This is a genomic window from Frateuria sp. Soil773 (genome assembly GCF_001428405.1).
Lineage (GTDB): Bacteria > Pseudomonadota > Gammaproteobacteria > Xanthomonadales > Rhodanobacteraceae > LMSL01.
Window position 1 is genome coordinate 94,226 of the sequence record NZ_LMSL01000023.1, and the last position, 54,122, is coordinate 148,347.

Sequence of the window (54,122 nt, forward strand, 5' to 3'; positions counted from 1 at the left end):
CACCAATAGCGGCTCTGCGTGCCGCCGCGCAGCGCGTACTCGAACTCCGCCTCGCTCGGCAGCCGGTAGCGCTTGCCAGTGCGCTTGCCGAGCCACTCCGCGTAGGCATTGGCATCGGCCCAGGAAACGTTCACCACCGGCAGCTTGTCGCCGGCCGGCTTGCCGGCGTAGTCGTCCTGCCAGGTGGCGCGCGGGTCGTCGCGCAAGGCGCCGCTGCGCTCGTCGTACACGCTGGCGCCGCCCAGCCGGGTCGAATCGGGTACATAGCCGCTGGCGCGCACGAAGTCGCGGAACTGGCCCACGGTGACGGCGCTGCGCGCCATCGCGAAGCCCTTGGCGAGGGTCACCTGGTGCCGCGGGATCTCGGCGTCGCTGCGCCCGTCCTCGTCATCGGCCGCCCCCATCTGGAAACTGCCGGTGGGGATCACCACCATCACCGGCGTCCGGCCGGGCAGGTCGACGAAACGGTCGCTGAAGGCCTGGCCCGGCTTGTAGCTCGCGTACAGCCGCGCATTGGTGAGGCGTTCCTCGAAATCGTCGAGGCCGGCCACGTCCGGGCTGATCGACTGCGCCTGCCCGGCCAGTTGCCGGGCCAGCTCCAGGTTGCCCGAGTCCAGCGCCGAGCGGGCCTGCGCGAGCACGCCGACCGCCCGCTGGTGACGGATGCCGACGACCCGTTCGCGCACGTCCTGCAGTTGCTGCGAACCGGGCCGGATCGCATCGGCGGCGGCCAGCGCACGGTCGGCGGCGGCAAAATCGTTCTGCGCGACCGCGGCCAGCGCGCGATCGAGCACCGCGCGCTGCACCTGGAAGATGCCCTGCTCGGCCATCGCGTTGGCCGGGTCCAGTTGCTGCACCTGGCGGTAAAGGTCGAGCGCGCTGCCGCCCTGCGGCTGGTCGACCTTGCCCTGCTGCAGCAGGCTCGCCGCCTGCGCGAGCATCGGCCGCACCTTGGTCAGGGTCTTCAGGCTGGCCGCCAGTTGCTCCACGTCGTCGGCCGCGTCCGGCAGCGAACGCAGCGCATCGAGCAGGTCCTGCGCGGATTCGGCGTCGCCCACCGCGATGTCCTGGCCGATCTGCGCCACCAGCCTCGCATGCACCTCGTACAGTCCCTTGGCGGCGGCGCGGCTGTCCGGCTTGTCCTTCAGCGCCCGCATGTAAAGCGCGGCCGCGCTGTCCTTGTCGCCGGTGAGCTGGCCGGCGTGCAGCGCCTTGGCGGCCTGCTGAAGCAATGCCTGCACTTCGGGCGTATCCGCGCTCAACTGCTCGGGCAGTTGCTGCTCGCGCTTGCTCATCCGCGCGGCGATCACCTCGGTCGGCGCCAGTGTCAGCGGCGGGCCCGCGTCCTGCTCGTTGTCCGCCTGCGCACGGGCCGCCGGCGCGCCGAACGAGGATGCCGGCGCGGTTCCCATCGACATCGACCGGCGCGGCGCCATGGTCGCCGGGTCCACATGGAAGACCCGCGGGAAAAAGTGATAGACCAAGGCGCAGCCAAGCACGATCACCCCCAAGGCACCGCCCAGGGCGCGCTGACGGCGGATGGTCTCGTTGCTCGGCATGGTTGGGCGTCCTGCGGCCTGTTATCGTGCGCCGCTCACCATAGGCACAAACCGATGACAGGGCAATCGACACGCCGGTGCCCGGTCAGCTTCGAGGAAACCGCATGTCCCTGTTACCCGCCAGCCCCAGCGCCGCATGGATCGACCAGCGCGACGCGCTCGATGCGTGGCTGGCCGAACTGCCCGCCGACGCGGCGGTCGGCCTCGATACCGAGTTCATGCGCCGCAATACGTTCTACCCGCAACTGGCCCTGCTGCAGTTGGGCTGGAACGGTCGCTATGCGCTGGTCGATCCGCTGGCGTTCGGGATCGGCGACGCGCTGCGTCCCGCGATCGGCGAAGGCACCGCCGTCACCGTGATGCACAGCGCCAGCGAAGACCTGGAAACGCTGGCGCCATGGCTGCCCGGCGGGCCGCGCACCCTGTTCGACACGCAGATCGCCGCCGCCTTCGTCGGCATGGGCCTGGGCATCAGCTACCGCGCCCTGGTGGCCGAGCTGGCCGGCGCCGAGCTGGACAAGGGCGAGACGCGCTCGGACTGGATGCAGCGTCCGCTCACCGAATCCCAGCGCAGCTATGCCACGCTCGACGTGGTCTATCTCGAACCGATCCACGAGCAGTTGGCCGAGCGGCTGCGGCAGCGCGACCGCAGCGCATGGCATGCCGAGGACTGCGAGCGGCTGAAGCGGCGCGCCAGCCACCGCGAAGGCGACCCGCAGCCGCAGCGCGCCCTCCGCGGCGCGGCGGAATGGCCCCGGGCGCAGCAGGCCCTGCTGCGCCGCATCCTGCTGTGGCGCGACCGCGCGGCGCGCACGCTCGACCGCCCGCGCCCCTGGCTGCTCGAAGACGCCCTGGCGATGAGCCTCGCCCAGCAGCGCCCCGCCGGCCTCGCCGAGCTGGACCAGCGCACGCGCGGCCAGCGCGCCCTGCGCTCGCCCCAGCGTGCGGAACTGTTCGAGCTGCTGCTGCCCGCCGTGGACGCCGACGAGATCGACGCCACCGCCTCGATCCCGGCGCATCCGCAGGGCGAGGCCAAGAAGGCCCTGGCCGCCATGAAGGACAGCGTCGACCGGCTCGCGACGGAGCTGGACCTGCCCCCCGGACTGCTCTGCCCGCGCAAGGTGCTGGAAGAATACGTCGCCACCGCGGACTGGCCCGAATTCCTCGAAGGATGGCGCACCCCGCTGCTACAGCCGCGGCTCGCCGGGTTGCTTCCCGGCTGATCGAAAGGTCTTGGCGAAAGCCTTGCCACGCTGCTAACATGCGCGGCTCGTGTGGGGCGGTAGCTCAGCTGGGAGAGCGTCGCGTTCGCAATGCGAAGGTCGGGAGTTCGATCCTCCTCCGCTCCACCAATCCTTCCAGACAAAAGAGCCCCGGAAACGAATGTTTCCGGGGCTTTTTCGTTGCTGGGCGCCCTGCTCCGCCTCCAGTCACGCGGAAGCCGGAGAAAGGCGCCCGCCGCGGCTTGTCACTCCTTCGTGACCCGCCATACCGCGTTGCCGACGTCGTCCGCGATCAGCAGGGCTCCGCTCTTGTCCAGCGCCAGCCCCACCGGCGCCCCGTGGAGCCGCGATTCGTCCTTGGAGTAGAACCCGCTCACGACCGTTTCCGGCCGGCCGACGGGCTTGCCGTCCTCGAAACGGACGAACACGACCTCGTAGCCGCTCAGCGGCGAGCGATCCCAACTGCCGTGCTCGCTGATGAAGGCGCCGTTCGCGTACTTCGCCGCGAGCCCGTCGCCGTGCACGATCAGGAACCCCAGCGGGGCGACGTGCGAACCGATGGCGTAGTCGGGGACGATGGCCTTGGCCACCAGGTCGGGCCGTTGCGGCATGGCGCGGCGGTCCACGTGTTGCCCGTAGTAGCTGTAGGGCCAGCCATAGAACGCGCCTTCCTTCACGGAAGTCAGGTAGTCCGGCACCAGGTCGGCGCCGATCTCGTCCCGCTCGTTGACGATCGTCCAGAGCTTGCCGGTCTGCGCATCCCACTGCACCCCGGTGGGGTTGCGCAGGCCCGAGGCATAGATGCGGCTGGCGCCGGTGGCGACGTCGACCTCCAGGATGTTCGCGCGCCGGTATTCCACTTCCAGCCCATGCTCGCCGATGTTGCTGTTGGAGCCGACGCCCACGTACAGCCTGGTGCCGTCCGGGTTCGCGGCGAGCGACTTGGTCCAGTGGTGTTGGATCGTGTCCGGCAGGTCGGCGAACATCGTGCCGGGTGCGGCGATCCGCGTTTCCCCGGGCACATAGGGATACTTCACGATGGCATCGGTGTTGGCGACGTAGAGCGAGTCGCCGATCAGTTGCACGCCGAACGGCGAGTTGAGGTGCTCCAGGAAAACGTGCGGCGTCCATTTCCCGGTCGCCGGGTCCGGACGCAGCAGCGTGATACGGTTGCCGCCTTTGCTGGCCTTGCCCGATCGCCCCTTCACATACCCCGCGATCAACGCCTTGGGCGTCTCCACGTGCTCGATACCGGGGCTGTTGGATTCCACCACCAGCACGTCGCCATTGGGCAGGGCGAACACTTGCCGCGGGTGTTTCAGGTCGCCGGCGATCTTCTCGATCTTCAGGCCGGGCGCCACCGTGGGCGTCTGCCCTTCCGCCCATCCCTGGTAACGGGGCACCTGCATGGGCGGGACGAGGAAATTGCGGGCACCCGGCAGCGGCGGATTGGCGCCCGACTGCTGTGCGGCATCGTACGAAGCGCGGCCGCTGCATCCCGCGAGAACGGCTGCGGCCAACACCCATACGCTGCGATACGCGTGCTTATTCACGGTCCAGACCTCCCCGCTTGCCGGTCACGGCCATTGCGACCTGGCCGATCGAAAGAAGGATGACCGTGCAGGCCGAGAGCCAGACGCCGGCCGGCACCACCGCGTAAGCATCCCGGCTGTGCACGAACGCATTGACGATGGCCACGACGATCGCCACGAGGTAGAGCCAGAAGCCCGCCTTGTCGGCCGACGTCGCACGGACCCTGGCGGTGATCCATACCCGCGCCAGATTGATCAGGCGCGGCACGATCGCCAGCACCAGGCCGAAGGCATTGAGCCACGCCGCACCGTTGTTCCACTGGACGTCGGCCGTGCGGGCGTAGAGGATGTCGAAGATCAGCGCGGCGACGAAGAATCCGAACGGCAGCGGATTCAACAGGCCATAGACGGCATCGACGAAGACCGAGCCGCGTGGACGAGGAAGGGCGTTCATGGCGTTTTCTCGCGCGAGGAGGCGGTGGTGTCTGCCGGGTCGCTCCCGGCGATGTTCGTACGTAGCCCCGGGACCATGCCGGCCCGGGAATGGAGCACCTTCGCCTAGCGTTCTTCGTATCTTGTCAACGGCGTGTCAATTCATCCGGGGACGGCGGCCGTGTCGACCGTCGCTCTGCTCGCATGCCGGGTGGCGGGATGCCCGGACGCTCAACGGCAGCAGCGATTGGCGCCATATCCGTGCGCCGCGCATGGCCGGGCCGCTCCACCGGCCGCTCCCCACCGGCGTCGGCTGCGTCGATGGACACGACGGCATCGTGTAGTCGCGTCTGCATGCCGGCCAGCGGATGGAAGAGTGCGGGCATCGCATGCAGTCGTCCGGCGAGCGAACCCACGCGCTCATACGAACTCCCGAGCGGATGGCGACGCACCTGAGCGACCGGTGCATACCTGGTCGCCCTGCGCGATCTCGCGACGATGGCACGGGTCACGCAAGCATGGTCGAGTCCAACGCGCATATCCCGCACGGATTTCGAGGCAGCGCGGTCGTCCGGCGATCATTGCCGGATGACGGAAATTTCACCCGCCGGAGTCTATTGAGGGTTGCTCCACTGCTAGCCATCCCCAGGAGAGCAAGCCATGGCTCAGCCCACCAAGCGCCGCCCGGACACCTCCCGCAACGCCACCGCCGACCGCAGAGGCAATGGCGACGAACTGCACCAGCAGTCGGGCGGCAAACATCCGCCGCTGACCACCAACCAGGGCATTCCGGTTGCCGACAACCAGAACTCGCTGCGGCCGACGCCGCGCGGCCCCACGCTGCTGGAGGACTTCATCCTCCGCGAGAAGATCACCCACTTCGACCACGAGCGAATCCCGGAACGCATCGTGCACGCGCGTGGTTCGGCGGCGCACGGCTATTTCGAACTGACCAAGTCGCTGAAGAAGTACACCACCGCCAAGCTGCTCACCGAGGTCGGCGAACGCACCCCGCTGTTCACCCGCTTCTCCACCGTGGCCGGCGGCGCCGGCTCCATCGACACGCCGCGCGACGTGCGCGGCTTCGCGGTGAAGTTCTATACCAAGGAAGGCAACTGGGACCTGGTCGGCAACAACATCCCGGTGTTCTTCATCCAGGACGCGATCAAGTTCCCCGACCTCGTGCATGCGGTGAAGATGGAGCCCGACCGCGGTTTCCCGCAGGCTGCCTCGGCGCACGACACCTTCTGGGACTTCATCTCGCTCACCCCCGAATCGATGCACATGATCATGTGGGCGATGAGCGACCGTGCGATCCCGCGTTCGCTGCGCATGATCGAAGGCTTCGGCATCCACAGCTTCCGCCTCGTCAACGCCAAGGGCGAATCGACCTTCGCCAAGTTCCACTGGCGCCCGAAGCTCGGCCTCCAGTCCACGGTGTGGGACGAGGCGGTGAAGCTCGCCGGCGCCGATCCGGACTTCCACCGCCGCGACCTGTTCGAGGCGATCCAGCGCAGCGACCATCCGGAGTGGGAATTCGGCGTGCAGCTTTTCACCGAGGAGGACGCGGCGAAGTTCCCGTTCGACCATCTCGACGCCACCAAGCTCATTCCCGAGGAACTCGTGCCGCTGCAGATCGTCGGCCGCATGGTGCTCGACCGCTGGCCGGACAACTTCTTCGCCGAGACGGAGCAGGTGGCGTTCTGCCCCGCCAACATCGTTCCCGGCATCGACTTCAGCAACGACCCGTTGCTGCAGGGCCGCCTGTTTTCCTACCTCGACACCCAGCTCCTGCGCCTCGGCGGGCCGAACTTCCACCAGATCCCGATCAACGCGCCCAAGTGCCCGTTCGCCAACCTGCAGCGCGACGGCCACATGCAGATGCACGTGCCCAAGGGCCGCGTGAACTACGACCCCAGCTCGCTGCAGGCGGACAGCCCGCGCGAGACGCCCGACGGCTTCCGCACCTTCGCCCAGCCGGCCGACGACGGCAGCAAGGGCCGCATCCGCGCCGAGAGCTTCGCCGACCACTACAGCCAGGCGCGGCAGTTCTACCGCAGCCAGACCGCGCCCGAGCAGGCGCACATCGCCTCGGCGCTGGTGTTCGAACTGTCCAAGGTGGAAGCCCTGCATGTGCGCGAAGCCGTGGTCGGCCACCTGCGCCACATCGATGCCGACCTTGCCAAGCGCGTCGCCGACGGACTGGCGCTGGACGCCCTCCCTCCCGCACCGCCGGCCGCGGTGAAGCCGCAGGATCGCCCGCCCTCGCCCGCACTGCAGATCATCGGCAAGATGAAGGCCACGCTGGAAGGGCGACAGGTCGGCATTCTGGTCGACCACGGCTCCGACGCCGCCACGGTAAAGGCCCTGCGCAAGGCCGCCGAAGACGCCGGGGCCGGCGTCAGGATCGTCGCGCCCAAGGTCGGCGGGGCCAAGCTGAGCGATGGCCGCAAGCTGGCCGCGGACGGCCAGCTCGCCGGCACGCCATCGATCGTCTTCGACGCCGTCGCCGTGGTGCTGTCGGCGGCCGCGGGCAAGGCGCTGGCAAAGGAAGCGGCCGCGGTGGACTGGGTCCGTGACGCCTTCGGCCACCTCAAGGCCATCGCCTTCGACAGCGGCGCGGAACCGCTGCTGCAGGCCGGAGGCATCGCCAAGGACGCGGGCGTGGTCCAGGCCGCGGACACCAAGGGCTTCATCAAGGCGGCGAAGACGAGGCAATGGGCGCGCGAGCCAAAGCTCCGCACGCTCGCCTGACCAACCGCGGCACGCGCTGCCGCCGTCAACGGCGGGCAAGCCGCTGCGACCTCCGAGCGGACTGGCGGGTGGCCCGAACGCGGCGAACGGCAGGCCAGGTCGACCCTTGGCCTGCCGTTCGCCGCAACGCCGCGGATACGGGCTCCTCACAACTGCTGGGCGACTGGTGCAGTCGTCGCTTCAAATGCGACGTCGCAAGAGCCCCTGCTTCCCGCTTGACGCGCCGACCCGGCATCGAAAGCCCTTGCCGGCGCCCGACCCAGGTCGGCCCACGAAGCGGCCTGGCCCGAGTGGATTGTCAGGCGCCGCTCATTGGTCCCCGAGCGGGTAGAAATCCTCGGCCACTTCTATTTCCTGCATCTTGTCGTCCTTGAACTTGAGCACATAGGTCGCCCCCCAGAGTTTTTCAGGGTGGTCGAGGACCTGGAAGGTTTCCCTCTTGAGGGGGTCCATATCGATGAGCTCTCGCGCCTGCGCAAGCGACACCCAGCGGCGCTCGGCGGGGCCGGCCTGATCCTTCTCCGTTTGCCTGACGGTTCCGGACTTGAGATGGGCCACGTAATGCTGGCGGAACGAGGCGCCCTTGTGATCCGGAAGTCCATCGAAAATGTACAGATAAATCGCCGCCAATCTGGGCTGCGTGATCGACACTCCCATTTTTTCGGCGAGGTCGTCGAGCGCGGCAAGCGTAGAAACCTCACGATTGGATCTGAGGGAGGGAGTCATCCAGCCCGCAGGATGCTTCTCGAGGAGGATTTCGTTCTTGTCGTTCAGCAGGATCAACCTCTGGATCGTATAGTTGTCGTAGCTCCTGGGCTGGTCCGCGGCCCGCCCCGCGACAGGGAGCAGCACGGCAAGCACCCACATGACGATGCAGGCAATCGCTTTCATCGAGAACCTCCTGAAGCGGTCGGACTGGCACATGACTCTGGAACCGAGCCGCTCCTCGCAACAGGCTCGGCTTGAACGATCGAACGGCATGGCGCGAGAGGAATCCGCCATGCATGCTACGCCGAAAACGGCGAGAGCCGTTCACCGGCAGGGCGCCAGCGACCAAGGCGAATCTCCCGACCGACAAGTTCGCCATGCGGGCGGCCAGCGATCCCGAGACCGACGCATGCGGTGACCGGGACAAGGCCGATGACCCATTGCCATCACGCAGCCTGAAGCATCCTTCTCCCGGTCTTTTATGGCCGTCGCCCACGCCGCAGGAAGCTTGCACCGGCTTCGGGGATAATCGCGCCTCCCCTCCATCGACCGCCATACCGCATGACCGAACCCGACCACCGCGTGCACGGCCTGGCCGACGACGACGTGGCGCCCGACTGGCCGCCGCTCGACGCATCCGAGCTGGACGCCCTGCTCGGGCTCTACCCGGGCCTCGCGCCGCGCGGCGCGATCCGCTGGCACAGCCCGCGGCCATTGTCGGCGGCATGCCTGGTGGACACCCCGCACGGCACGCTGTTCGTCAAGCGCCATCACAGCACGGTGCGCAGCGCCGCCGTGCTGGCGGAGGAACACGCCTACATGGACCGGCTGCGCGCGGCCGGCGTGCCGGTGCCGAGGGTCCTGGCCGACCGCGCGGGCCGCACCGCGCCGACGCTCGGCGAGTGGACCTACGAGGTGCACGAGCGCGCCGAAGGCATCGACCTCTACCGCCACGCGGCCTCCTGGACGCCCTTGCGCGACCTGGGCCAGGCGCGCAGCGCGGGCGCCATGCTGGCGCGAGTGCACGCTGCGGCCGAAGGCTACGCCGCACCGCAGCGCGGCACGCACCTGCTGGTCGCCCGCAGCGAGCTGATCGAGGCGGCCGACCCGCCGGCGGCGCTCGAAGCGCAATTGCCGCACCGCCCCGGACTGGCCGAGTACCTGGCCCGGCGCGACTGGCGCGCCGAGCTGGCCGCCGTGTTCGCGCCGTTCCATGCCGCCGTGCAGCCGCAGCTTGCGCGGCAGCCGCGGCTGTGGACGCACGGCGACTGGCATGTCTCCAACCTGTGCTGGAGCGGCAGCGGAAGCGACGCGCGCATCACCGCCGTGCTCGATTTCGGCCTGGCCGCCCGTACGTTCGCACTGTTCGACCTGGCCACCGCGATCGAGCGCAACGCGGTGGCCTGGCTCGCGCTGGATGCCGGCGACCGCGCCGTGCATGCCGATACCGCGCAGGCGCTGGTCGCCGGCTACCGCGGGCAACGTCCGCTCGACGCGCGCGACGTCCGCCTGCTCGCCGACCTGCTGCCGCTGGCGCACGTCGATTTCGCCCTGTCGGAAGTGGAGTATTTCAGCGCCGTCACCGGCTCGCCGGCCAATGCCGACGTCGCCTACCACACCTTCCTGCGCGGCCATGCGGCCTGGTTCGCCACGCCGCCCGGGCGCGCCCTGCAACAGGCCATCCGCGACCTCGCCTGAGCGCGACGGCGCCGCGCTTGCGGCAGGCACGGCCCATCCGTGGTTCAATAGGCGTCTTGAAGCGGGGGTGCCCGGCGATACCGGGCTGAGAGAGTCCCTTGGAACCTGATCCGGTTCGCACCGGCGTAGGGAGCTTGCATGGAGTGGCGCGGCCGTCCGGGCGTGCCACTCCGCCGTCGCTTCGTCCGCACCTCATTCGACGACGACGATGATCCTTTCCCGCACACCCCTCGCTCTCGCCCTGCTTGCCGCCGCCAGCGCCGGCCATGCCGCAACCCCAGCCACGCCCGCCGGCAACCCGCCGCAGGCTACCGACCTGGCGCCCGTGCGCGTCGACGCACGCACCCGCGACGACCGCAACGGCATCGACAGCTACGGCAACGCCGCACTGCACGACACGCCCGCCGCGGTCACGGTGATCGCCCGCAGGCAACTGGACGACCGCCAGATCCGCACGCTCAGCGAGCTGGCGCGCGAGGACGCCTCGCTCGGCGACAACTACGCGCCGGTCGGCTACTACGAGGACATCGCGATCCGCGGCTATCCGCTGGACCTGGCCACCGGCTTCCGCGGCAACGGCCTGAGCATCGCCGGCGAGCAGCGCATCGCCCTCGAAGATCGCCAGCGCGTGGAGATACTCAAGGGCCTGGCCGGACTGGAAGCCGGCGTGATGGAACCCGGCGGCGTGGTGAACTACGTCAGCAAGCGGCCGCAGGACGTGCGCACCGCCACGCTCGGCACCGACTCGCACGGCTCGCGCTACGGCGCGGCGGACGTCGGCGGCTGGTTGACGCCGGCGTTCGGCCTGCGCGCCAACGTGGCCTACGAGGACACCCACGCCTACGTGGAGCACGCCGACGGCCGGCGCAATTTCTACTCGCTCGCCGCCGACTGGCACATCAGCTCCAGGGCCACGCTGGAACTGGACGGCGACTACCAGGCCAGCGCCCAGCGTTCGGTCTCGGGCTACCAGTTGCTGGGCGGCCGCACGATTCCCGCGCACGCCAGCGCCACCCGCCTGCTCGGCTACCAGCCGTGGCAGCAGCCGGTGGGCATCCATGCCGGCAACGCGAGCGCGCGCTTCGGCTATGCCTTCGACGACGACTGGCGCCTGCGCCTGGCCGCCGGCCACAGCCGCAGCGTGATCGACGACAACGTCGCCTTCGCCTACGGTTGCTTCTATTCGCCCGACTGCGCCAGCGGCGCCACGCCCGGCTGGTTCTTCGCGCCCGACGGCGACTACGACGTGTACGACTACCGCAGCCCCGGCGACACCCGCCGCAACGACGAGGCGCGCGCGGTGCTCGAAGGCCGCTTCGACACCGGCGCGGTCGGCCACGAACTCACCGCCGGCATCGGCGCGTTCCGCCGCGGCATCGACCGCCGCCCGTACGTATACGACTACGTCGGCACCGCCAACATCGGCGACGCCGAGCCGACCGTCTTCGCGCCGTCGCCGAACCAGCCGGGCGACCCGGTGCGACGGCTCGCCAGCTGGCAGCGCTCCGCGTTCGCGCTGGACCGCGTCCACCTCGGCGGGCATTGGCAACTGCTTGCCGGCGGCCGCTTCGTGCGCCTGCACGAACGTGCCTGGGGCAGCGACGGCGCGCCCGAGCGCGACACGCGGCTGAGCAGGACGCTGCCGCAGGCCGCCGTGCTGTGGCAGCCGACCGATCCGCTGACCGTCTACGCCAGCTACAGCGAGGGCCTGTCGCTCGGCCGCGAGGCGCCGTACTGGACCAGCAACGGCGGCAGCACGCTGGCGCCGCTGCTGTCGCGCCAGCTCGAGGCCGGTGCGAAGTGGAACGGGAGCGAGGCGCTGAGTGTCACCGGCGCGCTGTTCCGCATCCGCCAGCCCTACCAGTTCGCGCAGCCGGACGGCTCGGCCGAAGGCTTCACCTTCGTGCAGCGCGGCGAGGAGGTGCACACCGGCCTGGAGCTGGCGGCGAACGGCCAGGTGAACCGCAACCTCCGCCTCGTCGCCAGCGCCAGCGTCATCCGGGCGCGCGCCGGCAGCACCGGCACGCCCTCGTACGAAGGCCACCAGGTGGTCAACGTGCCGCGCCTGCGCGCCACGCTGCAGGCGGACTACCGCCTGCCGTTCGCGCCGGCGCTGAGCCTGCTCGGCGGCTGGCGCTACGCCGCCGCCAACGTGGCCACGCCGGACGGCCGCACGCGCGTGCCGGCCTACCACGTGTTCGACGCCGGGCTGCGCTATGCCGGCCACTGGCGCGGCCGTGCGCTGACCTGGCGCCTGAGCGTGGACAATGTGTTCAACCGCTTCTACTGGCGCGATACCGGCAGTTCCGGCGGCGACAGCTACCTGTTCCCCGGCGCGCCGCGGCTGGCCCGCCTGTCCGTCACGGCCGCGTTCTGACATGGCCTGGACCGAACTGGTCGGCGCGCTGCTGAGCGCCTGGGGCGTCTGGCTCACCGCCCGGCGCCGGCCATGGTGCTGGCCGGTGGGGTTGCTTGCGGTATCCGCCTATGCCTGGGTCTTCGTCGGCGCGAAGCTCTATTCGGACGCCCTGCTGCAGGCGGCCTTCGGCGCGCTGATCGTCTATGGCTGGGTCCGCTGGCTGCGGCACCTGGATACCGACGGCCGCGTGCAGATCGCCCGGCTGCCGGCCAGGCAGGCCGCGTTCCACCTGCTCGCCGGCGTCGTCGGCGCGCTCGCGCTGGGCTATGCCATGCACCGCTGGACCGACGCCGCCCTGCCCTGGCTGGACGCGGCCCTCACCGCCTTCAGCCTGGTCGCCCAGTGGTGGCAGGGCCGCCGGCACACCGCCGCGTGGTGGCTGTGGATCGCGGTGGACGTGCTCTACGTGGGCGAATACCTCTACAAGGACCTGCTGGTCACCGCGTTGCTGTACGCGGGATTCGTGGTGCTCGCCGCGATCGGCCTGCGCGACTGGCGGCGTGCGGGACGTTCGCATGCGGCGGACGTGCCGTCCGCCGGCTGAAGGCCCGGGCGGCGCATCCGCGCGCAGGCTCCCGGTTGACCGCCGGGCGCTGCGGGTGGAGAGTGCCGGATACGGGAGGGTCGTGGCATCACACGGTGCCGGTGGCGGGCTCGGCTATGTGCAAGGAGGTTCCATGAAACGGCTTCACGCAATGGCATTCTTCGGCCTGCTCTGCGCTACGGGAGGTTCGGCATGGGCCACCTCGGGCGCGCTGAGCCCGTTCAGGCCCAGGCTCCTTCCCGTCCTGGTGAACGTGAACTCCCACGGCAAGATCACCGATATCTCGCCGGCCATCGAGCTTTCGCCCCCGATGAGGCGGCTGCTCGAGAAGAACCTCGGCGAGATGATCACCAAGCCGGCGTTCAACCATGGGAAACCCGTTTCCAGCCAGTTCGTGGTCAACCTCGCGCTGAAGGCGACTCCCCGCGCGGAAGGCGACTACGATGCGCAGTTCAGCTACGTATCGACCTCTCCCGTGCCTTTCGGGAACTGGCACTGGGTCAACATCGAAGGGCGCCGCTTCGCGCTGGCCGGCCCCAACATGCGCCTCCCGGAGCGGGTCCGTTTCCACGACGGCCGGGCGGGTTTCGCGCCGCCGATGCGGAACAGCTACCCGCGCAGCATGCCTAGCCCGCCCGTGCAGAACGCCACGCAGCACGCACCCAGCCCCGCGCCGGCAAGCGCCCCCGCACGCGGCCGATAAGCGCAGGCGGATGGGCTGGATGGCCCGTCGGCATCAAAAGCCCGTCGAAATCGACGGGCTTTTTTTTACGGAGCGCCAAGCCGCCTGACGCCTCACCGGCAGGCGGGCTGCTTCAGGCAAGGCGCCGAAACCGACAGTGCTCTCGGGCTCGAACCGTCAAGCGCCGACGAACAGCGCCTGGATCCGCGCGTAGGACATGGCTCCCTCGGCCATCGATTCGGAACGCCCGGCCTGGATGAAATCCTTAGCCAGTTCCTCCGCCTGCCCCCACAGCATCTGCGAAATGCCGGAGCCCGCGCTGAGGCGGCGCACGCCCAGCTTCCCCAGCGCATCGGCCGGCGCCAGGCCGGGCCAGGCCAGCACGTTGATCGGCAACCCGGCGCCTTCCACGATGGCCGCGATGTCCTCGGGAGCAACCACGCCCGGGACGAACAGCCCGTCGGCGCCCGCCTCGCGGTAGACCGCGCCGCGCGCCAGCGTCTCGCCGACACGCTTGGGCCCGTCGACCAGGCCGGCCAGGTAGACGTCCGTCCGGGCGTTGACGAAGAGGTTCGATCCCGACTTCGCCGCGGCGTTCTTGATCGCCTCGATCTTGGCGGCGAGCAAGGCGGGCGCATTGGTGCCGTCCTCGATGTTGATGCCGGCGACGCCGAGGTCGATCAGCCGCCGCGCCATCCCGGCCACCGCCGCCGGGTCGTCCGAATAGCCATTCTCCATATCGATCGACAGCGGCGCCGTGAGTACCCGGGCCATGCTCGCCGCTACCTGCAACGCCACCTCGGCAGGCAGCCTGCCGCCGTCGGGATAGCCCTGCGCCCATGCCACGCCCGCGCTGGTGGTGGCGATGGCCGATGCGCCCATGCTCTCGAACAGCCTCGCGCTCCCGGCATCCCAGGCATTGGGAAGCCGCAGCGGCGACGGGCCTTCGTGCAGCCGGCGGAAGATTTCGTATGAGGACACCTGCGTTCTCCGTTGGGTGAAACCGCGTGCAGGCGAAGGGTAACGCTCACTCTCCCGCGCGAAACAGTGCTGCCTGGACCGTGGGCTCCCGGCCCGGGGCCCGGCTTCCGGCAGGCGCATCGCGCCTCGCCGCCGCGCCTGCCGTCGTGCCTGCGCCTTCCAGCGCGAGCAGCCAACGCTTGGCGTCCAGGCCGCCCGCGAACCCGGTGAGCGACCCGTCGGCGCCGACGACCCGGTGGCACGGGGCGACGATGGAAATCGGGTTGCGGCCGTTCGCGGCACCCACCGCGCGCACGGCGTCGGGATGGCTGATCTGCCGGGCGATGCCGCTGTAGCTGCGGGTCTCGCCGAACGGTATGGCAAGCAGGGCCTGCCATACCTTGCGCTGGAATGCCGTGCCCGCGAAATCGAGCGGCAGCTCGAACCGGCGGCGCGCACCCGCGAAGTACTCCTTCAACTGGCGCTCCGTCTCCAGCAGCACCGGACGCTCCCGGTCCTCGTGCATGGCATCGAGGCGGACCCGCCCGGGCCTGTCGTTTTCCCACAGGACGGCGGCCAGCCGGTCGCCCCTCGCCACCAGCGTCAACCTGCCGACGGGCGAATCGATGGTGCTGAAGGCGTGGGTCATATCGCGTTCCTCGGCAATCGGAGGCGGGAGATCGGGGGCCGCCGCATCGGATCGGGCTGCCGTCGGGATCATGCGAGGCGCGGAAACGTCCGGCCATCCGTTTCCTGCACGGTCGCGCCCGCCGCTTCCTGCGGGCAGGTCCGCGCAGCGGACGATAGCAGGGGACGGCAACCGGGCCGTTACGATCGGGCAAAGCCGTGCCACAGTTCCTGCAAGTCCATGTGCGCGTCGCTTATGCTTGGGGCCGGCACTTCCATCGGAGAAGCAGGATGAGGTTCTGGTTTGCAGCTTGTTCGGCAACGGCGCTGGCCGCCCTGTCTTTCCACGCCATGGCGGCGGCGTGCGGCACCACCGATGCGTCCTCCCGCCCCGACCAGGTGGTCCAGGCCCAGGTCGCCGCCTACAACGCGCACGACATCGAGGCCTTCGCGGCCTGCTATGCCGACGACGTGAGCATCGTCGATCTTTCCGGCAAGCGTCCCGAGGTCAAGGGCCAGGCCGCGCTCAGAAAGGCGTTCGCCTTCCTGGACAAGGCGCCCCGCGATTTCGGCGTGGACATCGTCAAGCGCGTCGTCAACGGCCCGGTGGTCATCGATCTCGAACACCCGCACGGCCTGCCGCCGGGCAAGCACGCACCGGATTCGCTCGCGGTGTACGAAGTGCGCAACGGCAAGATCGCCAGGCTGTGGTTCCCGCCCTCGACCTGAACCACATCGCTCCGGCCGGATGCCGCGCGACGCATGAAAAAAGCCCGCCGGACCGGCGGGCTTTTTCCTGGCGCAGGGCCGGCGCCGCAACCTTCAGGACGCCAGCAGCACCCGGTTCATCCGCTGCACGAAAGCGGCCGGGTCCGGCAACTGCGCGCCGGCGGCGATCTCGGCCTGTTCCAGCAGCAGGTTGGCCAGGTCCTTCGCCCTGCCCTCGTCGGTCTCCGTCTCGACGCGCTTGACCAGGGCGTGCGCCGGGTTGATCTCGAGCGTGGGCTTGGACTCGGGCATGTCGTGGCCGGCTTCGCGCAGCAGGCGGGCCAGGTGCGGCGCCATCTCGTAATCGCTCAGGGCGAGGCACGAGGGCGAATCGGTAAGGCGGGCCGATACCTTGACCTCGCCGACGCGGTCGCCGAGAAGTTCCTTGAGCTTCTTCAGTAGCGGCTCGGCCTCCTTGGCGGCCTCTTCCTGCTTCTTCCTGTCGGCCTCGTCCAGCGGCACCTCGCCCTTGGCGACGCTCTTGAGCTTCTTGCCGGCGTATTCGCCGAGGCTGCCGAGCATCCATTCGTCGATGCGGTCGGACATCAGCAGCACCTCGATGTCCTTGGCCTTGAACGCTTCCAGTTGCGGGCTGCCGAACGCGGCGGCGTAGCTGTCGGCGGTGATGTACCAGATCGCGTCCTGGCCCACCGGCATGCGGCCGATGTAGTCGTCGAGCGATACGTTCTGCTGGCTGCCTTCGCCCTTGGTGGAAGCGAAGCGCAGCAGCTTGGCGATGCGCTCGCGGTTGTTGGCGTCCTCGCTGATGCCTTCCTTGAGGGTGTTGCCGAAGGCCTTGTAGAAGGTGGCGAACTTCTCCGGCTCGTCCTTCGCCAGCTTCTCGATCAGGTCGAGCACGCGCTTGACGCAGGCGGACTTGATGCGCTCGAGCTGGCGGTTGTGCTGCAGGATCTCGCGGCTGACGTTGAGCGGCAGGTCGTCGGCATCGACCACGCCGCGCACGAAGCGCAGGTAGTTCGGCAGCAGCTCCTCGGCCGCGTCCATGATGAAGACGCGCTTGATGTAGAGCTTCAGGCCCTTGCGCTCGTCGCGCCCGCCCATCATCAGGTCGAACGGCGGCTGCGAGGGGATGTAGAGCAGCGTGGTGAAGCTCTGGCTGCCCTCGACGCGGTTGTGCGTCCAGGCCAGCGCGTCGTTGAAGTCGTGGCCGAGCGACTTGTAGAAGCTCTGGTAGTCCTCGTCGGAGATCTCCGATTTGGGCTTGGTCCACAGCGCGGAGGCGTCGTTGGCGGTCTCGAATTCCGCGGTCGGCTTGCCGTCCTCCTCCTTGGGCACGCGGATCGGGAAGGCGACGTGGTCGGAGTACTTGCGGATCAGCGACTTCAGTTGCCAGCCCTTGAGGAACTCGTCCTCGTCGGCCTTCAGGTGCAGGGTCACCGCAGTGCCGCGCTCGCCCACCTCGACCTGCTCCAGCGAGTACTCGCCCTTGCCGTCGCTCTCCCACTTCACGCCCTCACCCACCGGCGCGTCGGCGCGGCGGGTGATCACGGTGACCTTGTCGGCGACCACGAAGGCGGAATAGAAGCCCACGCCGAACTGGCCGATCAGGCGCGCATCGGCCTTCTGCTCGCCGCTCATCGCCTCCAGGAAGCGTCGGGTGCCCGAGCTGGCGATGGTGCCGATGTTGGCGACCACCTCGTCGCGGCTCATGCCGATGCCGTTGTCGCGCACGGTGACGGTGCGCGCCTCGGGATCCCAGCTCACGTCGATGTGCAGCTCGCCCTCGCCGGCCAGCAGCTCGGGGTGCGCGATCGACTCGAAGCGCAGCTTGTCGCAGGCATCGGAGGCATTGGAGATCAGCTCGCGCAGGAAGATTTCCTTGTGCGAGTACAGCGAATGGGTGACCAGGTGCAGGACCTGGGCGACTTCGGCCTCGAACTTTCGGATTTCGGCGGGTGCGTTCATGCGTGACGTTTCCTGACTTGCGTTGACATGGATTGCTTCGATTGTCATTCCGGCGAAAGCCGGAATCCAGCGACTTCCGTGCCTGGGAGGAACTGGATCCCGGCTTTCGCCGGGATGACGGCTATTTCGTTCCAGGATGGCGACCGTCCCGACTGCCGCCGTCCCGGCCCGGTCGACCTTGCCACTGGAGCAGGGCCGGCCAGGGGCGGTCCATCCGGCGCTCAGCGGTGCGGCGAGGCGTTCTGCAGCGCGGCGATGCGCTCGTCCAGCGGCGGGTGGCTCATGAACAGGCGCTTGAAGCCGTCGGCCAGCGGGCCGGAGATGCCGAACGCGGCGATCGTGTTCGGCAAGGTGTTCTCGCCATGGTTGGCCTGCAGCCGCTGCAGGGCGGAGATCATCGCGCCGCGGCCGGCGAACTGCGCGCCCGCCGCGTCGGCGCGGAACTCGCGCCAGCGCGAGAACGCCGCCACGATCATCGAGGCGAACAGGCCGAACACCACCTGCAGCACCATCACCACCACGAAGTAGCCGATGCCGCCGCCGCGGTTGTCGCGTCCGCCGGACAGCCAGCTATCGACCGCGCGGCCGACGATGCGCGCGGCCAGGATCACCAGCGTGTTGAGCACGCCCTGGATCAGGGTCAGCGTGACCATGTCGCCGTTGGCGACGTGGCCGATCTCGTGGCCGAGCACGGCGGTGACCTGCTCGCGGTCCATCTGCTGCAACAGGCCGGAACTCACCGCCACCAGCGAGCTGTTCTTGGTCATGCCGGTAGCGAACGCATTCATTTCCGGGGCGTCGTAGATCGCCACCTCGGGCATGCCGATGCCGGCGTTCTGCGCATGGCGGCGCACGGTATCGACCAGCCAGCGCTCGGTCTCGTTCTGCGGCTGCTCGATCACCCGGGCGCCGGTGGACATCTTGGCCATCCACTTGGACATCGCCAGCGAGACGAAGGCGCCGCCCATGCCGAACACGGCGGCGAAGGTGAGCAGGCCGCCCATGCCGCCGTAGCCGTGGGCGGCGGCCATCTGGTCGATGCCGAGCAGGTGGCAGACGATGCTGAGCAGGAGCAGGACGGCGATGTTGGTGGCTAGGAAAAGTGCGATGCGGCGCATGGCTGTCTCTTTGGCAGTCACGAAGGAGGAACGCGGCGGTGCCGCCGCCCAAGATTCGGGGCTGCGGGCCGGCCTTTCAAGGGGAGCGTGCGGCCACCGGCGCCTTCCTTGGACCGCGGATTTCCACAAATGTGCCGCGGGCCAGACAACGCCGCGAAACCATCCGCTAGGCTGGCGCGCCGCAGCCTGTCCGGACGCCGGGTTGCGCCTTTCCGGTACCACATTTTCGGGGGAATCCATGGGCATTTTCGGCAAACTGTTTGGCAGCAAGACCACGGACGACACGCTGACGGTTCCGTCGGTGCCGCTTTCGCCCGTCCGCACCATCGGCTACGACGCCGGCCTGGTCGGCTCGCTGAAGCACGACCATGCCGAGCTGGTCGCGCTGTACCAGCGCATCGGCCAATTGCAGCAGGCGGGCCGGTACGCCGAGATCCGCGCCGAGCTGGTCAATTTCAAGACCCGCTTCGAGGCCCACCTGCTGACCGAGAACGTGCGTTTCTACACCTACCTCGAACAGAGCCTGACGACCGACGCGCACAACGCCGAGCTGATGCGCGATTTCCGCCGCGAGATGAACACCATCGCGCGCGGCGTGGTCGACTTCGTCAAGCGCTACCAGCCCGTCGCCTTCGACGATGCCCAGCGCGCGCAGTTCGCCGAGGACTACAAGGCCATCGGCGGCCTGCTTAGCCAGCGCATCGAGCGCGAGGAGTCCAACCTGTACCCGCTGTACCAGCCCGGCTAGCCATCCGCTACCAGCCTCCCGGCGGGGACGTGCCGGTACACTGCGCGGATGACCTACTGCGGCCGCTTCGCCCCCTCGCCCACCGGCCTGCTGCACTTCGGTTCGCTGGTGGCCGCGGTGGGGAGCTGGCTGTGCGCACGCCATGCCGGGGGCCGCTGGCTGCTGCGGGTGGAAGACATCGACCCGCCCCGCGAGGTGGCCGGATCGGCCCAGGCCATCCTCGCCGCCCTGCCCGCGTTCGGCCTGCCGGCGGACGGGCCGGCCCTGTTCCAGTCCCGGCGCACCGCCGCCTACGATGCGGCATTCGCCCGGCTGCGCGCGGACGGCCAGGTGTTCCCGTGCTGGTGCAGCCGCAGCGACCTGGCCGCCGTCGGCGGCATGCACCGCGACGGCCGCTGCGTGGCCGCGCCCGATGCCTCGCGCGAACCGGCCTGGCGGCTGCGCGCGCCCGACCTGGACGTCGCCTTCGAGGATGCCCTGCAAGGGCCGCAGCGGCAGAACCTGCGCGAAAGCGCGGGCGACTTCGTGATCCGCCGGGTCGAGGGCCTCTATTCGTACCAGTTGGCCTGCGTGGTCGACGATGCCCACCAGGGCATCACCGAAGTGGTGCGCGGCAACGACCTGCTCGATTCCACGCCGCGGCAGATCTGGCTGCAGCGCCTCCTCGGCCTGCCCACCCCGGCCTACCGGCACCTGCCGCTGGCGCTGGATGCGGAAGGCCGCAAGCTGTCCAAGTCCACGCGGGCGCATCCGGTCGATCCGTCCGACCCGATGCCTGCGCTGCGCCGCGCCCTGGCTTTCCTCGGCCTGCCGGCGCAGGCGGAGCCGCGCGACCCGGCCTCCCTGCTCGCCGGCGCGCTGGCCGATTTCGACCCGCGACGATTGCCGCACTGCAGCGCCCGTTCCGCGGCATAAACGGATATAAAGAATCGCTGTCCGGAGTGGCCGCCGATGCGGCGCCGGCGGCTGGCTGCGACGGCGAATTGCCATGTTGCGCAGCTATACATGGCGGCGGCCAGCCGGTATCCGGCTGGAGGGCACGGGCAAGTTCACGGAGAAAAGGCATGACTCAACGCACGGCACTGGTCACTGGCGGCACCGGCGGCATCGGCAGCGCGATCATCCGCTACCTCGCCCGGCAGGGGCACCGCGTCGCCACCAACTATCGCGACGCGGCCCGCGCCGAGGCGTGGCGGCAGGCGATGGCCGCCGACGGCATCGAGGTGTGCATGGTGCAGGGCGACGTCTCCGACCCGGCCGCCTGCGAGGCGATGGTGCGCGCGCTGGAGGCCAAGTGCGGCCCGGTCGACATCCTGGTCAACAACGCCGGCATCACCCGCGACACCACCTTCCACAAGATGAGCTACCAGCAGTGGACCGAGGTGGTGAACACCAACCTCAACGCCTGCTTCAACGTGACCCGGCCGGTGATCGAGGGCATGCGCACGCGCAAGTGGGGCCGCATCGTGCAGATCAGCTCGATCAACGGCCAGAAGGGCCAGTACGGCCAGGCCAACTACGCCGCGGCCAAGGCCGGCATGCACGGCTTCACCATCTCGCTGGCGCAGGAGAACGCGAGGTTCGGCATCACCGTGAACACCGTCTCGCCCGGCTACGTGGGCACCGACATGGTGATGGCCGTGCCGGAGGAAGTGCGCGAGAAGATCGTCGCGCAGATCCCGGTGGGCCGCCTCGGCAAGCCGGAGGAAATCGCCCACGCCGTGGCGTTCTTCACCGGCGACGAAGCAAGCTGGATCACCGGGGCGAACCTGGCGATCAACGGCGGCCACTATATGGGGTGGTAGTGGGGCGAGGAACGAGGAGTGAGTGAATAGGAGTGAGGAGTGAGAGGAGGCGTCCGCTTCGGCGAGGGTTGCTCTCTCTATTTTCTCACTCCTATTCACTCACTCCTTAACCTGCCGCCTTCGTCTTCTCGAGCAGCTTCTCAAGCACCTTGCCGACCGCAGCGAACGCGAACGCCCCGGTGACGTGCGTCGCGGCGCCGAGTCCGCCGCCGCAGGCGAGGTTCAACGCGTCGCCGCCGGGTGGGCGGTTGCCGCAGACCGTGCCGTCCGGCTGCGGGTACTGCACGTTCTGCAGCGAATACACCGCCGATACGCCGAAATAGCGGTCCGGGTTGCGCGGGAAATGGAAGTCGGTGCGGAGCTTCTTGCGGATCAGGCTGAACATCGCGTCGTGCTCGGTGCGCGAGAGGTCGCGCACGCGGATCTGGGTCGGATCGGTGCGCCCGCCGGCCGATCCCACGCTGACGATGGGCAGCTTGCGCCGCCGGCACCAGGCGATCGTCTCCAGCTTCACCCGGAACGCGTCGCAGGCATCGAGCACCACGTCGTAGCCGCGGTCGAGCAGTTCGTCCAGCGTGGACGGGGTGAGGAAGCGCTCGATCGCCTCCAGCCGGATCGTCGGGTTGATCGCATGCGCGCGCGCGGCGATCACGCCGACCTTGGGCTTGCCGTATTCGCCGTCCAGCGCATGCAACTGGCGGTTGGTGTTGGAGACGCACACCTCGTCGGCGTCGATCAAGGTGAGCCGCCCCACGCCGCTGCGCGCTAGCGCCTCGGCGGCCCACGATCCCACGCCGCCGATGCCGATCACGCAGACGTGGCTCCGCGCCAGGCGGCCGACGCTGCCCACGCCGTAGAGACGCTCGACGCCCTGGAAGCGCTCGGCCGGGAAGCCTGCCTCGCTCATGCGCGCCCTGCCGCCGCGCGGCGGGCCTCGCGCTGGACCACACATGCCATGGAGCCGATCCTGTTCGACGGAAACGGGCCATTCTAAGGCCTGGGAGCCTGTTCGCGATCCATCCGCCGCTCCAACCGCCTCATCGTCATTCCTGCGGCTTTCAACGGCGGCAGAGCCGGTCAGGCAAGACAAAAGCGGGCGTTGAGCGGTCGAAGGCCGGTCTCGAAAGGGTGAACGCAGCGATCCGGTGACTCGATTCCTACCATCCACAGGCACTGGATCCCAGCCTTCGCTGGGATGACGCATGGTGGTGGAGCTTTGGGATGACGCATGGTGGTGGAGCTTTGGGATGATGCGTGATAGAGGAGCCTGGCGATCGTGGACAAGTTTCGAGAGCCTGTCCACGATCTATCGATCAACCGCCTCGTCGTCATTCCTGCGAGGCGCTTTTCAACAGCCGCAGGGCTGGTCAAGCAGGGGCGCTTCCCAACAGCCAAAGGGCTGCTCATCCAGTGACTGTTTCCTCGAAACTCGACGACGCCGGATGACCAGCCATTCGGCTGTTAAAAGGCACCTTTCGCTTGAGACCGACCATGCAGCCGTTGAAAGCCGCTGGGATGACGCTTCGTGGGGGACAGGACTCCTGCAGGCTCCAAGCTGCATCCGGCGCTTGGGTTATCCTCGGTGTTCCGCAAGCTGACTGGATGAGACGAATGCAAAAGCGTGCCGCCCTTCTGATCCTGCTGGGACTGGTGATCGGCGTCCTCGGTACGGTGTTCGCGATGAAGGCGCTGCGCCAGCGCGATCCGTTCCCGCAGGCAGTGATGAGCGTGATGGCCCATCACGTCGGCGCGATCAAGCGCGACCTGAAGGCGCAGCGCTGCGACGCCGCGCAGAGCCGCGAGCACCTGCTGCGCCTGCAGTCCACCGCGGCCGACATCCCGGCGGCCTTCGCCGGCGTCGACCAGCCCTTCCTCGACGAGGCCGGCAAGCTGAGCCGCCACCTGCAGGAAGCCGTGCAGGCCGCGCCGGCCGACTGCGCGGCGCTGGCCGCGGCGATCAAGCCGGTCGGCGAGACCTGCCAGTCCTGCCACCAGCAGTATCGCTGAGCGCGTCTCCCGCTACAGGCGGATCCTGCCGCGCAGGATCTGCCAGTACATCACCCAGTCGCCCATCAGGCTGTAGAGCGGATGCCTGAACGTGGCCGGGCGGTTCTTCTCGTAGACGTAGTGGCCGACCCAGGCGAAACCGTAACCGGCCAGCGGCGCCAGCCACAGCCAGCGCAGGTCGCCGCTCACGATCGCCAGCAGCACCACCAGCAACACCAGGGTACTGCCGGCGAAATGCAGCCGGCGGCAGGTCGGGTCGCGGTGCTCACCGAGGTAATAAGGGTAGAAATCCCGGAAGCTGGCGAAGCGTGCCATGCGGGTCTCCGGCAATAGGAATGCGTCAAGCCTGCCCCTGCCGGCGGTGCCGTTGCAAGCCGCCGCGGCGGAGTGACGCGGCAGCGCTTCTCCTTCGATTCACCACGCGCGCTGGTACTGCACCGGGGCTTGCAGCGTACGCCCCAGGCGCTGCGCCGCGCGTCGCGGAAAATAGGGATCGCGCAGGCTTTCGCGGGCGATCAGCACCACGTCCGCCGCCGCGCCGGCGACGATCGCCGCGGCCTGCTCCGCCTCGGTGATCAGTCCCACCGCGCCGGTGGCGATGCCGGCCTCGCGGCGCACCTGCGCCGCGAACGGCACCTGGTAGCCCGGCCCCAGCGGAATCTTCACGTGCGGCACCAGGCCGCCGCTGGAGACGTCCACCAGGTCCACGCCCAGTTCGCCGACCTGGCGTGCCAGCCGCACGCTGTCCTCGGGCGTCCAGCCGCCGTCGGCCCAGTCGGTGGCCGAGATGCGCAGCCACAGCGGCAGTTCCGCCGGCCAGACCTCGCGCACCGCCGCGACCACCTCGCGCACGAGGCGGCTGCGGTTGTCGAAGCTGCCGCCGTAGGCGTCGTCGCGGCGATTGCTGAGCGGCGAAAGGAACTGATGCAGCAGGTAGCCGTGCGCGGCGTGGATTTCCACCAGTTGGAAGCCTGCTGCCAGGGCGCGCGACGCGGCCGCGCGGAAATCGGCCACCACCTGGGCGATGCCCGCGCCGTCCAGCGCCTGCGGCACGTGCCAGCCCTCGTCGAAAGGCAGCGCCGACGGCGCCACGGTGGGCCATGCGCCCTGCTCCGCGGTCAACGGACCGCCGCCCTCCCACGGCCGCAGCGTGCTGGCCTTGCGCCCGGCATGCGCCAGTTGCACCCCGGCCACTGCGCCCTGCGACTTGACGAAGCCGGCGATCGGCCCCCAGGCCTCGACCTGCGCGTCGTTCCACAGGCCGGTGTCGCCGGCCGAGATGCGGCCTTCGGGCGACACCGCCGTGGCCTCGGCGATCACCGCGCCGAAGCCGCCCACGGCGCGGCTGCCCAGATGCACCATGTGCCACGCAGCCGGCAGGCCGTCGGCGGCGGAGTACTCGCACATCGGCGATACCGCCAGGCGGTTGCGCAGGGTGAGGCTGCGTTGGACGAGCGGGTCGAACAGATCCATGGGGCTGGCCTTGGGAGGGGAGCGGTACCAGATGCCGGCACGGCGGCTTCGCTTCAAGTGGCGGCCGGCGCCGGCGGGCTCAGGAAGCCGGGCCTGCCTGCCCGTCCATCCAGCCGGCGATGCGCGCGGCCACGGGTGCCGGGGCCTTCATCCAGCCGAAATGGTCGGCTCGGCCGGCCAGCTCCTGCGGCGAGAGGACGTCCAGCGTGCGGCGGGTCCGCGGCATCTTCGACAGCAGCCACTCAAGCGAGGCGGCCGGCCCCAGCCAGTCGTCGCGCATGCGCAGGGCCAGCAGCGGCAGGTCGACGCCGGCCATGGCCCGCTCCAGGCCTACGGCCATCCGCTCGGCGCGGTAGACGCCGGTGCGGCCGCTGCGCGACCAGTCGCGGATCACCCCGCGCGCCTCGTTGCCGCCGAAGCCGATCCGACGCCCCGGCAGGTGCCCGCACAGGGCCGCCAGCCACGGCGCCGCCACGTAGGCCATGCGGACCAGGCCCGCGTGCGCGAAGCAGCGCCAGTACGGCGCACCGCTCGCCACCAGCGCCAGCCCGGCCGCCTGCGCCGGATGCAGCGCGGCATGCAGCGCCGCCAGTTGCCCGCCCAGGCTGTGCCCACCCAGCCAGCAATCAGCCTGCGGCAGTTGCTGCCGCGCCACGGCGAGGCCCGCCGGCAGGTCCAGCTCCAGCAATTCCCGATAGCCCCAGTCCTGTCGACGCCCCGCGCGCCGGTTGCTGGAACCGATGCCGCGCCACTCGTGCAGGGCCACCGCCACGCCCCGCGCCGCCAGCGACTCGGCCAGCGCGAGGTAATGCCGCGCCGGCATGCCCATGGCCGGCAGCCAGTACAGCAACCGCCGCGCTTCGCCGGCGGGGCGCAGCAGCATCAGTTCGCTCGCCGCCCCGTCGGCGGCAAGCACCGGCAGCACCTGCGGTACGCATGGAGATGGATCGGAACCGGATGGCGGCATGCCTCGCTCCTGGGCGGTGGTCTGGTGGCGACGCCATGCCCCGCCCGCACATGCCCGCTTGCGGGAACGGATACGCCGGCTCAGGTATCCAGGTGCGGGCGCATCAGGCCCTCGAACCATTCCAGGAAAACCGCCAGCCGCCGCGAGCGCAGGCGCCGATGCGGATAGAGCAATGATACCGGCATGGCGGCGGCGCGATGGCCGGGCATCACCTCCACCAGTTCCCCGGCATCCAGCAGGTGCTGCACGTCGAAGCGCGGGATCTGGATCAGCCCCAGCCCGGCGAGGCAGCAGGCGATGTAGCTCTCGGCATTGTTGGCGATCACCCGGCTGGGCAAATCGGCCGTGAGCGTCGCGCCGTCCTTGGTCGCGTATTCCCAGGGCAGTTCCCGCCCCGTCCGGGGAGAGGCGTAGCCCACGGCCCAATGCCCGGCGGCCAGATCGCCGGGATGCCCGGGTTCCCCGAACTCGTCCAGGTAGGCCGGGCTGGCGCAGTTGACCAGGGCGATATGGCCCAACGGCCGCACCACCAGGCTGCTGTCGTGCAGCGTGCCGATGCGCACGGCGCAATCCACGCCTTCCTGGACCAGGTCGATGGCGCGGTCGGTGGAACCCAGCGCCAGTTACAGCCGCGGATGGCGTCGCAGCAGGCCGGGCAGCGCGGGAGCGACCAGGCGGCGGGCGATCCGGCTGGGCACGTCGACGCTCAGCCTTCCGGACACCTGGCGCTGGCTGACCTGGAACAACTGGTCGATGTCTTCCACCTCGGTCAGCAAGGAGCGCACGCGACCGAGCAGTTGCTCGCCGTCGGCGGTCAACCGCACCTGCCGCGTCGTCCGGTGCAGCAGCCGCACGCCGAGTTGCGCCTCCAGTTGCTGGATGGCCGCCGACACCGTGGCCCGGGGCAGTTCCAGGACATGGGCCGCCCTGATGAAGCTGCCCATCTCCGCGACCTGGGCGAATACGCGGTACTGGTCGAACCTGTCCATATGCCTCCGCCGGCGCCTCGTTGGGTTATCCGCGCTGCGCCGCCGATCCGGTAAAGACCGCTCCCATGGCCGGAGCCGCGGCATGGAAAGCGGCCAGGAAGCTCCACGATGCTGCGCCTTCCCTTCCAAGCACGAACCGGCCGCCAGGCCAGCCCATCAGGCCACCAGGCACGGGCGGACGGCCGTTGGAAGCATAGCCGCAGGTCCCGGCACCCGGCGCCCTCCTCCGATGGCCCCCGGCGCCGGCCTCGCCGCGATGAGGATCATGCCGCGAAGGGCCGCCTCACTTGGTGGTGTAGCCGCCATTGACGAGGATGGTCTGGCCGGTGATCCACCAGCCGTCGCTGACGAGGTGGCGGATGAAGGGCACCACATCCTCGATGTCGGTCAGCCCGGTCTTCGAGAAAGGCGACAGCGCGGCGGCCGTCTTGTGGTAGGCCACCGCGTCGGCGCCTTCGGCCGGGTAGAAGAACGGGGTGTCCATCGGGCCGGGGCCGACCGCCGTCACCGAGATGCCGCGCGCGCCGAACTCCTTGGCCGCCGCCCGCGTGAAATGCTCCACCGGCGCCTTGGTGCCGGCGTAGGAGGCGTAGAAAGGCGTGAAGGCGCCCAGCAGCGAGGTCACCAGCGTCACGATCTTGCCGTTGTCGTTGACGTGCCGGCCGGCCTCCTTCAGGAAGAAGAACGCGGCCTTGGCGTTTACCGCCGCCATGGCGTCGTACTCGGCCTCGGTGATCTCGACGAGGGGTTTCTTGAGCACCTTGCCCACGGTATTGATGGCGATGTCGGGCCGGCCCACGGCGGCGACGGCGTCGGCGAACAGCTTTTCGACCGCGCCGGCGCTGGTCAGGTCGCCCTGCAGCGCCACGGCCTGCGCGCCGGCGGCCTCGATCGCCGCCACGGTGGCGTCGGCATCGGCCCTGGAAGCGGCGCTGTTGTAGTGGATCGCCACCGCCCTGGCGCCCTGCGCGGCCAGGTCGCGTGCGATCAGGCCGCCGAGGTTCTTGGCGCCACCGGCGATGAGCGCGACCTTGCCCTTGATGGAATGGTCTGCCATGGGAAGTCTCCTTCACGGGTGGGTGGAGGCTTCAGCTTAGGCAGCGCGGGCCGGCCGGATAAACTGCGGCCGCCTGGATGGATTATCCAGAACGCCCATTCAATCCGGCATGGATTGGGCAGATGAGCCGCTCAATCCAAAGGGGCCATGGCGCCCATGAAAAAGGCCGGCATGCGCCGGCCTTTTTCTTCCAGGGGCAACCCGGCTCAGACGGGCGACACTTCGTCGGCCTGCAGGCCCTTCTGGCCCTGCACGACCTTGAAGCTCACCTTCTGGCCTTCCTTCAGGCTCTTGAAGCCCGACCCGGAGATCGCGCGGAAATGCACGAACACGTCCGGGCCGCTCTCGCGGCTGATGAAACCGAAACCCTTGGCATCGTTGAACCATTTGACTGTGCCAACTTCACGATCCGACATGACTCACTCCGATCTGCTCGATACTGAGACAAGTCAGCCTCCCCTTTGGCCGACGGCTTACTGGGCATGCAGGGAGCGGGTGAAGAGGCGCGATTGGGCAAATCGCCTCGGGCACGCACGTGGACCGAGCAGACACAGTGCCCCAAGCATAACGGATTTTCCGGAATGCAAGCATTTCCGTCCGCACAGTGCAAAAGGCCGAACGGAACCAGGCCATCGGGCATAAAAAAACCGGGCATCGCTGCCCGGCTTCTTCAACGGTCGGCCAATGCCGCGGCGGTCAGGCCGGGGACACTTCGTCGGCCTGCAGGCCCTTCTGGCCCTGCACGACCTTGAAGGTCACCTTCTGGCCTTCCTGCAGGCTCTTGAAACCGTTGCCCTGGATGGCACGGAAATGCACGAACACGTCCGGGCCGTTGTCGCGGCTGATGAAGCCGAAACCCTTGGCATCGTTGAACCACTTGACGGTACCGATCTGACGATCAGACATAAAACACTCCATAAGGCTTTTTCGAGAGACTCGGCCACCGCCGAAGCGCGGGACCGATTTCACTGGTGTGCAAGGAAAACCCTAGGAGGTGAAACGATGAGGCAGATCAAGATCGGCGCATCCGGTCACATGACACTAGTGACCCCAGCAAACACAGTGGCGGAATGATAACTGGAGACCGGGGCCGGATGCGACTGGGCACGGCGTCAAAACTGAATGGAACGGGCTGCCGGCGGAAAGGCCGGATTAATGCCCGCCCGGGTTTTCAGGTTTTCTTTACGCCGCGGATTGTCTAGTGTGGAGCGCGACCGGCTCCCAGGAACGCCGCCAAAGGAGATCCGCCATGATGCCCGCCCTTCCCCGCCTGGCCCTTGTCGCGCTGACCGGCGGCCTGCTGCTGGCCGGCTGCGCCGACAAGCCGACGCGATCCGCCCCCGCGACGCATGCGACCACGACCGCCCGCACGAGCCGCGCGCCGGCGGCACAACGCCCGCACGCCAGCCAGTCCGCCGCCGCCCACAAGGCGGAACAACGCAACAGCCGGCTGCCGGACAACACCGGCATCGCCGCCTGCGACGACTACCTGTCCAGCTACCTGGCCTGCCATCGCGCCGCCCGCATCTACGCACCCGACCAGCTCGAAGGCCGCTACCAGGCGATGCGCACCAGCCTGCTGCGCGACTCGCAGGATCCGGACATCCGGCCGCAGCTCGCCGCGCGCTGCAATTCGCTGGCCATCCAGTTGCGCCAGGCCCTGCACGGCAAGCCCTGCGAGCCGGAGCCGGCCGCGGCCGCCAGCAGCACGCCCTGACCGACGCTCAGGCGTCGCGCAGGGCCGCGCGCAGCGGCACCGCCAGCGTCGCCGGCCGGCAGCGCCCCAGCCGCACCGCAGGCGTGCCGTGCCATTGCGCCGTCCGCGCGATGGCGGCGGCGAGGTCGCGCAGCAGCATTGGCGTCGCCTCCACCCCGGGTTCGAGGAACAGCGCCTTGACCTCGAACACGCCGCCGGCCCGGTGCGCCTTGGCGTCGAGCCGGCCGACCAGGCGGCCGCGGTGCAGGATCGGCAGCACGTAGTAGCCGAAGCGCCGCTTCGGCGCGGGCGTGTAGCACTCGATGGCGTACTCGAAGCCGAACATCGCCTGCACGCGGGCGCGGTCCCATACCAGCGGATCGAACGGCGACAGCAGCGCCGTATGCGTGGCGCGCAACTGCCCGCGCATCGCCTGGCCGAGCAGCTCGGCGTGGCCGGGGTGCACGTACCCCGGTGCGTCCCAGCCCTTCACCCGCACCTGCAACAGATCGCCCGCCGCCACCAGCGGCGCCAGCTCGGCATCGCCCACGGCCGGCTTGAGCCGGTAGTAGTCGGCGATCCAGCGCGCCTGGGTCACGCCCAGCGCATGCACGCTGTCGAGGATGAAGCGGCGGCGCAGGGCATCCGCGGGCGCATCGCAGGGCACGAACGGCGGATCGAGCTTCGCCAGCACCCGTTCGGCCAGGTCGTAGACCCGCTGGAAGCGGTCGCGCCGGGTCACCATCAGCTCGCCCAGGGCGAACCAGGCTTCCAGCCAGCGCTTCTCCGGCTTCCACTCCCACCAGCCGCTCGCGCCGCGGTCTTCGCGCGGAAAGTCCGCCGCGCGCACCGCGCCGTCCGCGCGGATGCGCGCCAGCAGCGCGTCCATCGCCGGACGATGCTCCCTGTGCATGCGCGCGGCATGCCGGTGCGCCCAGTGCCCGTCGCGCTCGCGCCAAGCGCGGTGCAGGCCGATCTCGGCCGCCGGCACGAAGCAGGCCTCGTGCGCCCAGCATTCGGCCAGCCGCCCCTGCGCCAGCGCTTCGTCCAGCCATTCCGGCGGGTAGGTACCCAGGCGCGCATGCAGGACCAGGTACGGGCTGCGCGCGACGACGTGGATGCTGTCGATCTGCAGCAGGCGCATGCGCTCGACCGCCGCCACCACGTCCTGCGCCCGCGCGCGGCGGCGCGGCGGGCGCAGCAGCCCCTGTGCCGCCAGATGCAGTCGCTGCGCCTGGACCAGGCCGAGCGGCTGCGATGCGGGGATGGCCGCCCTGGATGAAGGCTGACGCAACGACAACGCCTGTTTCACGGAACCTCGATGGTTATTGAGTCGCTCTATACAAACCGTCTGCTAGCGTGATTCCCGGCACGGCATCCGACGCCGCGCTCCGTCAGCGTCCGCGCCGACATCCGCTCGCAAGCCTCGCATTCTGGCATGGAGTATCGTCAATGAAATCCCGCAAACCCTTGCTGTCTGCCATCGCGGCCGGGTGCCTGTTGTGCACCGGCGCGCTCATGGCCCAGAACCAGCCGCAGAACCAGCCCATGCCTCAGGAGCAGCCGGTTCCGCCGCCACCGACGACCCAGCCGCCCCCACCGCCGCCCGATGCGCAGCCCGCGCCGATGCCGCCGTCGAGCATGCCGGCCACGCCGCCGCAACCCGCCGCGCCCGCGGATACGCCGCCGACACCGTCTTCGGCGCCGCCGGCCCCGGCCATGCAATCGTCCAGTCCCGACCAGACCAATCCCGGCCAAGCCGGAGACACCACCAACGGCACGGCCAGCATGAACACCCCGCAGGGCGAGGTCACCGTGCATTCGGGCATGCCGCCGGCGCCGTCCTTCGGCCCGCCGCCGGACTTCTCGCAACTGGCCAACGGCGGCAAGTCGATCAGCAGCGACCAGGCCGTGGCCTATCCGCCGCTGGCGAACGACTTCATCCACGCCGACCACAACCGCGACGGACGCATCAGCAAGAGCGAGTACCAGCGCTGGATCGACAACAAGTAGTCGCGGGCATCGCCCCGGCTTTCCCCGCGCCGGCCGCCGATGGCGGCCGGCGTCCTTCTTCATCCCGCGCTCACGGCGACAGGCAGGGCGCTCGGCTAGACTGCGCACCCGCCCGCGTCCCATGGAACCCTGCATGAAGCGATTGACCGCAGCCGCCGGCGTGGCCCTGCTCGCCGGCGTTTCGGCCGGCCCCGGCCACGCACAGAACCCCAACCCGATGGACATCCGCGCCTGCACGGCGATCGAGAGCGACGCCCAGCGGCTGGCCTGCTACGACCACGCCACCGGCCGCGTGAACATGCCGGTGGCGCGCAAGCGCGTGGACGAATCCACCGCGACGCCGGACATCTTCGGGCACGAGCGCGGCGACCGGCGCACCGCCGCAGCGGAGGACAACAGCGAGGTTTCCGCGCCGCTGTCGCTGCTCGACTCGCGCTGGGAACTGTCGCCGGAGAGCAAGCTCGGCACCTTCAACGTGCGCGGCTACAAGCCGGTCTACGTGCTGCCGGTGTTCGCCACCAGCCACCAGAACGACCGCCCGCAAAGCCCCAACCCGGACAACCGGGTCGACACCGCGCAGAACCTCGACCGCATGGAGGCGAAATTCCAGTTGAGCCTGAAGACCAAGGCCTGGCAGGGCGTGTTCGGCGACGCCGGCGACCTGTGGCTGGGCTATACCCAGTCGTCCCGCTGGCAGGTCTACAACAGCAAGCTGTCGCGCCCGTTCCGCGAGACCAACTACGAGCCCGAGGCGATGCTGGTGTTCGACACTCACTACCGGGTGCTCGGCTGGGAGGGACGCCTGCTCGGCATCGGCGTGAACCACCAGTCCAACGGCCGCTCCAACCCGCTCTCGCGCAGTTGGAACCGGGTGATCGCCGACGTCGGCTTCGAGCGCGACGGCTGGACGGTGATGCTGCGCCCGTGGTGGCGCATCCCCGAGGACCGCAAGAACGACGACAACCCGGACATCACCGACTACATGGGCCGCGGCGAGATGCAGGTCATCCGCGAATGGAACGGCCACGAGTTCGGCTTGCTGCTGCGGCACTCGTTCCGCGGCGGCAACCGCAGCCACGGCGCCGGCCAGTTCACCTGGAGCTTCCCGGTGGCCGGCAACCTGCGCGGCTACATGGAGTTGTTCAAGGGCTACGGCGAGAGCCTGATCGACTACAACCACAACGCCACCTACCTCGGCATCGGCGTGTCGCTGCTCGACTGGTACTAGGCCGGCGGCTCAGCGCCACCACGCGCGCTTGGTCCCGGTGAGGATCTTCAGCGTCTGCCCGCGCGCCAGCGGCAGCCGGCCGAGCGGGTGGAAGCAGCGGTCGCGCAGCCCGGCCAGGGCATCGCGCTCGGACTGGAACAGCGGCGTCAGCCAGCGGCTCAGCCGCTGGTACACTGCCAGGTGGTGCCGGCGACGCCTGCGGTAGGCATGCAGGGCCGCGTCGATGTCGCCGCCCATAGCCAAGGCATCGGCCAGCGCCTCGGCGTCGAGCAGGGCCATGTTCACGCCCTGCCCCAGTTGCGGGCTCATCGCATGCGCCGCATCGCCGACGAACACCACCCGCCCCTGCACCGGCGAGCGCAGCACCACGTCGCGGTAGCGCGCGCGGTGCAACTGGTCGGGCGACCGGACGCCGGCCAGCAGCGGCAACGCCTCCGGCCACAGCGCGCCGACGCGATCGCGCAGCCGCGCCAGCGCCGCCGCGTCGAACCCGTCCACCTGTCCGCCGGGCAGGCTGAAATAGAAGGTCAGCCAACGGCCGTCGCGGTCGGCGCGCTGGCCCACCGGCAGCAGGCCGATCATCTCGCGCACGCCGCCGTAGCGTTGCTGCAGCGTGTCCGCGTGCGGCCAGCCCTCGGCGGGCAGCAGGCACCACATCGCGCCCCACGGGTACAGCGACTGCCGCCGCACCAATGCCGGCATGCCGGCGCGCAGGCGCGAGTGCGCCCCGTCGGCGGCGACGATCAGGTCGAACGGGCCATGCCTGGCGCCGCGGCTGTCGCGCAGGTGGCGGTCGCCGTCGATCGCCTCGATGCACACGCCGGTATGGATCGCGGCGGCTTCCGCGTAGGCGTCGCGCAGCAGGGTGAACAGCGTGCCGCGGGTCAGGCCGACGCCGAAGCAACCGGCGGCATGCTCGGCATAACGCATGTCCATGACCCGGCGGCCCTGCACGTTGCAGCCGTACAGCCGCTCGATGCGCTGCCCGCGCGCCAGCGCCCGGTCGTGCAGACCCAGCCGAGCGAGCACGCCCAGCCCGGTCGGCTGCAGCAGGAAGCCGGCGCCGACCGGGCCCGGCGCGGGCGCCTGCTCGAACACGCTGAGCCGGTGGCCCTGCGCCGACAGGAACAGCGACGCCGCCTGGCCGGCGGCGCCGTAACCCACGATGGCGATACGCAGACCGCTCCGCATGCCCCGCTCCCCGATGGCGTCCTGCCGCGGCGCGGCCCCGATCCGGCTATTCGGCTCAGTGGTGGTGGCCGCCCGGGCCGTGCACGTGGCCGTGCTCGCGCTCCTCGGCCGTCGATTCGCGCACGTCGGCGACCTCGATGGCGAAGTGCAGGGTCTGGCCGGCCAGCGGATGGTTGCCGTCGATGAAGACCTGGTCGCCATCGACCTTGGTCACGGTGACGTTGATCGTGCCCTGCGGGCCGCTGCCCTGGAACTGCATGCCCGGCTGGATGTCCTGCACGCCCTGGAACGCCTCGCGCGGCACTTCCTGCACCAGCTCGTCGTGGCGCACGCCGTAGCCTTCCTCCGGCGCCACGTCGACCTTGAACTGGTCGCCGGCCTGGCGGCCGGCCATGACCTTTTCAAGGCCCGGCACGATCTGGCCGCTACCGTGCAGGTAGGTGAGCGGCTCGCGCCCTTCGGAGCTGTCCACGACCTGGCCCTGGTCGTCGGTCAGCGTGTAATGGAACGAAACCACGGAATGCTCGGCAATCTGCATGATTTTCTCGCCAATGGGGGGTGGGAAAACGCCGATCGGAATGCCGGCACGAAGTTCCAAGCATAGCAGCCCGCCCCGGCGGCTCCGCCCCGCGCTCCGCCGCGCCCCGGCCGTGTGACAATCGCCGCTTTGCCGAAACCGCCCGCCGATGAAGCCCTTGCTGGACGACTGGCGCCATCGCCCCACCCATCGCCGGGTGTGGGGGCTGGCCACGCCGATGATCCTGTCCAACCTCAGCGTGCCGCTGGTCGCGCTGGTGGACAGCGCGGTGGCCGGCCACCTGCCGCAGACGCACGAGCTGGGTGCGGTGGTGGTCGGCAGCGCCGTCTACGCCCTGCCGGTGTGGAGCATGGGCTTCCTGCGCATGGGCACCACCGGCTTCGCCGCGCAGGCCGCGGGCGCGGGCGACGGCTCGGCGCTGCGCACGGTGCTGGTCCAGGCGCTGGCGCTGGCCGTGCTGTTCGCGCTGGCGGCGGTGGCGCTGATGCTGCCGCTGCTGCCTTGGCTGATCGCACAGATGCGTCCCTCCGCGGCGCTCGGCTCGCTCGGCGTGGACTACCTGCACCTGCGCCTGTTTGGCCTGCCGGCGGCGCTGCTCAACTACGCGCTGGCCGGCTGGTTCATCGGCGCGCAGAACGCCCGCGTGACGCTGGCCCTGCTGCTGGTCACCAACCTGGTCAACATCGCCCTGAACCTGTGGTTCGTGCTCGGCCTGCGCCTGGGCGTGCCGGGCATCGCGCTGGCCTCGGCGGGCGGCGAATGGTGCGGCGCGCTGTTCGGCCTGTGGCGCGCCCGCGCCGCGCTGCGCGGGACGGCCGGCCGGATCGACTGGGCGGCGATGCGCGGCTGGCCACACTGGCGGCCGCTGCTCGCGGTCAACCGCGACATCTTCGTGCGCACGCTGGCGCTGGAAGGAGTGTTCTTCTCGCTGTCGGTCGTCGGCACGCGGCTGGGCGACGCCACCGTCGCCGCCAATGCCCTGCTGCTGAACGGCCTCATGCTCACGGCGTTCGGGCTGGACGGCCTGGCCAACGCGGTGGAGGCGCTCAGCGGCCACGCCATCGGCGCCCGCGATCCGCTGGCGCTGCGCCGCGCGCTGGTGGTCGCCGGCGGCTGGTCGCTGCTGGCCAGCCTGGGCTACGCGCTGTTCTTCGCGGTGGCCGGGCACTTGTTCGTCGACCTGCAGACCGACCTGCCGCAGGTGCGCGCGCTGGCCTACCGCTACCTGCCCTGGCTGGCCGCACTGCCGCTGGTGGCGGTATGGAGCTACCTGCTCGACGGCCTGTTCATCGGCGCCACCCGGGGGCGCGAGATGCGCGACGGGATGCTGCTGTCGGTGGCGCTGTTCGCACTGTTCGCCTGGCTCGGCCGCGGCCTGGGCAACGACGGCCTGTGGCTGGCGTTCCTGCTGTTCATGCTGGCGCGCGGGCTGAGCCTGGGCTGGTTCGCCCTGCGCCTGGGCCGCCGCCGGGCATGGGCGGGCTGAGCCTCAGCCCGCCAGTTCCTGCTGCAGGTCCTTGGCGATCTTCGCCGGGGTGTCGGTCGGCGCATAGCGCCGCACCACCTGCCCGTCGGGGCCGACCAGGAACTTGGTGAAGTTCCACTTGACCGCCTCGCTGCCGAGGATGCCCTTGCCCTCGTGCTTCAGCCACTGGTACAGCGGATGCGCGCCGTCGCCGTTGACCTCGATCTTGGCGAACATCGGGAAGGTCACGTCGTACTGGGTCGAGCAGAAGGACTTGATCTGCGCCTCGTCGCCCGGCTCCTGGTGGCCGAACTGGTCGCAGGGGAAACCCAGCACCACCAGGCCGCGGTCGCGCTGCTGCTGCCACAGCGTCTCCAGCCCCTCGTACTGCGGGGTGAAGCCGCACTTGGAGGCAACGTTGACGATCAGCAGGGTCTTGCCGCGCCATTCGTCGAGCTTGCGCTCGTTGCCGTCGATGTCCCGTGCGCTGAAATCGTAGACGCTGGTCATGCCATGCTCCCGGCCTGTGGTTCCCCCGAGTCTACGCGCTTGCGCATGACATAGAATGCCCTGCCCGGTGCTTGCCCCAAGGACTGCCGTGATCCGCTTCTCCGATGTGCACAAGTCCTACCGCGTGGACGGCCGCGACATTCCCGCCCTGCAGCCGTTCGACCTTGCCATCGAAAGCGGCGAGGTGTTCGGCATCATCGGCCATTCCGGCGCGGGCAAGTCGACCCTGATCCGGCTGATCAACCTGCTCGAGCGACCCAGCGGCGGGCGCATCGCGATCGACGGCGTGGAGATGACCACGCTGGACGAGCCCGCGCTGCGCGTGCAGCGACGGCGCATCGGCATGATCTTCCAGCACTTCAACCTGCTCGCCTCGCAGACCGTGGCGGACAACGTCGCGTTCCCGCTGCGCCTGGCCGGCGAGCGCGATGCCGGGACGATCCGCGCGCGGGTCGACGAGCTGCTGGCGCGGGTCGGCCTCGCCGCGCATGCGGACAAATACCCGTCGCAGCTCTCCGGCGGCCAGAAGCAGCGCGTGGGCATCGCCCGCGCGCTGGCGAACCGGCCCTCGATCCTGCTCTGCGACGAAGCGACCAGCGCGCTGGACCCGCAGACCACCGCCTCGGTGCTCGACCTGCTGGCCGAGATCAACCGCGAGCTGAAGCTCACCATCGTGCTGATCACCCACGAGATGGACGTGGTGCGGCGCGTCTGCGACCGCGTCGCCGTGCTGGATGCCGGGATAATCGTAGAGAGCGGCGCGGTGGCCGACGTGTTCCTGCACCCGCAGCACCCGACCACCCGGCGCTTCGTCAACGAGGCGCTGCCGGAAGAGGCCGCCACCGAGCAGGCGCCGTTCGCCCGCGTGCCGGGCCGCATCCTGCGCCTGTCGTTCCGCGGCGAGGCCACCTGGACGCCGACGCTGAGCCGGGTGATGCGCGAGACCGGGGTGGACTTCAACATCCTCGCCGGCCGCATCGACCGCATCAAGGCGTTGCCCTACGGCCAGCTCACCCTGGCGATGGAGGGCGCCGGCGTGGACCGGGCGCTGGCCGCGCTGCGTGCCGCCGGCATCGAGATCGAGGAGATCGCCGCATGAGCGCCCCCGTCCTGCAGACCCTGTTCCCGCACATCGACGACTGGGCCGAGATCGGCCGCGCCTGCGTCGATACGCTGCTGATGCTCGGCGGCTCGCTGGCGCTCACCGTAGTGATCGGCCTGCCGCTGGGTGTGCTGCTCTACCTCACCGGCAAGGGCCAGCTGCGCGAGATGCCGAAGCTGTACGGCGTGCTGTCGCTGCTGGTGAACGTGCTGCGCTCGATCCCCTTCATCATCCTGATGATCGTGCTGATGCCGGTCACCTACGCCCTGGTGGGCACCAAGCTGGGCATCCGCGGCGCGATCCCGCCGCTGGTGATCGGCGCGGCGCCGTTCTTCGCGCGGCTGGTGGAGACCTCGCTGCGCGAGGTGCAGCAGGGCGTGATCGAGGCCAGCCAGGCGATGGGCGCCAGCGTGTGGCAGATCGTGCGCCACGTGCTCCTGCCGGAGGCGCGCGGCGGGTTGATCGCCAGCACCACGGTCACCGCCATCGCCCTGGTCGGCTATACCGCGATGGGCGGCGCGATCGGCGCCGGCGGCCTGGGCGACCTGGCCTACCGCTACGGCTACCTCAGCTACCAGTCCGACTACATGCTGGTGACGGTGGTGCTGCTGGTGGTGCTGGTGCAACTGCTGCAGATGCTCGGCGACCGCATCGTCTCCCGTTATAACCGCCGCTGATCTGGTTATTTGCCCGTGGCGGTATGGACGGCTATTCTGTTGTGCAACGCACAAAGGCCGATCCCATGAAACTGCTGCTTGCCGCCATCGTCGCCCTCTCCGCCCTGTTCCTGCTCGCCTGCTCGTCGTCGGGCGGCGACCCGGCCAAGGAGGACACGCTGACCGTGGCCGCCACCGCGGTGCCGCACGCCGAGATCCTCAAGCAGGTCAAGCCGCTGCTGGCGAAGGAAGGCGTGGACCTGCAGATCAAGGTGTTCGCCGACTACGTGCAGCCGAACCTGCAGGTGGCCGAGAAGACCATCGACGTCAACTACTTCCAGACCAAGCCTTATCTGGACGCATTCAACCGCCAGCGCGGCACCCGGCTGGCGATCGTCACCGGCGTGCACATCGAGCCGTTCGGCGCCTATTCGCGCAAGCTCAAGAGCATCGACCAGCTTCCCGACGGCGCCACGGTGACCCTGCCGAACGACCCGAGCAACAACAGCCGCGCCCTGCTCCTGCTGGCGAAACATGGGCTGATCACGCTGAAGGACCCGAACAACGAGCTGTCCACGCTGAAGGACATCACCGCCAACCCGAAGCAGCTCAAGTTCAAGGAACTGGAGGCGGCGATGCTGCCGCGCACGCTGGACGAGGTGGACCTGGCGCTGATCAACACCAACTACGCGCTCGCCGCCGGGCTCAACCCGCAGAAGGACGCCCTGCTGATCGAGAGCAAGGACTCGCCCTACGTGAACTACCTGGTCAGCCGCGAGGACAACAAGGACGACCCGCGCGTGCAGAAGCTCGCCAAGGCGCTGACCAGCCCCGAGGTGAAGGCATTCATCGAGCAGAAGTACCAGGGCGCGGTGCTGCCTGCGTTCTGACTTCGCCCGGGCCTTTCGCCAGCGCACCGCCGTCTGCGGGCAGGGGAGCCCGGTTTCCAGAGCCCCGGCCTTTCTTCGTAGGCTCACGCCCTTCCCCGCCTGCGGAGAAGAATCTGGGGAGAGGTGCGCGGCGGGCTGATCGCCGGCCCTCAAGCCCTTTCCGGCCGCTCCCGTTCAGGGGAGCCGGGCAAGTCAAGCTCCCTGTGACGCCGGAATCCCGAACACCTGCCGCAGGTAGGCGACGTAGGCCGCGTCCTCGCACATGTTCTTGCCCGGCGAGTCGCTGAGCTTGGCGACCGGCTGGTCGTTGCAGCGGACCATCTTGATCACGATGTTCAGCGGCGTGGGGCCGACATCGTTGGTGAGGTTGGTGCCCACGCCGAAGGCGAGCCTGCAGCGGCCGCGGAAATGCGCGTACAGCTCCATCACCTTGGGGATGTCCAGGCCGTCGCTGAACACCAGCACCTTGCCGCTCGGGTCGACCCGGTTGGCCTGGTAGTGCGCCAGCACGCGGTCGCCCCAGACGAACGGGTCGCCCGAATCGTGGCGGGTGCCGTCGAACAGCTTGCAGAAGTACATGTCGAAATCGCGCAGGAAGGCGTCCAGGCCGTACACGTCCGACAGCGCGATGCCGAGGTCGCCGCGGTATTCCTTCGCCCACGCCTCCAGCGCCGCCACCTGCGAATCGCGCAGGCGCGGACCGAGCGCCTGGTGCGCCTGCAGGTATTCGTGCGCCAGCGTGCCCAGCGGGGTCAGGCCCAGCTTCCAGGCCAGCCATACGTTGCTGGTGCCGGCCAACTGGCCGCCAAGCTCGTCGCGCAGGATCGTCGCCACCTCGGCGTGCCATTCGCGCGAATAGCGGCGGCGGGTGCCGTAGTCGGCGACCTTGCAGTCCTCGTAGCCCGGGGCGTCGCGCAGCAGGGCGATCTTCGCGCGCAGCCGGCGGCGTCCCTCGGCCAGGTCCAGGCCCGCGCTGGTACGGCGGAAGTACACCTCGTTGACGATCGCCAGCAGCGGCACCTCGAACAGGATCGTATGCAGCCACGGCCCGCGGATGCGGATCTCGATCTCGCCGTTGCCGCTCGCCGCCGGCGCGATCTCCACGTACTTGGCGTTGAGCTGGAACAGCCCCAGGAAATCGACGAAGTCGCTCTTGATGAAGCGCCAGCCGCGCAGGTAGTCCAGCTCGGCCGGGGTGAAGCGCAGCGAGCACAGCGCCTCCAGCTCGGCGCGGATCTCGTCGATGCACGGCACCAGGTCGATGCCCGGGTTGCGGCACTTGAAGCGGTACTCGACCTGCGCGGCCGGGTACTGGTGCAGCACCACCTGCATCATCGAGAACTTGTAGAGGTCGGTGTCGAGCAGGGAGGAAATGATCATCGTGCGCCCGGTGGGGGAGCTGCGCGGGGTTGCGCGGCGGGGAACCCGATTATCGGCGCGCCGGGCACGGCATGGCGAGCGCATCGGGCCCCGGCACAAAAAACCCCGACAGCCAGGGGAGTAGCTGTCGGGGTCCGTCAGGTCGGCGCGTCATAAGTTGGGGAGTGAGAGGGGCCGACCCCCCAGCGGTGCGATGGACTGCCCCGCTTCCTGTCGCCGTCACGGCGATACGCGGACTTAGTGCGGCCGGCGCGCGACAAGTTCAAGGGTGCCGGCGGATCGGTTCAGCTTCCCGCCAGCCAGGCAACCGTCGCACCCGGCCTTGCCGGTTCAGGGCGCCGCCTTCGGCGGCTTCAGCTTCGATCCGGGCCGCGCGAGAGCGTACATCTCCCAACTGATCTGCTTGAGCAGGCCCTGGCGGTCCTTGCCCTGCACGTACAGGTCGCCATGCGTGCGGTCCGGCAGGAAGCGGAAATCCGCCTTCGCGTGCAGTCCGTCCAGCACGGCCTTGAACCGGTGCGCGGCGCCGTCGAGGTAGAACGTATCGGCGGTGCCGACGATCAGGTGGATCTTGCCGTCCAGGTCCGGCTTCAGCGCGGCCCAGTTCGTCTTCACCCGGTGCGCGATGTCGTAGTGGTCGCGCCAGTAGGCGACCACCGCCGGATCGACCGCGCCGGTGTCGCGGTCGAACATCGGCTGCGGCCGGCCGTCCTTCCCGCGCGGCGAGAACACCCATTCGAACGAGGCGAGCTGGCCGCCATAGTCGCCCAGCACCCGCTCCAGCCGGGCGAACTGCTCGAAGGTGCCCAGCACCTTGCCGTGGTCGCGCACCAGCGGAATGGCCGTGCCGTCCGGCCGGCGGTAGGCGTTGGCGTCCGGCGCGTAGAGGTCCACGCCGGTGAAGTCGTGGAAGTCGCTGGGGTCCGGCGCGGTGGACCAGGTGCCGCCGAACAGCTTCGGATAGCGCGTCTGCAGCCACAGCGTGGCCCAGCCGCCGGACGAATGGCCGTTGAGGAAGCGCCCCTGCGGGCGGGCATCCATCCGGTACTTCGCTTCCAGTTGCGGGATCAGCTCCTCGGTGAGCGCATGCCCCCAGGGGCCGTTGTTCACCGAGTCGGCGAACTCGTGCGTGCCGGTGGGGCTGGATTCGTCGAGGAACACCCAGATCATCGGCGGCATCTCGCCCTTGGCCATCGCCGCGTAGACGTTCGCCAGCACGCCGGTGACACGGTCGTTGTTGCCGCCGAAACCCTGCGTGTAATAGACGGTGGGATAGCGCACCGCCGCGCCGGCGTCGTAGCCGGGCGGCAGCAGCACGCGGCCGCGCATGGCGATCGGCCGGCCCCAGAACGCCGACAGCGACGGGCTGGCGAAGTCGATCGGTTCGGCATGCCTGCGCGCCTCGTCCAGCGCCGCCTGCATGCCCTCCGGCGCCGAGGCGGACGCCTTCCACGGGTCGCGCGCCGGCAGCGCCTTGTCCAGGGTCAGCGTCGGCGTGCCCGCCGCCGGCAGGTGCAGCTTCACCACCGCGCTGACCAGGTCGCCCGCGCCACGGCCGGTGTAGTTGTAGCTGTGGTCCACGTCGAGCACCGCCTGCACCAGGTAGTCGCCCGGCGGCAGTTGCGAATAGCCGGTAGGGAAGGCCAGCCCGTCGGTGTCGATGTCCACGCCTTCGCGTGGCGCCAGGCGGCTCACCTCGCGCGCCGCCACGGCGGTCTGCGTGGCGCGGAACGGGTTGGCGTCGACCTCCTCCACCTTGCCGCCCTTCGCAGCCGCCTCGGCCGCCCGGGCCTCGGTGGCGAACAGCAGCAGGCGGCCGGACACCGGCTGGGCCGACGCGCCGCCGAGTTCGACGCGGAACTGACGGTGGGCGGCCGGCGCGGCTGGGCCGGCCCAGGCCGCACCGGCCAGCAGCGACGAACACAGCAGCACGACAACGAAACGACGATCACGCATGGGAAAGACTCCTTAACAAGTTCCCGCCATGGAGTGCCGTCGCGGGCGGCCATCGCCCGCGCCGGCAAGGGATTCACGGCCGGGCGGTCACTCCGGCTTGTCCGCCTTCACCGGCGCCAGGCGCAGGTCCTGGAAGTCGAAGCTGAAGTCGGTCAGCGGCGAGATCGGCTGCATCCGCGCCTCGCGGACGTGGCCGTCCTCGTCCAGCGCGAAGCTCACGAAGGCATCGGCGTTGAGCGTGCGGTCGTCCCAGCGCACGGTGAAGGTGTCGTGCTGCCAGGGCGTCATCGTGCCGACCAGTTGCCGGGTCTTGCTGAAGCGCAGGCGCAGCTTGCCGTTCTCCTGGCTGACTACGACGTCGCCGTACCACGGGTCGCGGTAGGTGCCGGCGTACTTCGCCAGCGCCAGCGACGGCTTGCCGTTCTTGTCGCGCGCGGCCTCGTGCCTGGCGAAGCTGTCGTCGGCCTTCGACTCGGACAGCTTCACCGCCTTGGCGTAGGCGGCGACCCAGTCGGTCTTCTGGTCCGGGTTGAGGTAGGCGTCGAGCGCGCGGTAGGTGACCGCATTGAAGGCCGCGCCGGACTCGGCGTTGGTCAGCACCACCACGCCGAGCTTCAGCTCCGGCACCAGGGTCAGCCGCGAGACCATGCCCGGCCAGCCGCCGGTGTGCCACACCAGCTTCCTGCCGCGGTAGTCGGACAGGAACCAGCTCTCGCCGTAGCCGGAGAAGTTCGGCACCAGTGGCGCCAGCTCGGGGATCGGCGGCTTGCCGATCCTGATCGGGGTGAGCACGCTCCACATCTCGTGCTGGCTCTCCTCGGAGAACAGCCGCGCCGGCTTGCCGTCGGCGCCCGTGGCGGGCAGCGCGCCGCCGGCCAGTTGCACGTTCATCCACTTCGCAAGGTCGTGCACGCTGGCGTAGATGCCGCCCGCGCCGGGGTCGTTGAGCCAGGCCATCGGCGGCACCGGCTTCAGGTCCTTGAAGTCGGCCTTGGCATGGCCGGTGGCCACGTCCATGCCGGGCTTGAGGTAGGTCATGTCGACCAGCGATTCGTCCATGCCGACCGGCTTGAAGATGTGCTCGCGCAGGTAGTCGGCGAAGCTCTGCCCGGAGGCCTGCTCGATCACCAGCGTCGCCACGGCGAACAGGATGTTGTCGTAGGCGTAGCCGCTGCGGAAGCCGTTCTTGATCGGCACCTTCGCCAGGCGCTCGACCACCTCTTTGGTGGTGTACGAGGTCGGCGGCCAGTACAGCAGGTCGCCCGCGCCGAGTGACAGGCCGCTGCGGTGCGCGAGCAGGTCGCTGATGCGCATCTCGTGCGTCACGTAGGCGTCGGACATGCGGAACCACGGCAGGTGGTCGATCACCCGGTCGTCCATCTTCAGCTTGCCGGCCTCGGCCAGTTGCTGCAGGGCGGCCGCGGTGAACGCCTTGGTGTTGGAGGCGATCGCGAACAGCGTGCGCGCGTCCACCTTGTCCGGCTTGCCCATCTCGCGCAGGCCGAAGCCCTGCTCCATCACCACCTGGCCGTCCTTGACGATCGCCACCGCGATGCCCGGCACGTCGAAGGCCTTGCGCGCGCTGTCCACGTAGGCGCCGAAATCCTGCAACTGCGCCGGCAGCAGCGGACGCGCGCCGTCGTGCGTGGCGACCGGCAGGTCGGACGGCTTCGCCGTCGCCGGCGTCTGCGCCCATGCGCTGGCGGCGAACACGAACAGGGCACAGCAACCCGCCACGCGCGGGGAGAAGGCTCGCAGGGACATCGTCGGCTCCGGCTGTTTCAAAGCCATGAACTATCCCGGCAAACCGCCGCGGATGCCAGCCCCGCAAGTCATCCGCGCGGCGCCGCGGCCACCGGCCTGCGGCAGGCTAGCCGGCGCGTGCCGCCGCGCGGTGCGCGTCCAGCCAGGGCGCCAGCGAGACCGACCAGAGGTTGTCGTTGCCGTTGTCCCACGCCTGCATGCGCGCGATGTCCTGCCCGGCCTGCGCGGGGGTACGCGGATAGGACACCTTCACTCCCCGGACGCTGCTGAAGTAGAGCGTGCGATGGTCCGGCCCCAGGTGCGAGCCCCACGGGTTGCCGATGTTGACCCGGTCGCCCAGGTCGATGGGCGCGCCCCAGCGGCTGCCTTCGCGGAACGCGATGTACAGCCGGTCGGGCGCGTCCTTGCCGGCGTAGTTCGCGTCGAACACGATGAACGACTCGTCCGGCGCGACCGCCGGGTCGAGCTCGTGCGAATCCGGCGAGCCCAGGCCGACGGCCACCGCCTCGAGGTAATGGCCGTCGCGGTACTGCGAGCGGTACAGGCGGAAATCGCCGTTGGCCGGATCGGGGCGCTGGAAATACACGCTGCCGTCGGCGGCGACGCTCGGCGCGTAGGTGCGCGTGCTGGCGTTCACGGTATCCGGCAGGCGCACCGGCACGCCCCAGCCGTCGCCGCGGCGGTCGACCCGCCACAGGTGGCCGCCGGAACCCGGCTGCACCTTGCCGTTGGCCATCACGGCGTCCAGCGGCCTGCCGCCCCCGGCGTCCGGCCGGTTCGAGCTGAAGACCAGGAAGGAACCGTCGGGCGCCATCGCCGGATCGTGGTCGAGCCATTGCCCGGAGAACGGCGCGATCCGCGGCGCCGACCATCCGCCGGCGCCCTTGTGCGAGACCAGGATCGCCGCGTTCGGCCAGCGGATACGGTCGAAGAACACGGTGTTGCCGTCCGGCGTGAACGCCGCCGAGTCCTCGCTCGCCGGACCGGAGATCGCGCCCGGGGCGAACACCTCCGGCACCGCCGCCGCAACCGTGGCGGCGCGACTGCCAGCGGCCATGCCGCAGGCGAGCGCCACCGCAAGCAACATGTCGCCGGCATGCTTCATGGACGTCATCCTGGTGGGGGATCGGGGAAACGACTGGATACGCCGGCGCCCGCGACGCGGCGCGTGCTGGAAGTCATGCGCCCGCGCGCACCGGCGTGGCAAGATGCGATGCCGCCTTGCCCACGATTTCCCCATGACCGCTCCCGCCCCGCATGGCGACCTGTTCGCCGGCACTTCGCCAGCCTCGCCGATCCGCGTCGGCATCGGCGGCTGGAACTACGCGCCGTGGCGCAGGAACTTCTACCCCGACGGACTGGTGCAGCGGCGCGAGCTGGAATACGCCAGCCGCCAGTTGCGCGCGATCGAGATCAACGGCACCTACTACGGCGCGCAGAAGCCGGCGACCTATGCGAAGTGGGCGGCCGAAACGCCGGACGGCTTCGTGTTCTCGCTGAAGGCGCCGCGCTACGTCACCGAGGGCAAGCGGCTGGCCGACGCCGGGCGCGGCATCGATGGCTTCGTCCGCGGCGGCCTGGAGGAATTCGGCGCGCGGCTGGGGCCGATCCTGTGGCAACTGCCGCCGTCGCGCACGTTCGACGCCGACGACCTGGCCGCCTTCCTCGACCGCCTGCCGCGCGAACTGGCCGGACGGCCGCTGCGGCACGTGCTGGAGGTGCGCCACCCGGGTTTCCTGTGCGAGGCCTATGTGTCCCTGGCCCGCGCGCGGGCCGTGGCGACCGTGTTCACCGACTCCGACGTCCACCCCTCGCTGGCCGACCTCACCGGCGGCTTCGTCTATGCGCGGCTGATGCGCAGCCAGTCCGGCATCGCCACCGGCTACGCGCCGGCCGCGCTCGACGAGTGGGCGCATCGGGCGCGTGAGTGGGCGCAGGGCGGCGATCCGGCGGACCTGCCGCACGTCGCCGGCCCGTCCGCCGCGGAGCGGCGCGACGTGTTCGTGTTCTTCATCAGCAGCGCGAAGGAGCGCAACCCGGCCGCGGCGATGGCCCTGCAGCAGCGCGTGGACGCCGCCTGACGCGGCCAGCCGAACGGCCTGCCGCATCCCGCCCGCCTACCAGGGTCGCTCCAAGGCTCTACACTCGGCGCCTCGCCCGCCTCCGGCCGCCTCCATGCGTTCACTGAAATCGCTCGCCATCCTGCTGGTGCTGCTCGCCGCCGCCTGGTTCTGGCACCGGCCGGCACCGCCGCAGGCCGCCGCGCCGCAGGCCAGCCAGGCCGAGGCCGCGTCCGCCGCCCTGCCCGCCTTCCTGCCGCCGGAAGCGCGCGACACGCTGGCCCGGATCGCCCGCGGCGGTCCCTTCGAGCATCGCCAGGACGGCAGCGTGTTCGGCAACCGCGAAGGCATGCTGCCGGCCATGCCGCGCGGCTACTACCGCGAATACACGGTGGAGACGCCCGGCCTCGGCTATCGCGGCGCGCGCCGCATCATCGCCGGCGGCGACCCTCCCGAGGTGTACTACTACACCGACGACCACTACCGCAGCTTCCGCCGCTTCCAGGCCGCCCGATGAACCACACGCCTTTCCAGATCGACCCCACCGACGCCGGCGGCAACGGCGTGTTCTTCGTCACCGCCGACGACCTGCCGCCGCTGGCCGAATCCGCCCGCAAGGCCGGTCTGGCGCTGGCCCGGCTCAGCCTGCACGGCTGCCACGACAAGCGCGAACTGCTCGACCGGCTCGCCGTCGCGCTGCGCCTGCCGGAGGATTTCGGGCGCAACTGGGACGCGCTGGCCGACAGCCTGCGCGACCTCGCCTGGCTGGACGCTCCCGGCTACCTGCTGCAGTTCGAGCACGCCGACGACCTGCAGGACGCCGACGAGGAAGAATTCAGCACCCTGCTGGACATCCTCGACGAGGCCGCGGCCAGTTGGAGCGACGAAGACGTGCCGTTCTTCGCCTTCCTCGCCCTGCCCGCCGATGCGTTCGCGGAAGAAGACGACGACGCGACGCCAGCCGCCGCGGCCGGGCCGGCCGCGCAGCCGCTGGTGTTCCACCTCGACCGCGACCACGTCGAACTCAACCAGTTGCTGAAGCTGATGGGACTGTGCGACAGCGGCGGCGCCGGCAAGGCGATGGTCGCCAGCGGCGCGGTCGCGGTGAACGGCCGGCAGGAGCTGCGCAAGACCTGCAAGATCCACGCGGGCGACCGCGTTGAGGTCGATGGCGTGGTGATCCAGGTGCGGGCCGCCGGCTGACGCCGAGCGTTCAGCGCCGGCCCGGCGGCCGGTCGCCGCGCGGCCGCCGGCGCGGCGTGCGCGCCTTGCGAAGCGCGGCGGCATGCGCCAGCCGCGCCCACGGCAGCATGGCCTGCGGATCGTCCATCGCGGCCGCCGGCACCGACCAGTAGCTGAGCGCCTTGCCGGCATATTCGAACGGCCGGCAGCCGGCGGCGGCGAACGCGGGCCGGGTCTCCTCGTCGGTCTTCAGGTAGACGCCCTCGCCCATCGCCAGCGCGATCATCCGCCCGTCGTGATACAGCCCGTGGCCACCGAACATCGACCGCGCCCGGATCGGCCCGAGCAGGCCGAACAGGTCGCGCAGGTGGTCGACGAAGCCGTTCATGGCGCCGGCGCGGGCCGGGTCAGCCGAGCGCGGCCAGCCGCCGGTCCAGCGCGTCGCCGGGTGGCAGGCGCAGCAGGAACTCGGTCTCCAGCACCTGGCGGATCTCGGCGACGTCGCCGAGCACGCGCCGCAACGGCTCCGCCTCCGGCCGGCGCACGGTGAATTCGCGGTTGCGCAGGGTCAGCCGGCGGTCGTGCGCGGTGCGCGCCACGATCAGGTCCGCCAGGAAATGCGACTCCGGATAGGTCGACACGTAGTGGTTGCCCACCACGTAATCCACCGTGTGGCGCGGTTGCAGGTCGAACCGGTACAGCGTGAGCCACTGGCCGCGCACCTGCGCCTGCATGGCCCAGTCGCCGCCGTCGACCGGCATCAGCCGGAACGGCTCCAGTTGCGTCGCCTGCGCGACGCCGGGCTCCAGCCGCAGCGCGCCCGCCAGCGTCATGCTGCCGAAGCCGACGTCGGCCAGCCAGCTCTGCCCTTCCAGCTCGATCCGCAGCAGCATGTGCGTCTGTGCGGTGATCGCGTCCTCGGGGCGGTTCCACAGCACGCGGGCGATCAGCCCGGACACCTGGAAGCCGACGAGGCGCAATGCCTCGGCGAACAGCAGGTTCTGCTCGAAGCAATAGCCGCCGCGGCCAGCGTGCACCAGCTTGCGCTCCAGCGCGGCCGGGTCCAGCCACACCGGCACGCGCAGCAGCGGGTCGAGGTTCTCGAAGGCGATCGCCGCCACGTGCGCGGTCGCCAGCGACCTCAGGGTGGCGAGGTCGGCGGCCACCGGCCGCGCGTGGCCGACGCGCCGCAGGTAGGCATCCAGGTCGATGGTGTGGGACATGCGCAAGCCGGACAGGGGGAGTGCCCAATCTACCACCGCACCGGAGACTGGCAGCGGACCCGGCCCTGCCCGCCGGATGCCTGGCGACCGGTCCGGGCGTAACCTCGCGCCGTCGGGCGGCGAATGTCCTTGCGTCCCCCCGACCTTCGGAGATCCGCCATGGCCTTCCATCGATTCCGGCGCCTGTCCCGCGCCGTCTTGCTCGCCGCGCTGGCCGGGCTGGGCGCCTGTACCGCCGCCTCGGCCGCGAACGACGCCGTGGCGCTGCCGGACCCGGCCCTGGACCCGGCACCCGCCGCGCCCGGGGAGCAGGTGGCGGTCTTTGCCGGCGGCTGCTTCTGGGGCGTGGAAGCCGTGTTCGACCACGTCAAGGGCGTGCGCCGGGCCTGGTCCGGCTATGCCGGCGGCAGCGCGGACACCGCGAACTACGAGCGGGTCAGCGAGGGCGACACCGGCCACGCCGAATCGGTGAAGGTGCTGTACGACCCGCGCCAGGTCAGCTACGGGCAACTGCTCAAGGTGTTCTTCTCGGTGGCGCACGATCCGACCCAGCTCAACCGGCAGGGGCCGGACCGCGGCACGCAGTACCGTTCGGCGATCTTCTACGGCAACCCGCTGCAGCGGCAGGTCGCCGGCGCGTACATCGCCCAGCTCGGCGCCGCCCACGTCTACCCCGCCCCGGTGGTGACCCAACTGGTGCCGCTGAAGGCGTTCTACATGGCCGAGGCCTATCACCAGGACTATGCCAGCGAGCATCCGGACAACCCCTACATCGCCATCAACGACGCGCCGAAGGTGGCGCGCCTGAAGCAGTTGTTCCCCGATCTCTACCGGCCGCAGGAATCGGTGGTGCAGGTGCGGTTGCGCTAAGAGCCTGTTCAAAGGCTCCCAGGTATTCCCTGCGGGGCGCCATCCCGGCGGCTCTCGAAGGCCGAAGGGCCGGTCAAGCTCTAGGTTTTGGGGTAAAGGAAAAGTCGCTGGATTCCTGCTTTCGCAGGAATCCAGTGCCTCCATGTCCAACGAGTCGGAAACGCCGAGCGACCTACCCATCGGCTGTTGAAAAGCACCTTCGTCACGCGCTGGGGATGACGGGCAGAACCGGCCTTCGCCCAGGCCCCGCCAACAACCCGGCCTCAGCTCTTGCTCGGCGGCACCAGTTGGAGCTTGGCCGGACCGGGGCGCAGTTGCGGGCGCAGCAGGCGCACGACATCCTCCGGCGGCATCGGCCGCGAATACAGGTAACCCTGCCCTTCCACGCAGCCGGCGCGCAGCAGGAACTCATGCTGGGCGGTAGTCTCGATGCCCTCGGCGATCGGACACAGGCCCAGGCTCTTGGACAGCGCCAGCATCGCCTCGACGATCGCCGCATCGTTGGCGTTGTCCGGCAGGCCGGCGACGAAGGACTGGTCGATCTTCAGGTAGGCGATCGCCGGCAGCTTCAGGTAGGCCATCGAGGAATAGCCGGTGCCGAAGTCGTCGATCGCCACGCCCACGCCGAGCGCGTGCAGGGCGTTCATGGTCTTCTCGGTGTCCTCGCCCAGGCGCAGGATCGCGCTCTCGGTGACTTCCAGCAGCAGCCGCTGCGGCGCCAGCTGCATCGCCTCCAGCGCCTGCCGGATGTCGTTGACGAAGGACGGGTAGCCGTAGGAAGTGGCCGAGACGTTTATCGCCATCCGGATCGACGGCAGGCCTACGGCGTCCCAGCGCCTCATCTGCGCGCAGGCGGTGCGCAGCACCCATTCGTCGATGTGCCGGATCAGGCCGAGCTTTTCCGCCATCGGGATGAACTCCGCCGGGTGGATCTCGCCGCGCTGCGGGTGCTGCCAGCGCAGCAGCGCCTCCACCGCGAGGATGCGCCCGCTGCGCAGCTCCACGCTCGGCTGGAACACCAGCCGGAACTCGTCGCGCGCCAGCGCCTGGCGCAGCTCGGTCACCAGCGCGAGGCGCTTGCGCGCATCGGCCTGCATCATCGGCGTGTAGAAGCGGAACGCGTTGCGCTCCTCGGTCTTGGCCAGGTACATCGCCGCGTCGGCATTGGCGATCAGCGCCGTCGGGTTGCCGCCGTCCAGCGGATAGCCGGCGATGCCGATGCTGGCGCTGAGCACGATCTCGTAGTCGCCCACCGGCAGCGGCTCGGACAGCACGGTGAGCAGTTGCCGGGCCAGCAGGCCGGCCTGCTCGCGCGATTCGAGCCCGCCGAGCAGCACGGTGAACTCGTCGCCGCCGATGCGGCCGACCAGCCCGCGCCCTTCCACCAGCCGCCGGATGCGCTCGGCCACCTCGCTCAGCAGCAGGTCGCCGATCGCATGGCTGTAGCTGTCGTTGACCACCTTGAAGGCGTCCAGATCGACGAACAGCACGGCCAGCGCGCTGCGGTCGCGCGCCGCCGCGGCGATCGCCCGGGCGCAACTGCGCTCGAATTCCACGCGGTTGACCAGGCCGGTCAGCGGATCGTGGGCGGCAAGGTATTCGAGCCGCTGCTGGTTCGCCTTGGTCGTGCTGATGTCGGTGATCACGGCGACGTAGTGCTGCACCCGCCCCTGCTCGTCGCGCAGCGCGCTGATGCTCAGCCGCTCCGGGTAGCTGGTGCCGTCGCGGCGGCAACTCCTCACCTCGCCCTGCCAGTTGCCGCCCGCGGCGACGATCTGCCACAGCGACGCCGGCAGGCTCGAACCGTCCGGCAGGCAGCGGGTCTCGTCGATGCGCCGGCCGCGCAGGCCGTCGCCGTCGAAGCCGGTGATCGCGTTGTGCGCGGCGTTGGCCGAGACCACCCGGCGTCCCGCATCGGCGATGATCACGCCCTCGGCGATGCTGGCCAGCGCCTCCGCGCCGATGCGCCGCTCCTGCTCCAGTTGCATCCGCTCGGTGACGTCGCGGATGATCGCCTGGCGCACCACGCGGTCGCCCCAGTGGACCAGGCTGCTCTGCGTTTCCACCGCGCGCTGCCGGCCGCGCACGTCGCGCAGGACGCCCGGCCCCTCCTGCTTCGGCGACATGCCCAGCAGGTGGCTGAACGATTCGCCGATCAGCGCGGCCGCCCCGCTCCCGGTCAGTTGGGCGGCCGCGCGGTTCGCGTCGAGGATGCGCTCGCTGCCCTCGTCGATCATCACGATGGCGTCGGCGGCGCTGTCGAACAGCAGTTGGTAGCGTTCCTCGGTGCCGCGGATGCGGGCCAGGATGCGCCGCGCCAGCAGCAGCCACACCAGCGAAGCGAGGCAGGCCGCCACCGAGACGCAGGCGAACAGCACCCAGCCCATCCAGGTGGCGCCGAGCGCGATCGCCTGCGAGAACAGCTTCGCGCGCGGCTCGATGTAGCTGTTCAGCGCATGGATGCGCGCGCGTTGGCGGGCGACCTCCGCGCCGCTGACGGCGCCGCCCGCGTAGGCGCGCTGCAGCTCCCCGGCGATCGTGCCCAGCTCGGCGATCGCCGCGTCGGTGGAGCGCCAGGCACGCAGGGCGTCGCCCACGTAGGGCGCGTCCGGGAAATGGTGCAGGATGAAGATTACCCCGCGGATCGCCGCCGGGATGGTGTTGCCGTGGCTCAGCACCGCCGCCACCTGGGCATAGTCGTAATGCCCGCTGGCGGTCACGTCGCGGACCCAGCGGTCCGCGCCGAGCACGGCATAGTTGCGCCTGAAATTGTCGAGGTCGCCGGCCCGGCCGTCGGCCGCATAGGCGTCCAGGTCGATCACCGCCTGCTTCTGCGCCTTGGACCAGACGCTCTCGCCGTTGAGGAAACCGGCGAGAGCGACCTGGATCTGGAGAGCTCCCCAGGTGAGCGCCAGGGTCAGCCCGATGACGGCTGCCAGGGCATACACCAGCGGCACCAGTCGCCGTGAAAGCGGTCTTTGCAAGGTAGCCCCGACACTAGGCATCAAGCCATCCGGTTCCATAGTGGCACAGCGATGATTCCACAGGCCTACCTTGGGCGACAGGGGTACGTGTCAGGCGGCGGCGATCTCCGCCAAACCGAGGCCGCGCGGCTCCCCCACGCAGCGATCCGCCAGCACGCGCATGCCTGTATAGCTGCGCCGGATGCACTCCGCCAGATGCTCCACCTCGTCGACCGCGGGCGAATTCCCCACCAGGGTGCAGACGATCTCCAGCGCCTCCCACGGATGGGTATCGTCGTACGCCGCATGCAGCTGAAGCCAGCGCAGGCTCTGGGTGCGGGTTTCCGCGGGCAGGCTCTGCGCGTAGGTCGGGCTGTCGTAGACCAGTTGCGACCATTCCCCGGTCGCGCCTTCCACCGCGTAGTTGGTGGCGGCGATGCTGGCCGCCAGCGAGCCGCGGCTGCTGATCTCCTCGCACCATTGCGCCAGCGCCTGGCTGCCCATCGGGGCGCTGCCGCGCAGCACTTCCTCGCGCGGCACTCCCGCCCCTTCGGCCCATTTCAGCCAATGGTCGGCGTGGTTCTGCTCGACCCGGATGTTGCGCACTAGCCAGCGCCGCGCGAGATTGTCGCCCGGGCTGCGACCGTACTGCGTCTTCAGCAGGCTGTGCGCCATGTAGCCCGGGAAGCGCTCGATCACCGGCCAGATGCCCACCATGAAATTGCGGGTCGAGGCCAGGCTGAGCCGCGCCTCGCACATCAGCGCCCACAGCTCGTGCCGCAGCACCTCCTGCTTGCTGCCTTCGCATGCGCCCACCATGTCCTGCGCCCACTGCGGGTAGCTGGAAAGCTCGGTCAACGGGCCGGTGAGTTCGAAACGGTTGTTCATGTCTGTCTCCTGAGATTGACTCCGTGACCGCCGCCCGAAAGGCGGCGGCCCCGGCGCCAGGACGGCACCGGGAGCCCATAGTGGGCACGCGCCGGAGCCGATGGATAGGCGGAGACGGCCCGCCGGCCGCCGGGGAGCCCGGCGGCATGAGGTTTGTGCAAGGAAGTGCGAGCCCGCGGCTTCGCCGGGCCGGCCATGCCGGCAGGCAGCCCGGCGGATCGGCCCGGCATGAGGCCGGGAAACGGCAACGACGCCTGCCTACGGCAGACGGCACGCGGCTCGGGAACCGGGCGGAACGGCGGCTCCGCTCCAGGCCGGGCTATTTCGCCAGCCGGCTCGCGTGGCTGGCGGCGAGCACCCAGTGCCCGTCGCGGCGGACCCAGGTGTCGGTGTACTGGAAATCGCCGGTGAACGCGGCGCCGCCGGCATGCCCCTTGATCGAGGTGATCCCGGTGATGATCGCCGCGTCGCCGTACAGGCGGACCTGCTGCCCGTGGTTGCGGAACATCTCGTAGGACGGCTCGCGCTTCGCCACCTCGTCGAGGTTCTGC

The 54,122-nt window shown here is 69.8% G+C and carries 53 protein-coding genes, 1 tRNA gene, 1 pseudogene and 1 riboswitch (2 of these 56 running past the window's edge); of the genes and pseudogenes, 24 read left to right on the forward strand and 31 right to left on the reverse strand.

From position 1 onward, the window contains the following. Window positions 1-1,559: the 5' portion of a formylglycine-generating enzyme family protein gene (locus tag ASG87_RS09285; RefSeq protein WP_056004180.1), read on the reverse strand. Its footprint begins 388 nt before the window's first position; the window shows 1,559 of its 1,947 coding nt (coding positions 1-1,559); its start codon is at window positions 1,557-1,559; its stop codon lies off the left edge, out of view. Between the two features lie 104 nt (window positions 1,560-1,663). Between ASG87_RS09285 and ASG87_RS09290 the strand changes: the two genes are divergently transcribed. Both ASG87_RS09290 and ASG87_RS09295 read left to right on the forward strand, forming a co-directional pair. Then, window positions 1,664-2,782: an HRDC domain-containing protein gene (locus ASG87_RS09290; protein ID WP_056004182.1), complete on the forward strand. Its 1,119-nt coding sequence runs from the start codon at window positions 1,664-1,666 to the stop codon at window positions 2,780-2,782. A gap of 53 nt (window positions 2,783-2,835) precedes the next feature. Next, window positions 2,836-2,911 (forward strand) — tRNA-Ala (locus ASG87_RS09295). A gap of 116 nt (window positions 2,912-3,027) precedes the next feature. Here the strand turns inward: ASG87_RS09295 and ASG87_RS09300 are convergent. Together ASG87_RS09300 and ASG87_RS09305 are read right to left on the reverse strand one after the other, a co-directional pair. Beyond that, complete coding sequence (locus ASG87_RS09300) at window positions 3,028-4,191, reverse strand: sorbosone dehydrogenase family protein (protein ID WP_235499603.1); 1,164 nt, start codon at window positions 4,189-4,191, stop codon at window positions 3,028-3,030. A gap of 136 nt (window positions 4,192-4,327) precedes the next feature. After that, window positions 4,328-4,768, reverse strand: a complete 441-nt coding sequence (locus ASG87_RS09305; RefSeq protein ID WP_056004188.1) for a DUF2231 domain-containing protein — start codon at window positions 4,766-4,768, stop codon at window positions 4,328-4,330. A 638-nt stretch (window positions 4,769-5,406) separates the two neighbouring features. On the opposite strand from ASG87_RS09305, the gene ASG87_RS09310 reads away from it, so the two are divergent. After that, window positions 5,407-7,500: a catalase gene (locus ASG87_RS09310; RefSeq protein ID WP_056004191.1), complete on the forward strand. Its 2,094-nt coding sequence runs from the start codon at window positions 5,407-5,409 to the stop codon at window positions 7,498-7,500. Window positions 7,501-7,809: 309 nt separating this feature from the next. On the opposite strand, the gene ASG87_RS09315 is transcribed toward ASG87_RS09310, so the two are convergent. Then, window positions 7,810-8,391: an NUDIX hydrolase gene (locus ASG87_RS09315; protein WP_157510991.1), complete on the reverse strand. Its 582-nt coding sequence runs from the start codon at window positions 8,389-8,391 to the stop codon at window positions 7,810-7,812. Between the two features lie 378 nt (window positions 8,392-8,769). On the opposite strand from ASG87_RS09315, the gene ASG87_RS09320 reads away from it, so the two are divergent. From ASG87_RS09320 to ASG87_RS09335, 4 genes are all read left to right on the forward strand, one after another. Then, window positions 8,770-9,906 carry a phosphotransferase gene (locus tag ASG87_RS09320; protein WP_056004197.1) on the forward strand — a complete coding sequence of 379 codons (1,137 nt, stop codon included), beginning with the start codon at window positions 8,770-8,772 and terminating at the stop codon, window positions 9,904-9,906. Between the two features lie 53 nt (window positions 9,907-9,959). After that, window positions 9,960-10,055: riboswitch (TPP riboswitch) on the forward strand. Between the two features lie 59 nt (window positions 10,056-10,114). Then, window positions 10,115-12,283, forward strand: coding sequence for a TonB-dependent siderophore receptor (locus tag ASG87_RS09325; RefSeq protein ID WP_056004200.1), 2,169 nt, complete (start codon window positions 10,115-10,117; stop codon window positions 12,281-12,283). Window position 12,284: 1 nt separating this feature from the next. Further along, entirely contained in the window at window positions 12,285-12,869 is a 585-nt protein-coding gene (gene pnuC / locus ASG87_RS09330) for a nicotinamide riboside transporter PnuC (protein ID WP_056004203.1), read from the forward strand. 133 nt (window positions 12,870-13,002) lie between these two features. After that, entirely contained in the window at window positions 13,003-13,572 is a 570-nt protein-coding gene (locus ASG87_RS09335; RefSeq protein ID WP_056004206.1) for a hypothetical protein, read from the forward strand. A gap of 156 nt (window positions 13,573-13,728) precedes the next feature. Here ASG87_RS09335 and ASG87_RS09340 read toward each other — a convergent pair whose 3' ends face one another. Both ASG87_RS09340 and ASG87_RS09345 read right to left on the reverse strand, forming a co-directional pair. After that, the gene (locus ASG87_RS09340; RefSeq protein ID WP_056004209.1) at window positions 13,729-14,532 is read right to left on the reverse strand and encodes an isocitrate lyase/phosphoenolpyruvate mutase family protein; all 804 of its coding nucleotides are present in this window, start codon (window positions 14,530-14,532) and stop codon (window positions 13,729-13,731) included. A gap of 46 nt (window positions 14,533-14,578) precedes the next feature. Then, entirely contained in the window at window positions 14,579-15,160 is a 582-nt protein-coding gene (locus ASG87_RS09345; protein WP_082582866.1) for a methylated-DNA--[protein]-cysteine S-methyltransferase, read from the reverse strand. Window positions 15,161-15,429: 269 nt separating this feature from the next. Here ASG87_RS09345 and ASG87_RS09350 point away from each other — a divergent pair, with 269 nt between their 5' ends. After that, complete coding sequence (locus ASG87_RS09350; protein WP_082582867.1) at window positions 15,430-15,867, forward strand: nuclear transport factor 2 family protein; 438 nt, start codon at window positions 15,430-15,432, stop codon at window positions 15,865-15,867. A gap of 93 nt (window positions 15,868-15,960) precedes the next feature. Here ASG87_RS09350 and htpG read toward each other — a convergent pair whose 3' ends face one another. Together htpG and htpX are read right to left on the reverse strand one after the other, a co-directional pair. Further along, window positions 15,961-17,832 (reverse strand): molecular chaperone HtpG, encoded by a 1,872-nt coding sequence (htpG, locus tag ASG87_RS09355; protein ID WP_056004216.1) that lies wholly within the window; start codon window positions 17,830-17,832, stop codon window positions 15,961-15,963. A gap of 221 nt (window positions 17,833-18,053) precedes the next feature. Further along, on the reverse strand, window positions 18,054-18,950 hold the full coding sequence (htpX, locus tag ASG87_RS09360) for a protease HtpX (RefSeq protein WP_056004219.1): 897 nt from the start codon (window positions 18,948-18,950) through the stop codon (window positions 18,054-18,056). Window positions 18,951-19,188: 238 nt separating this feature from the next. On the opposite strand from htpX, the gene ASG87_RS20485 reads away from it, so the two are divergent. The 3 genes from ASG87_RS20485 to ASG87_RS09375 all read left to right on the forward strand — a co-directional run bounded on the left by ASG87_RS20485 (window position 19,189) and on the right by ASG87_RS09375 (window position 21,503). Beyond that, the gene (locus tag ASG87_RS20485; RefSeq protein ID WP_056004222.1) at window positions 19,189-19,698 is read left to right on the forward strand and encodes a hemerythrin domain-containing protein; all 510 of its coding nucleotides are present in this window, start codon (window positions 19,189-19,191) and stop codon (window positions 19,696-19,698) included. A gap of 48 nt (window positions 19,699-19,746) precedes the next feature. After that, window positions 19,747-20,613 carry a tRNA glutamyl-Q(34) synthetase GluQRS gene (gene gluQRS / locus ASG87_RS09370; protein ID WP_056004225.1) on the forward strand — a complete coding sequence of 289 codons (867 nt, stop codon included), beginning with the start codon at window positions 19,747-19,749 and terminating at the stop codon, window positions 20,611-20,613. Between the two features lie 149 nt (window positions 20,614-20,762). Further along, window positions 20,763-21,503, forward strand: coding sequence for a beta-ketoacyl-ACP reductase (locus ASG87_RS09375; protein WP_056004228.1), 741 nt, complete (start codon window positions 20,763-20,765; stop codon window positions 21,501-21,503). 106 nt (window positions 21,504-21,609) lie between these two features. Here the strand turns inward: ASG87_RS09375 and ASG87_RS09380 are convergent, their stop codons facing one another. Continuing rightward, the gene (locus tag ASG87_RS09380) at window positions 21,610-22,410 is read right to left on the reverse strand and encodes a tRNA threonylcarbamoyladenosine dehydratase (protein ID WP_056004230.1); all 801 of its coding nucleotides are present in this window, start codon (window positions 22,408-22,410) and stop codon (window positions 21,610-21,612) included. 704 nt (window positions 22,411-23,114) lie between these two features. On the opposite strand from ASG87_RS09380, the gene ASG87_RS09385 reads away from it, so the two are divergent. Then, complete coding sequence (locus ASG87_RS09385) at window positions 23,115-23,510, forward strand: cytochrome c (protein WP_056004233.1); 396 nt, start codon at window positions 23,115-23,117, stop codon at window positions 23,508-23,510. Between the two features lie 12 nt (window positions 23,511-23,522). Here ASG87_RS09385 and ASG87_RS09390 read toward each other — a convergent pair whose 3' ends face one another. The 8 genes from ASG87_RS09390 to ASG87_RS09420 all read right to left on the reverse strand — a co-directional run bounded on the left by ASG87_RS09390 (window position 23,523) and on the right by ASG87_RS09420 (window position 28,902). Beyond that, the gene (locus ASG87_RS09390) at window positions 23,523-23,825 is read right to left on the reverse strand and encodes a DUF962 domain-containing protein (RefSeq protein WP_056004236.1); all 303 of its coding nucleotides are present in this window, start codon (window positions 23,823-23,825) and stop codon (window positions 23,523-23,525) included. A 99-nt stretch (window positions 23,826-23,924) separates the two neighbouring features. After that, on the reverse strand, window positions 23,925-24,983 hold the full coding sequence (locus ASG87_RS09395) for an NADH:flavin oxidoreductase/NADH oxidase (protein ID WP_056004239.1): 1,059 nt from the start codon (window positions 24,981-24,983) through the stop codon (window positions 23,925-23,927). Window positions 24,984-25,062: 79 nt separating this feature from the next. Beyond that, window positions 25,063-25,950, reverse strand: coding sequence for an alpha/beta fold hydrolase (locus tag ASG87_RS09400; RefSeq protein ID WP_056004242.1), 888 nt, complete (start codon window positions 25,948-25,950; stop codon window positions 25,063-25,065). A gap of 80 nt (window positions 25,951-26,030) precedes the next feature. Continuing rightward, on the reverse strand, window positions 26,031-26,573 hold the full coding sequence (locus tag ASG87_RS20890) for a LysR substrate-binding domain-containing protein (protein ID WP_326937893.1): 543 nt from the start codon (window positions 26,571-26,573) through the stop codon (window positions 26,031-26,033). Further along, the gene (locus ASG87_RS20895) at window positions 26,574-26,939 is read right to left on the reverse strand and encodes a LysR family transcriptional regulator (protein ID WP_235499605.1); all 366 of its coding nucleotides are present in this window, start codon (window positions 26,937-26,939) and stop codon (window positions 26,574-26,576) included. 283 nt (window positions 26,940-27,222) lie between these two features. Then, on the reverse strand, window positions 27,223-27,996 hold the full coding sequence (locus tag ASG87_RS09410; protein WP_056004245.1) for an SDR family oxidoreductase: 774 nt from the start codon (window positions 27,994-27,996) through the stop codon (window positions 27,223-27,225). Window positions 27,997-28,202: 206 nt separating this feature from the next. After that, window positions 28,203-28,412, reverse strand: a complete 210-nt coding sequence (locus ASG87_RS09415; RefSeq protein ID WP_056004248.1) for a cold-shock protein — start codon at window positions 28,410-28,412, stop codon at window positions 28,203-28,205. A gap of 280 nt (window positions 28,413-28,692) precedes the next feature. Continuing rightward, window positions 28,693-28,902, reverse strand: a complete 210-nt coding sequence (locus ASG87_RS09420) for a cold-shock protein (RefSeq protein WP_056004251.1) — start codon at window positions 28,900-28,902, stop codon at window positions 28,693-28,695. A 343-nt stretch (window positions 28,903-29,245) separates the two neighbouring features. Between ASG87_RS09420 and ASG87_RS09425 the strand changes: the two genes are divergently transcribed. Continuing rightward, window positions 29,246-29,713, forward strand: coding sequence for a hypothetical protein (locus ASG87_RS09425; protein ID WP_235499606.1), 468 nt, complete (start codon window positions 29,246-29,248; stop codon window positions 29,711-29,713). Window positions 29,714-29,720: 7 nt separating this feature from the next. On the opposite strand, the gene ASG87_RS09430 is transcribed toward ASG87_RS09425, so the two are convergent. Further along, window positions 29,721-30,986, reverse strand: a complete 1,266-nt coding sequence (locus tag ASG87_RS09430; RefSeq protein WP_235499607.1) for a crosslink repair DNA glycosylase YcaQ family protein — start codon at window positions 30,984-30,986, stop codon at window positions 29,721-29,723. 259 nt (window positions 30,987-31,245) lie between these two features. After that, the gene (locus tag ASG87_RS20900) at window positions 31,246-31,413 is read right to left on the reverse strand and encodes a hypothetical protein (RefSeq protein ID WP_235499608.1); all 168 of its coding nucleotides are present in this window, start codon (window positions 31,411-31,413) and stop codon (window positions 31,246-31,248) included. Here ASG87_RS20900 and ASG87_RS20905 point away from each other — a divergent pair. Beyond that, window positions 31,412-31,705, forward strand: a complete 294-nt coding sequence (locus tag ASG87_RS20905; RefSeq protein WP_056004254.1) for a hypothetical protein — start codon at window positions 31,412-31,414, stop codon at window positions 31,703-31,705. The genes ASG87_RS20900 and ASG87_RS20905 overlap by 2 nt on opposite strands. 133 nt (window positions 31,706-31,838) lie before the next feature. Next, the gene (locus tag ASG87_RS09440; RefSeq protein ID WP_056004258.1) at window positions 31,839-32,933 is read left to right on the forward strand and encodes a phospholipase A; all 1,095 of its coding nucleotides are present in this window, start codon (window positions 31,839-31,841) and stop codon (window positions 32,931-32,933) included. A 9-nt stretch (window positions 32,934-32,942) separates the two neighbouring features. Here ASG87_RS09440 and ASG87_RS09445 read toward each other — a convergent pair whose 3' ends face one another. Together ASG87_RS09445 and ASG87_RS09450 are read right to left on the reverse strand one after the other, a co-directional pair. After that, window positions 32,943-34,124 carry an NAD(P)/FAD-dependent oxidoreductase gene (locus ASG87_RS09445; protein WP_157510992.1) on the reverse strand — a complete coding sequence of 394 codons (1,182 nt, stop codon included), beginning with the start codon at window positions 34,122-34,124 and terminating at the stop codon, window positions 32,943-32,945. A 55-nt stretch (window positions 34,125-34,179) separates the two neighbouring features. After that, complete coding sequence (locus ASG87_RS09450) at window positions 34,180-34,662, reverse strand: peptidylprolyl isomerase (protein ID WP_056004261.1); 483 nt, start codon at window positions 34,660-34,662, stop codon at window positions 34,180-34,182. 148 nt (window positions 34,663-34,810) lie between these two features. Here ASG87_RS09450 and ASG87_RS09455 point away from each other — a divergent pair, with 148 nt between their 5' ends. Further along, window positions 34,811-36,148, forward strand: a complete 1,338-nt coding sequence (locus ASG87_RS09455; RefSeq protein WP_056004264.1) for an MATE family efflux transporter — start codon at window positions 34,811-34,813, stop codon at window positions 36,146-36,148. 3 nt (window positions 36,149-36,151) lie between these two features. On the opposite strand, the gene ASG87_RS09460 is transcribed toward ASG87_RS09455, so the two are convergent. Beyond that, window positions 36,152-36,637, reverse strand: a complete 486-nt coding sequence (locus ASG87_RS09460) for a glutathione peroxidase (RefSeq protein WP_056004267.1) — start codon at window positions 36,635-36,637, stop codon at window positions 36,152-36,154. An 88-nt stretch (window positions 36,638-36,725) separates the two neighbouring features. Here ASG87_RS09460 and ASG87_RS09465 point away from each other — a divergent pair, with 88 nt between their 5' ends. The 3 genes from ASG87_RS09465 (at window position 36,726) to ASG87_RS09475 (ending at window position 39,285) form a co-directional block, all read left to right on the forward strand. Beyond that, on the forward strand, window positions 36,726-37,736 hold the full coding sequence (locus tag ASG87_RS09465) for a methionine ABC transporter ATP-binding protein (RefSeq protein ID WP_056004270.1): 1,011 nt from the start codon (window positions 36,726-36,728) through the stop codon (window positions 37,734-37,736). Further along, complete coding sequence (locus ASG87_RS09470; protein ID WP_056004274.1) at window positions 37,733-38,416, forward strand: methionine ABC transporter permease; 684 nt, start codon at window positions 37,733-37,735, stop codon at window positions 38,414-38,416. Before ASG87_RS09465 ends, ASG87_RS09470 begins: the two co-directional genes overlap by 4 nt. 65 nt (window positions 38,417-38,481) lie before the next feature. After that, window positions 38,482-39,285 (forward strand): MetQ/NlpA family ABC transporter substrate-binding protein, encoded by an 804-nt coding sequence (locus tag ASG87_RS09475; RefSeq protein WP_056004277.1) that lies wholly within the window; start codon window positions 38,482-38,484, stop codon window positions 39,283-39,285. A gap of 192 nt (window positions 39,286-39,477) precedes the next feature. Here ASG87_RS09475 and pncB read toward each other — a convergent pair whose 3' ends face one another. The 4 genes from pncB to ASG87_RS09495 all read right to left on the reverse strand — a co-directional run bounded on the left by pncB (window position 39,478) and on the right by ASG87_RS09495 (window position 45,490). Beyond that, on the reverse strand, window positions 39,478-40,665 hold the full coding sequence (gene pncB, locus ASG87_RS09480) for a nicotinate phosphoribosyltransferase (protein WP_056004280.1): 1,188 nt from the start codon (window positions 40,663-40,665) through the stop codon (window positions 39,478-39,480). Window positions 40,666-40,995: 330 nt separating this feature from the next. Continuing rightward, window positions 40,996-42,621: an alpha/beta hydrolase-fold protein gene (locus ASG87_RS09485; RefSeq protein WP_056004287.1), complete on the reverse strand. Its 1,626-nt coding sequence runs from the start codon at window positions 42,619-42,621 to the stop codon at window positions 40,996-40,998. Window positions 42,622-42,708: 87 nt separating this feature from the next. Then, window positions 42,709-44,385, reverse strand: coding sequence for a serine hydrolase (locus tag ASG87_RS09490; protein WP_056004413.1), 1,677 nt, complete (start codon window positions 44,383-44,385; stop codon window positions 42,709-42,711). Window positions 44,386-44,491: 106 nt separating this feature from the next. After that, window positions 44,492-45,490, reverse strand: a complete 999-nt coding sequence (locus tag ASG87_RS09495; protein WP_056004290.1) for a PD40 domain-containing protein — start codon at window positions 45,488-45,490, stop codon at window positions 44,492-44,494. Window positions 45,491-45,623: 133 nt separating this feature from the next. Between ASG87_RS09495 and ASG87_RS09500 the strand changes: the two genes are divergently transcribed. From ASG87_RS09500 to ASG87_RS19335, 4 genes and pseudogenes are all read left to right on the forward strand, one after another. Continuing rightward, window positions 45,624-46,466 (forward strand): DUF72 domain-containing protein, encoded by an 843-nt coding sequence (locus ASG87_RS09500; RefSeq protein ID WP_056004293.1) that lies wholly within the window; start codon window positions 45,624-45,626, stop codon window positions 46,464-46,466. Window positions 46,467-46,560: 94 nt separating this feature from the next. Further along, window positions 46,561-46,962, forward strand: a complete 402-nt coding sequence (locus ASG87_RS09505) for a ribonuclease domain-containing protein (protein WP_056004296.1) — start codon at window positions 46,561-46,563, stop codon at window positions 46,960-46,962. Continuing rightward, a pseudogene (locus ASG87_RS09510) lies at window positions 46,959-47,318 on the forward strand (barstar family protein); the annotation flags it as partial. The gene ASG87_RS09505 and the pseudogene ASG87_RS09510, both read left to right, overlap by 4 nt. A gap of 117 nt (window positions 47,319-47,435) precedes the next feature. Continuing rightward, entirely contained in the window at window positions 47,436-47,648 is a 213-nt protein-coding gene (locus ASG87_RS19335; protein WP_268761807.1) for an RNA-binding S4 domain-containing protein, read from the forward strand. Between the two features lie 10 nt (window positions 47,649-47,658). On the opposite strand, the gene ASG87_RS09515 is transcribed toward ASG87_RS19335, so the two are convergent. Continuing rightward, window positions 47,659-48,015, reverse strand: a complete 357-nt coding sequence (locus tag ASG87_RS09515; RefSeq protein ID WP_056004299.1) for a TfoX/Sxy family protein — start codon at window positions 48,013-48,015, stop codon at window positions 47,659-47,661. Window positions 48,016-48,034: 19 nt separating this feature from the next. Then, window positions 48,035-48,850: an arylamine N-acetyltransferase gene (locus ASG87_RS09520; RefSeq protein ID WP_056004302.1), complete on the reverse strand. Its 816-nt coding sequence runs from the start codon at window positions 48,848-48,850 to the stop codon at window positions 48,035-48,037. A 159-nt stretch (window positions 48,851-49,009) separates the two neighbouring features. Between ASG87_RS09520 and msrA the strand changes: the two genes are divergently transcribed. Further along, window positions 49,010-49,720, forward strand: a complete 711-nt coding sequence (gene msrA / locus ASG87_RS09525; protein WP_056004304.1) for a peptide-methionine (S)-S-oxide reductase MsrA — start codon at window positions 49,010-49,012, stop codon at window positions 49,718-49,720. Window positions 49,721-49,983: 263 nt separating this feature from the next. Here msrA and ASG87_RS09530 read toward each other — a convergent pair whose 3' ends face one another. The 3 genes from ASG87_RS09530 to ASG87_RS09540 all read right to left on the reverse strand — a co-directional run. Further along, complete coding sequence (locus ASG87_RS09530) at window positions 49,984-52,668, reverse strand: EAL domain-containing protein (protein WP_326937892.1); 2,685 nt, start codon at window positions 52,666-52,668, stop codon at window positions 49,984-49,986. A gap of 126 nt (window positions 52,669-52,794) precedes the next feature. Further along, complete coding sequence (locus tag ASG87_RS09535; RefSeq protein WP_056004307.1) at window positions 52,795-53,571, reverse strand: iron-containing redox enzyme family protein; 777 nt, start codon at window positions 53,569-53,571, stop codon at window positions 52,795-52,797. A 319-nt stretch (window positions 53,572-53,890) separates the two neighbouring features. Beyond that, window positions 53,891-54,122, reverse strand: partial view of a nuclear transport factor 2 family protein gene (locus tag ASG87_RS09540; RefSeq protein ID WP_056004311.1) — the 3' portion only. The gene runs 206 nt beyond the window's last position; only the last 232 of its 438 coding nucleotides appear in the window; its start codon lies beyond the right edge, outside the window; the stop codon is at window positions 53,891-53,893.

What these genes read in the sequence shown, in the direction of transcription:
- ASG87_RS09305 (WP_056004188.1), bottom strand. Translation starts at nt 4,768, where the DNA reads ATGAACGCCCTTCCTCGTCCACGCGGCTCGGTCTTCGTCGATGCCGTC.
- ASG87_RS09500 (WP_056004293.1), top strand. Translation starts at nt 45,624, where the DNA reads ATGACCGCTCCCGCCCCGCATGGCGACCTGTTCGCCGGCACTTCGCCA.
- pncB (WP_056004280.1), bottom strand. Translation starts at nt 40,665, where the DNA reads ATGATCATTTCCTCCCTGCTCGACACCGACCTCTACAAGTTCTCGATG.
- ASG87_RS09495 (WP_056004290.1), bottom strand. Translation starts at nt 45,490, where the DNA reads ATGAAGCATGCCGGCGACATGTTGCTTGCGGTGGCGCTCGCCTGCGGC.
- msrA (WP_056004304.1), top strand. Translation starts at nt 49,010, where the DNA reads ATGGCCTTCCATCGATTCCGGCGCCTGTCCCGCGCCGTCTTGCTCGCC.
- ASG87_RS09520 (WP_056004302.1), bottom strand. Translation starts at nt 48,850, where the DNA reads ATGTCCCACACCATCGACCTGGATGCCTACCTGCGGCGCGTCGGCCAC.
- ASG87_RS09290 (WP_056004182.1), top strand. Translation starts at nt 1,664, where the DNA reads ATGTCCCTGTTACCCGCCAGCCCCAGCGCCGCATGGATCGACCAGCGC.
- ASG87_RS20895 (WP_235499605.1), bottom strand. Translation starts at nt 26,939, where the DNA reads ATGGACAGGTTCGACCAGTACCGCGTATTCGCCCAGGTCGCGGAGATG.
- ASG87_RS09350 (WP_082582867.1), top strand. Translation starts at nt 15,430, where the DNA reads ATGAGGTTCTGGTTTGCAGCTTGTTCGGCAACGGCGCTGGCCGCCCTG.
- ASG87_RS09320 (WP_056004197.1), top strand. Translation starts at nt 8,770, where the DNA reads ATGACCGAACCCGACCACCGCGTGCACGGCCTGGCCGACGACGACGTG.
- ASG87_RS09300 (WP_235499603.1), bottom strand. Translation starts at nt 4,191, where the DNA reads ATGCAGGTGCCCCGTTACCAGGGATGGGCGGAAGGGCAGACGCCCACG.
- ASG87_RS09490 (WP_056004413.1), bottom strand. Translation starts at nt 44,385, where the DNA reads ATGTCCCTGCGAGCCTTCTCCCCGCGCGTGGCGGGTTGCTGTGCCCTG.
- ASG87_RS09410 (WP_056004245.1), bottom strand. Translation starts at nt 27,996, where the DNA reads ATGGCAGACCATTCCATCAAGGGCAAGGTCGCGCTCATCGCCGGTGGC.
- ASG87_RS09325 (WP_056004200.1), top strand. Translation starts at nt 10,115, where the DNA reads ATGATCCTTTCCCGCACACCCCTCGCTCTCGCCCTGCTTGCCGCCGCC.
- ASG87_RS20485 (WP_056004222.1), top strand. Translation starts at nt 19,189, where the DNA reads ATGGGCATTTTCGGCAAACTGTTTGGCAGCAAGACCACGGACGACACG.
- ASG87_RS09475 (WP_056004277.1), top strand. Translation starts at nt 38,482, where the DNA reads ATGAAACTGCTGCTTGCCGCCATCGTCGCCCTCTCCGCCCTGTTCCTG.
- ASG87_RS09450 (WP_056004261.1), bottom strand. Translation starts at nt 34,662, where the DNA reads ATGCAGATTGCCGAGCATTCCGTGGTTTCGTTCCATTACACGCTGACC.
- ASG87_RS09425 (WP_235499606.1), top strand. Translation starts at nt 29,246, where the DNA reads ATGATGCCCGCCCTTCCCCGCCTGGCCCTTGTCGCGCTGACCGGCGGC.
- ASG87_RS09440 (WP_056004258.1), top strand. Translation starts at nt 31,839, where the DNA reads ATGAAGCGATTGACCGCAGCCGCCGGCGTGGCCCTGCTCGCCGGCGTT.
- ASG87_RS20900 (WP_235499608.1), bottom strand. Translation starts at nt 31,413, where the DNA reads ATGGCCGGGGCCGGCGGCGCCGAAGACGGTGTCGGCGGCGTATCCGCG.
- ASG87_RS09460 (WP_056004267.1), bottom strand. Translation starts at nt 36,637, where the DNA reads ATGACCAGCGTCTACGATTTCAGCGCACGGGACATCGACGGCAACGAG.
- ASG87_RS09395 (WP_056004239.1), bottom strand. Translation starts at nt 24,983, where the DNA reads ATGGATCTGTTCGACCCGCTCGTCCAACGCAGCCTCACCCTGCGCAAC.
- ASG87_RS09335 (WP_056004206.1), top strand. Translation starts at nt 13,003, where the DNA reads ATGAAACGGCTTCACGCAATGGCATTCTTCGGCCTGCTCTGCGCTACG.
- ASG87_RS09345 (WP_082582866.1), bottom strand. Translation starts at nt 15,160, where the DNA reads ATGACCCACGCCTTCAGCACCATCGATTCGCCCGTCGGCAGGTTGACG.
- pnuC (WP_056004203.1), top strand. Translation starts at nt 12,285, where the DNA reads ATGGCCTGGACCGAACTGGTCGGCGCGCTGCTGAGCGCCTGGGGCGTC.
- ASG87_RS09455 (WP_056004264.1), top strand. Translation starts at nt 34,811, where the DNA reads ATGAAGCCCTTGCTGGACGACTGGCGCCATCGCCCCACCCATCGCCGG.
- ASG87_RS09420 (WP_056004251.1), bottom strand. Translation starts at nt 28,902, where the DNA reads ATGTCTGATCGTCAGATCGGTACCGTCAAGTGGTTCAACGATGCCAAG.
- ASG87_RS09535 (WP_056004307.1), bottom strand. Translation starts at nt 53,571, where the DNA reads ATGAACAACCGTTTCGAACTCACCGGCCCGTTGACCGAGCTTTCCAGC.
- ASG87_RS09390 (WP_056004236.1), bottom strand. Translation starts at nt 23,825, where the DNA reads ATGGCACGCTTCGCCAGCTTCCGGGATTTCTACCCTTATTACCTCGGT.
- ASG87_RS09415 (WP_056004248.1), bottom strand. Translation starts at nt 28,412, where the DNA reads ATGTCGGATCGTGAAGTTGGCACAGTCAAATGGTTCAACGATGCCAAG.
- ASG87_RS09375 (WP_056004228.1), top strand. Translation starts at nt 20,763, where the DNA reads ATGACTCAACGCACGGCACTGGTCACTGGCGGCACCGGCGGCATCGGC.
- ASG87_RS09505 (WP_056004296.1), top strand. Translation starts at nt 46,561, where the DNA reads ATGCGTTCACTGAAATCGCTCGCCATCCTGCTGGTGCTGCTCGCCGCC.
- ASG87_RS09385 (WP_056004233.1), top strand. Translation starts at nt 23,115, where the DNA reads ATGCAAAAGCGTGCCGCCCTTCTGATCCTGCTGGGACTGGTGATCGGC.
- ASG87_RS09470 (WP_056004274.1), top strand. Translation starts at nt 37,733, where the DNA reads ATGAGCGCCCCCGTCCTGCAGACCCTGTTCCCGCACATCGACGACTGG.
- htpX (WP_056004219.1), bottom strand. Translation starts at nt 18,950, where the DNA reads ATGCGCCGCATCGCACTTTTCCTAGCCACCAACATCGCCGTCCTGCTC.
- htpG (WP_056004216.1), bottom strand. Translation starts at nt 17,832, where the DNA reads ATGAACGCACCCGCCGAAATCCGAAAGTTCGAGGCCGAAGTCGCCCAG.
- gluQRS (WP_056004225.1), top strand. Translation starts at nt 19,747, where the DNA reads ATGACCTACTGCGGCCGCTTCGCCCCCTCGCCCACCGGCCTGCTGCAC.
- ASG87_RS09315 (WP_157510991.1), bottom strand. Translation starts at nt 8,391, where the DNA reads ATGAAAGCGATTGCCTGCATCGTCATGTGGGTGCTTGCCGTGCTGCTC.
- ASG87_RS09400 (WP_056004242.1), bottom strand. Translation starts at nt 25,950, where the DNA reads ATGCCGCCATCCGGTTCCGATCCATCTCCATGCGTACCGCAGGTGCTG.
- ASG87_RS09445 (WP_157510992.1), bottom strand. Translation starts at nt 34,124, where the DNA reads ATGCGGAGCGGTCTGCGTATCGCCATCGTGGGTTACGGCGCCGCCGGC.
- ASG87_RS20905 (WP_056004254.1), top strand. Translation starts at nt 31,412, where the DNA reads ATGCAATCGTCCAGTCCCGACCAGACCAATCCCGGCCAAGCCGGAGAC.
- ASG87_RS09515 (WP_056004299.1), bottom strand. Translation starts at nt 48,015, where the DNA reads ATGAACGGCTTCGTCGACCACCTGCGCGACCTGTTCGGCCTGCTCGGG.
- ASG87_RS09310 (WP_056004191.1), top strand. Translation starts at nt 5,407, where the DNA reads ATGGCTCAGCCCACCAAGCGCCGCCCGGACACCTCCCGCAACGCCACC.
- ASG87_RS09380 (WP_056004230.1), bottom strand. Translation starts at nt 22,410, where the DNA reads ATGAGCGAGGCAGGCTTCCCGGCCGAGCGCTTCCAGGGCGTCGAGCGT.
- ASG87_RS09485 (WP_056004287.1), bottom strand. Translation starts at nt 42,621, where the DNA reads ATGCGTGATCGTCGTTTCGTTGTCGTGCTGCTGTGTTCGTCGCTGCTG.